The 57,671-nt window shown below is 71.4% G+C and carries 42 protein-coding genes (2 of these 42 cut by a window edge); 15 read left to right on the top strand and 27 right to left on the bottom strand.

The genetic code is table 11. From position 1 onward, the window contains the following. The 5 genes from WMF22_RS24260 to WMF22_RS24240 form a co-directional block, all read right to left on the bottom strand. Nucleotides 1–1,150, bottom strand: partial view of a Gldg family protein gene (locus WMF22_RS24260; protein ID WP_438037175.1) — the 5' portion only. Its footprint begins 854 nt before the window's first position; only the first 1,150 of its 2,004 coding nucleotides appear in the window; its start codon is at nucleotides 1,148–1,150; its stop codon lies beyond the left edge, outside the window. Next, nucleotides 1,147–1,872 (bottom strand): ABC transporter permease, encoded by a 726-nt coding sequence (locus WMF22_RS24255; RefSeq protein ID WP_437301447.1) that lies wholly within the window; start codon nucleotides 1,870–1,872, stop codon nucleotides 1,147–1,149. Before WMF22_RS24255 ends, WMF22_RS24260 begins: the two co-directional genes overlap by 4 nt. Next, nucleotides 1,869–2,951 carry an ABC transporter ATP-binding protein gene (locus WMF22_RS24250; RefSeq protein WP_438037174.1) on the bottom strand — a complete coding sequence of 361 codons (1,083 nt, stop codon included), beginning with the start codon at nucleotides 2,949–2,951 and terminating at the stop codon, nucleotides 1,869–1,871. The genes WMF22_RS24255 and WMF22_RS24250 overlap by 4 nt, the downstream gene beginning before the upstream one ends. A gap of 279 nt (nucleotides 2,952–3,230) precedes the next feature. Next, the gene (locus WMF22_RS24245; protein ID WP_437301445.1) at nucleotides 3,231–4,121 is read right to left on the bottom strand and encodes a hypothetical protein; all 891 of its coding nucleotides are present in this window, start codon (nucleotides 4,119–4,121) and stop codon (nucleotides 3,231–3,233) included. A 468-nt stretch (nucleotides 4,122–4,589) separates the two neighbouring features. After that, nucleotides 4,590–4,901 (bottom strand): cupin domain-containing protein, encoded by a 312-nt coding sequence (locus WMF22_RS24240; protein WP_231865009.1) that lies wholly within the window; start codon nucleotides 4,899–4,901, stop codon nucleotides 4,590–4,592. 268 nt (nucleotides 4,902–5,169) lie between these two features. On the opposite strand from WMF22_RS24240, the gene WMF22_RS24235 reads away from it, so the two are divergent. After that, the gene (locus WMF22_RS24235; protein WP_437301603.1) at nucleotides 5,170–6,288 is read left to right on the top strand and encodes a BMP family ABC transporter substrate-binding protein; all 1,119 of its coding nucleotides are present in this window, start codon (nucleotides 5,170–5,172) and stop codon (nucleotides 6,286–6,288) included. Nucleotides 6,289–6,525: 237 nt separating this feature from the next. Here the strand turns inward: WMF22_RS24235 and WMF22_RS24230 are convergent, their stop codons facing one another. The 5 genes from WMF22_RS24230 to WMF22_RS24210 all read right to left on the bottom strand — a co-directional run bounded on the left by WMF22_RS24230 (nucleotide 6,526) and on the right by WMF22_RS24210 (nucleotide 11,650). Continuing rightward, nucleotides 6,526–7,200: a cysteine hydrolase family protein gene (locus tag WMF22_RS24230; RefSeq protein ID WP_437301444.1), complete on the bottom strand. Its 675-nt coding sequence runs from the start codon at nucleotides 7,198–7,200 to the stop codon at nucleotides 6,526–6,528. Beyond that, nucleotides 7,197–8,786, bottom strand: a complete 1,590-nt coding sequence (locus tag WMF22_RS24225; RefSeq protein WP_438037278.1) for an ABC transporter ATP-binding protein — start codon at nucleotides 8,784–8,786, stop codon at nucleotides 7,197–7,199. Before WMF22_RS24225 ends, WMF22_RS24230 begins: the two co-directional genes overlap by 4 nt. A 2-nt stretch (nucleotides 8,787–8,788) precedes the next feature. After that, nucleotides 8,789–9,484 (bottom strand): biuret amidohydrolase, encoded by a 696-nt coding sequence (biuH, locus tag WMF22_RS24220; protein WP_437301443.1) that lies wholly within the window; start codon nucleotides 9,482–9,484, stop codon nucleotides 8,789–8,791. Between the two features lie 136 nt (nucleotides 9,485–9,620). Then, complete coding sequence (locus tag WMF22_RS24215; RefSeq protein ID WP_437301601.1) at nucleotides 9,621–10,550, bottom strand: ABC transporter permease; 930 nt, start codon at nucleotides 10,548–10,550, stop codon at nucleotides 9,621–9,623. After that, nucleotides 10,550–11,650: an ABC transporter permease gene (locus WMF22_RS24210; RefSeq protein WP_437301442.1), complete on the bottom strand. Its 1,101-nt coding sequence runs from the start codon at nucleotides 11,648–11,650 to the stop codon at nucleotides 10,550–10,552. The genes WMF22_RS24215 and WMF22_RS24210 overlap by 1 nt, the downstream gene beginning before the upstream one ends. Nucleotides 11,651–11,960: 310 nt before the next feature. Between WMF22_RS24210 and WMF22_RS24205 the strand changes: the two genes are divergently transcribed. The 4 genes from WMF22_RS24205 to pbpC all read left to right on the top strand — a co-directional run bounded on the left by WMF22_RS24205 (nucleotide 11,961) and on the right by pbpC (nucleotide 24,185). After that, nucleotides 11,961–12,944, top strand: a complete 984-nt coding sequence (locus WMF22_RS24205; RefSeq protein WP_438037173.1) for a hypothetical protein — start codon at nucleotides 11,961–11,963, stop codon at nucleotides 12,942–12,944. Nucleotides 12,945–13,255: 311 nt separating this feature from the next. Then, on the top strand, nucleotides 13,256–15,610 hold the full coding sequence (locus WMF22_RS24200; RefSeq protein WP_438037172.1) for a GH116 family glycosyl hydrolase: 2,355 nt from the start codon (nucleotides 13,256–13,258) through the stop codon (nucleotides 15,608–15,610). Between the two features lie 202 nt (nucleotides 15,611–15,812). Further along, nucleotides 15,813–21,581: an MG2 domain-containing protein gene (locus tag WMF22_RS24195; protein ID WP_438037171.1), complete on the top strand. Its 5,769-nt coding sequence runs from the start codon at nucleotides 15,813–15,815 to the stop codon at nucleotides 21,579–21,581. A gap of 3 nt (nucleotides 21,582–21,584) precedes the next feature. Continuing rightward, nucleotides 21,585–24,185 carry a penicillin-binding protein 1C gene (gene pbpC, locus WMF22_RS24190; protein WP_438037170.1) on the top strand — a complete coding sequence of 867 codons (2,601 nt, stop codon included), beginning with the start codon at nucleotides 21,585–21,587 and terminating at the stop codon, nucleotides 24,183–24,185. A 118-nt stretch (nucleotides 24,186–24,303) separates the two neighbouring features. Here pbpC and WMF22_RS24185 read toward each other — a convergent pair whose 3' ends face one another. Then, nucleotides 24,304–25,578 carry a DUF1501 domain-containing protein gene (locus tag WMF22_RS24185; protein WP_437301437.1) on the bottom strand — a complete coding sequence of 425 codons (1,275 nt, stop codon included), beginning with the start codon at nucleotides 25,576–25,578 and terminating at the stop codon, nucleotides 24,304–24,306. Nucleotides 25,579–25,586: 8 nt separating this feature from the next. Next, a complete protein-coding gene (locus tag WMF22_RS24180; RefSeq protein WP_437301436.1) occupies nucleotides 25,587–27,929 on the bottom strand; it encodes a DUF1588 domain-containing protein in 2,343 nt (780 codons plus the stop codon). A 427-nt stretch (nucleotides 27,930–28,356) separates the two neighbouring features. Between WMF22_RS24180 and WMF22_RS24175 the strand changes: the two genes are divergently transcribed. Beyond that, on the top strand, nucleotides 28,357–29,658 hold the full coding sequence (locus WMF22_RS24175; RefSeq protein WP_437301435.1) for a sigma 54-interacting transcriptional regulator: 1,302 nt from the start codon (nucleotides 28,357–28,359) through the stop codon (nucleotides 29,656–29,658). 196 nt (nucleotides 29,659–29,854) lie between these two features. Here WMF22_RS24175 and WMF22_RS24170 read toward each other — a convergent pair whose 3' ends face one another. From WMF22_RS24170 to WMF22_RS24160, 3 genes are all read right to left on the bottom strand, one after another. Continuing rightward, nucleotides 29,855–30,547, bottom strand: a complete 693-nt coding sequence (locus tag WMF22_RS24170) for a hypothetical protein (protein ID WP_438037169.1) — start codon at nucleotides 30,545–30,547, stop codon at nucleotides 29,855–29,857. Between the two features lie 68 nt (nucleotides 30,548–30,615). Beyond that, a complete protein-coding gene (locus WMF22_RS24165) occupies nucleotides 30,616–31,764 on the bottom strand; it encodes a GNAT family N-acetyltransferase (protein ID WP_438037168.1) in 1,149 nt (382 codons plus the stop codon). Continuing rightward, on the bottom strand, nucleotides 31,754–32,890 hold the full coding sequence (locus tag WMF22_RS24160; protein WP_437301432.1) for a quinone-dependent dihydroorotate dehydrogenase: 1,137 nt from the start codon (nucleotides 32,888–32,890) through the stop codon (nucleotides 31,754–31,756). The genes WMF22_RS24165 and WMF22_RS24160 overlap by 11 nt, the downstream gene beginning before the upstream one ends. Nucleotides 32,891–33,160: 270 nt before the next feature. Here WMF22_RS24160 and WMF22_RS24155 point away from each other — a divergent pair, with 270 nt between their 5' ends. Then, complete coding sequence (locus tag WMF22_RS24155) at nucleotides 33,161–34,453, top strand: M18 family aminopeptidase (protein ID WP_437301600.1); 1,293 nt, start codon at nucleotides 33,161–33,163, stop codon at nucleotides 34,451–34,453. A gap of 46 nt (nucleotides 34,454–34,499) precedes the next feature. Here the strand turns inward: WMF22_RS24155 and WMF22_RS24150 are convergent, their stop codons facing one another. Then, nucleotides 34,500–35,552: an agmatinase family protein gene (locus WMF22_RS24150; RefSeq protein ID WP_438037167.1), complete on the bottom strand. Its 1,053-nt coding sequence runs from the start codon at nucleotides 35,550–35,552 to the stop codon at nucleotides 34,500–34,502. A 433-nt stretch (nucleotides 35,553–35,985) separates the two neighbouring features. Between WMF22_RS24150 and WMF22_RS24145 the strand changes: the two genes are divergently transcribed. After that, complete coding sequence (locus WMF22_RS24145) at nucleotides 35,986–36,930, top strand: fatty acid desaturase family protein (RefSeq protein WP_438037166.1); 945 nt, start codon at nucleotides 35,986–35,988, stop codon at nucleotides 36,928–36,930. Between the two features lie 238 nt (nucleotides 36,931–37,168). Here WMF22_RS24145 and WMF22_RS24140 read toward each other — a convergent pair whose 3' ends face one another. Together WMF22_RS24140 and serC are read right to left on the bottom strand one after the other, a co-directional pair. Beyond that, on the bottom strand, nucleotides 37,169–37,489 hold the full coding sequence (locus tag WMF22_RS24140) for a KGG domain-containing protein (RefSeq protein ID WP_044965509.1): 321 nt from the start codon (nucleotides 37,487–37,489) through the stop codon (nucleotides 37,169–37,171). A gap of 474 nt (nucleotides 37,490–37,963) precedes the next feature. Continuing rightward, entirely contained in the window at nucleotides 37,964–39,049 is a 1,086-nt protein-coding gene (gene serC / locus WMF22_RS24135; RefSeq protein WP_437301429.1) for a 3-phosphoserine/phosphohydroxythreonine transaminase, read from the bottom strand. Nucleotides 39,050–39,242: 193 nt separating this feature from the next. Here serC and WMF22_RS24130 point away from each other — a divergent pair, with 193 nt between their 5' ends. Together WMF22_RS24130 and WMF22_RS24125 are read left to right on the top strand one after the other, a co-directional pair. Beyond that, nucleotides 39,243–40,229, top strand: a complete 987-nt coding sequence (locus tag WMF22_RS24130; RefSeq protein ID WP_437301428.1) for a ferritin-like domain-containing protein — start codon at nucleotides 39,243–39,245, stop codon at nucleotides 40,227–40,229. A 14-nt stretch (nucleotides 40,230–40,243) separates the two neighbouring features. Next, nucleotides 40,244–41,410, top strand: coding sequence for a 1-aminocyclopropane-1-carboxylate deaminase/D-cysteine desulfhydrase (locus WMF22_RS24125; protein ID WP_438037165.1), 1,167 nt, complete (start codon nucleotides 40,244–40,246; stop codon nucleotides 41,408–41,410). 37 nt (nucleotides 41,411–41,447) lie between these two features. Here WMF22_RS24125 and WMF22_RS24120 read toward each other — a convergent pair whose 3' ends face one another. Continuing rightward, nucleotides 41,448–42,077 (bottom strand): hypothetical protein, encoded by a 630-nt coding sequence (locus WMF22_RS24120; protein ID WP_437301426.1) that lies wholly within the window; start codon nucleotides 42,075–42,077, stop codon nucleotides 41,448–41,450. 159 nt (nucleotides 42,078–42,236) lie between these two features. Here WMF22_RS24120 and WMF22_RS24115 point away from each other — a divergent pair, with 159 nt between their 5' ends. Further along, nucleotides 42,237–43,448: a hypothetical protein gene (locus WMF22_RS24115; RefSeq protein WP_438037164.1), complete on the top strand. Its 1,212-nt coding sequence runs from the start codon at nucleotides 42,237–42,239 to the stop codon at nucleotides 43,446–43,448. 63 nt (nucleotides 43,449–43,511) lie between these two features. On the opposite strand, the gene WMF22_RS24110 is transcribed toward WMF22_RS24115, so the two are convergent. Further along, on the bottom strand, nucleotides 43,512–44,564 hold the full coding sequence (locus tag WMF22_RS24110) for a rhomboid family intramembrane serine protease (RefSeq protein WP_437301424.1): 1,053 nt from the start codon (nucleotides 44,562–44,564) through the stop codon (nucleotides 43,512–43,514). A 276-nt stretch (nucleotides 44,565–44,840) separates the two neighbouring features. Here WMF22_RS24110 and apaG point away from each other — a divergent pair, with 276 nt between their 5' ends. Beyond that, nucleotides 44,841–45,224 carry a Co2+/Mg2+ efflux protein ApaG gene (apaG, locus tag WMF22_RS24105; protein ID WP_044965505.1) on the top strand — a complete coding sequence of 128 codons (384 nt, stop codon included), beginning with the start codon at nucleotides 44,841–44,843 and terminating at the stop codon, nucleotides 45,222–45,224. A gap of 243 nt (nucleotides 45,225–45,467) precedes the next feature. Here the strand turns inward: apaG and clpA are convergent, their stop codons facing one another. The 6 genes from clpA to WMF22_RS24075 all read right to left on the bottom strand — a co-directional run bounded on the left by clpA (nucleotide 45,468) and on the right by WMF22_RS24075 (nucleotide 52,509). Further along, a complete protein-coding gene (gene clpA, locus WMF22_RS24100) occupies nucleotides 45,468–47,792 on the bottom strand; it encodes an ATP-dependent Clp protease ATP-binding subunit ClpA (RefSeq protein ID WP_438037163.1) in 2,325 nt (774 codons plus the stop codon). Then, a complete protein-coding gene (gene clpS, locus WMF22_RS24095) occupies nucleotides 47,789–48,112 on the bottom strand; it encodes an ATP-dependent Clp protease adapter ClpS (protein WP_044965503.1) in 324 nt (107 codons plus the stop codon). The genes clpA and clpS overlap by 4 nt, the downstream gene beginning before the upstream one ends. A 273-nt stretch (nucleotides 48,113–48,385) precedes the next feature. Then, nucleotides 48,386–50,962: a glycogen/starch/alpha-glucan phosphorylase gene (locus WMF22_RS24090; RefSeq protein ID WP_438037162.1), complete on the bottom strand. Its 2,577-nt coding sequence runs from the start codon at nucleotides 50,960–50,962 to the stop codon at nucleotides 48,386–48,388. Between the two features lie 183 nt (nucleotides 50,963–51,145). After that, complete coding sequence (locus tag WMF22_RS24085) at nucleotides 51,146–51,460, bottom strand: hypothetical protein (RefSeq protein ID WP_437301421.1); 315 nt, start codon at nucleotides 51,458–51,460, stop codon at nucleotides 51,146–51,148. 117 nt (nucleotides 51,461–51,577) lie between these two features. After that, on the bottom strand, nucleotides 51,578–52,360 hold the full coding sequence (locus tag WMF22_RS24080) for a DUF899 domain-containing protein (protein ID WP_438037161.1): 783 nt from the start codon (nucleotides 52,358–52,360) through the stop codon (nucleotides 51,578–51,580). Continuing rightward, nucleotides 52,357–52,509, bottom strand: coding sequence for a hypothetical protein (locus WMF22_RS24075; protein WP_012237017.1), 153 nt, complete (start codon nucleotides 52,507–52,509; stop codon nucleotides 52,357–52,359). Before WMF22_RS24075 ends, WMF22_RS24080 begins: the two co-directional genes overlap by 4 nt. Nucleotides 52,510–52,608: 99 nt before the next feature. Here WMF22_RS24075 and WMF22_RS24070 point away from each other — a divergent pair, with 99 nt between their 5' ends. Further along, the gene (locus tag WMF22_RS24070; protein ID WP_438037160.1) at nucleotides 52,609–53,922 is read left to right on the top strand and encodes a helix-turn-helix domain-containing protein; all 1,314 of its coding nucleotides are present in this window, start codon (nucleotides 52,609–52,611) and stop codon (nucleotides 53,920–53,922) included. Between the two features lie 38 nt (nucleotides 53,923–53,960). After that, nucleotides 53,961–54,614, top strand: a complete 654-nt coding sequence (locus WMF22_RS24065; protein WP_438037159.1) for a Vgb family protein — start codon at nucleotides 53,961–53,963, stop codon at nucleotides 54,612–54,614. Between the two features lie 35 nt (nucleotides 54,615–54,649). On the opposite strand, the gene WMF22_RS24060 is transcribed toward WMF22_RS24065, so the two are convergent. Then, entirely contained in the window at nucleotides 54,650–56,989 is a 2,340-nt protein-coding gene (locus WMF22_RS24060; RefSeq protein ID WP_438037158.1) for a DUF3160 domain-containing protein, read from the bottom strand. A 633-nt stretch (nucleotides 56,990–57,622) separates the two neighbouring features. Between WMF22_RS24060 and WMF22_RS24055 the strand changes: the two genes are divergently transcribed. Next, nucleotides 57,623–57,671, top strand: the start of a protein-coding gene (locus WMF22_RS24055) for a DUF1588 domain-containing protein (RefSeq protein ID WP_438037157.1). 1,634 nt of this gene lie beyond the right edge of the window; only the first 49 of its 1,683 coding nucleotides appear in the window; the start codon lies at nucleotides 57,623–57,625; its stop codon lies beyond the right edge, outside the window.

Here is a 57,671-nt window from a genome sequence, read left to right as displayed (position 1 = left end):
ACTCGAGCAGCTTGCGGAGGTTCTTGGTCGTCCGCCCCTCGGGGGAGCTGGCCGACTCGTTCAGCTCGCCGTGGCCGACCGTCAGGTACGCGGTGCGCTGCGGCCGGATCACCTTGAGCAGCACCTTCTGGAAGTCGGCGTCGAGGCTCTTCAGCTTGGCGCCCGCGCTCTTGATGTCGGAGCCGACGGTGAGCGTCTCGCGCGAGCCGTCGCGCGAGAGCACGATGACGCCGTCCTGCGTGACCTTCGCCTCCTTGGCGAGCGCGGGGACGAGCAGGCGATCCTGCACCTCCACCGTGATCTGGGGCGACGCCGCCTTCACCTCGCGCAGGTAGCCCTCCACCTCGGCGCCGACCTCGTTCTGCTGCGGGTAGAAGGCCGTGATCTTGAGCGGCGCGGTCAGGCTCTCGGCGACGCGCTTCGTGGACTCGCCCGGGCGGGCGGTGCGGTAGTACGAGAAGTCCGCCTTGAGATCGAGCTTGCCCGCGGCGAACACGAAGAGCGCGGAGTAGACCGCGGCGAACCCGAGCGTCAGGCCCGAGAGCGTCGCGGCGCGCACCCGCCGGCCCTCGATGCGCTCGGCGCGCCGCATCGGCGCGAGCGCCGCCTCGCCGAAGAACAGCGGCACCGTCGCCATGACGAGCAGCGCGACCCAGGCGACCGTCGTGGCCGCGTCGATGCGCCCGCGCAGCTCGGGCGCGGCGCGCGAGACGCCGACCATGGCCTGCCCCACGTCGGTCGTGGTGAAGTAGGCCGCCACCGCGACGACGCCGAGCGCCGACAGGATCGCGAGCGCGCGCTCGACCGCGCGGCGCTCGCCCGACTCGCGCACCGCGGCCGCGAAGCGCAGCGCGGTGACGAGGACCAGGGTCAAGAACCCGAGCCCCGACAGGGCATAGCGGAGCCACTCGATCGTGGGCACCACGCGCTCGCCGAGGAAGAGGGCGAGGAGCGCGCCCGCGTACGCCGGGACCATCCAGCCCCCGGCGCGGAGCGCGGGCGGCGCGGGCGGCGCGGGCGGCGCGGGCGGCGCGGCGGGCGCCGGCTCGCCGGCCGGCGGGGCCTCTCGCCCTGCGTCCGGCGGGGGCGCGGAGCCCGCTCCCTCGCCGCGGATCTCGGCCTCGTCGGCCTGACCTTGCTTGTCCTTCACCGCCACCTCCGCGCCTTCAGGGTGTGGGTCGCGGCGAGCAGGAAGAAGTACGCGACCGCGACGTAGTAGACGACGTTCTCCAGCCGGAGCACGCCGTTCAGGAACGGCTTCTGGTTGAGCGGGTAGAGGTTCAGCGCGCTCACGACGTCGTTGAGCGGCGGCTCCGTGACGCGGGCGACGAGGAACAGGAAGCCGAGCGTCCCGATGATCGCCGCCCCGAGGATGACCGCGATGACCTGGCTCGCCGCGAGCGTCGAGGCGAAGAGCCCGATCGCGAGCGACGCGGCGCCGAGCAGCAGCACCCCGGAGTAGCCGACCAGGATGTGCCCGACGGACACCTTGCCGTTCACGAAGATGAGCAGCGGCATGTAGATCGTGATCGCCGTCATGAGCGAGACCAGCGCGAGCGCGGCGAGGAACTTGCCGGCGATGATCTCGCCGTCGCGCACGGGCGCGGTCTTGAGCAGGATGAGCGTCCCGCTCTCGCGCTCGCCGGCGATGAGCCGCATCGAGAGGATGAGCGCCGCGACCATCGTGATGAACGCCGTGCCGTCGAAGAACTTGAGCAGCACCTCCGCCGACAGCCGCGCGCCCGAGCCGAGCGCCGCGACCTGGAAGTAGATGCCGTCGATGAGCAGCGCAGCGGCGGCGACGACGTACCCGAGCGGTGATCTCAGGTACGCGGACAGCTCCCGCCGCGCGACGAGCAATGTCCCTCTCATGTCTCGCCCTCGCCTTCCTCCGCCTGCTCCTCCGCAGGGGCCTTCCTTGCGTCGCCGCCGGCGCTTCCCCTGCCGGCCGCGGCGGACCTGTCCTTCGCCCCGGGCGCCCCGCGCGTGGCGAGCCGCAGGAACACCGACTCGAGCTCGCGCTCGCTCCGCTTCACCTCGAGGATGCCGATGCCCGCCTGCACGAGCTCGGCGCACAGCGCCGCGCGCACGTCGCGGTCGGCCTCGACCGCGAAGCTCACGACGTCGCTCCCCGGCTCGGTCGTGGTGAGCTGCTCGACGGACGTGACGCCCTCCACCTCGCGGGCGAGCTCGAGCGCCTTCGCCGCCTCGCCGCGCGCCACGCGGTAGCCCGCGCCTTCGGCCGCGGGGCCGCGCACCGTGAGCTCGACCCGGACGCCGTGGAGCAGCTTGGCCGAGAGCTCCTGCTCGGTCCCCTGCGCGCCGATCTCGCCGTCCCGGATCACGAGGATGCGATCGCACGTCTCGCTGATCTCGGAGAGGATGTGGCTGGAGAGCACGATGGTGTGCTTGCCGCGCAGGCTCCGGAGCAGGGCGCGCATCTCGACGATCTGCACGGGATCCAGGCCGCTGATCGGCTCGTCCAGGACGAGCAGCCGCGGCTTGTGCACGATCGCCTGCGCGATGCCGACGCGCTGCTTGAAGCCGTGGGACAGCGAGCTGATGGGATCCGCGGCCACGTCGTCGAGCTGCGTCACCGCGAGCGCCTCGGCCACCCGCGCGTCGGCCGCGCCGGCGTCGACGCCGCGCAGGCGCGCGGCGAAGTGGAGGAAGGCGCGCACGCTCATCTCGTCGTAGAGCGGCGGCCTGTCGGGGAGGTATCCGATGCGGGACCGCACCTCGTGGGGGTGGTCGACGACATCCAGTCCGTCCACGAGCACGCGGCCCGCGGACGGGAGCAGATCGCAGGCGAGGATCCTGAGCGTCGTCGTCTTGCCCGCGCCGTTCAGGCCGAGCAGGCCGACGATCTCTCCCGCCTCGATCGAGAACGACAGGGGCCCGATGGCCTTCCGGTCGCCGTAGTACTTGTATAGGTCGCTGATTTCGATCACGGCCGTGCACCCCTCCGCGAAGGGAAGAAGCTCTCCGCGCCGGCGATTCGGACGCCGCAGTGCGCGGCGGCCCAGGCGCCAGCGGCCCCTTACAACAGCGGGAGGCGGAAATCATTCCCGACGCGGCGCGCGCGGGGGCTTGCTCCGGAGCGGGGTCCCGCTCCCCCCAGACGCATCGAGCGGGACACCCGGTGAAGTGGTGAGCGAAGCGACCAGGACGTGATGGATCTCAGCCTGCAGCGCGGCAGGGGAGGCGATCCGGCAGCGCTCGTCCCGCCGTCAGCAGTGCTCGGCGATGATGGCCCAGCAGGCGTCCGCGAACTCGCGGTACGTCGATCGGTCGAGCGTCGCCTGCGTCACGGGCATCACGTCCTGGTGCTCGGCGAGCATCGGGCGCAGCGCGCCCTCGATGTCCGCGCTCGTCTCGATCCACAGGAACTCTTCGATGCCGTCGGTGATCTGGCCGCGGATGAGCTTCGGCACCTCGCTCAGGCGGACCTTCTTCGGGCTCCGCCGCGCGATCGACGAGGCGATCTGCTCGGCGTGCGCCGGCCACCGCTTGAGCGCGCTGTGGAACGTGGAGCCGACGAGCCGGAGGATCTGCTGCGCGAGCATCGCCACGCGCGGGCGCTGCACGCGCTCCTCGTTCTCCGCCACCATCGCCAGGTAGTCGTCGCTCAGGAGCTTGCGCAGGTCGCTCGAGAGGATCTGCTGCGACTCCGGCGTCATCCGCAGATCCGCGACGTGCGCGAGGAAGATGTCCCGCAGCATGGTCAGCCGCGCCGTCACCGAGCCGGTCGGGGTCGTGTCGAGGATCTCGGCGAGCGGGTCGATCAGCCGGCGCCCGAAGGTGGTGAGGATGTGATCGAGGATCCGCTTCTGGTGCTGCTTGTGGCCGAGCACGGACAGCGCGCGCGCGATGTGCGCCTTGCTCGGCGCGTCGACGAGGATCTCCAGCGGCTGGTCCTGCGGCTTCCCCTCGTACATGCGCAGCGACGCGAACATCTCGCGGAACGCGTCCGCCGCTGCCGCCCCCTCGCCGGGCTCGCCGTAGACCCGGATGACGAGCCCCGAGTCGGGACCGGCGTCGAACAGCCGCCGGAGCTCTTCCCGGATGTCCTCGTCCGTGACGAGCGGCCCCGGAGGGAGCGATTTCCCGCGCGAATCCATGAGCGTCCAGCCTACGGCAAAGCGCAGCGTACCTGAACCTCTGTGCCCCGAGAAAGCGAGCGCCGGAGGGCGCGCTCGCGGTCCGGTGAGGACGTGCCTGCGGAGATGTCGTACTCCGGACCCCGGTCAGGCCGGCGTGGTGCCGCTGACCTTCGTGTCTGGAAGCGGCGAAGCCCCGCAGGGCGCGAGGGGAGCGAGGAGACGTCCTGATAGCGGCCTGGGTGTCCTGATGCGGGGACCGGTGTCCTGATGAGCAGCCCGGATGTCCTGATGAGCGGCCCGGATGTCCTGATGCGGGGACCGGTGTCCAGATGAGCGGCCCGGATGTCCAGATGAGCGGCCCGGATGTCCAGATGAGCGGCCTGGATGTCCTGATGCGGGGACCGGATGTCCTGATGCGTCGGCGTCCGCGGGGGGCCCGTTGGGCTCCCGCAGGACGTTGCGCACCTCCGGCGGGCGGCGCTTACGTCAGATGAAGACGACGGGCTGCTCCCAGATCGCGAGGACGATGCAGCCCTCGGCGCTCGAGACGCTGTGGCGGCTGCCCGGGGCGTTCATCACGAGCGTGCCGGCGCGGTGGTGCCCGCGCTCGTCCGACTGCGATCCTGTGAGCACGAAGATGTGTTCATGGCCACGGTGGACGTGCTGCGGCACGGATGCCCCCGGCGCGTAGCGCAGGAGCGCGGCCGACGCGCCTGCGTCGCTGCTGCCGTAAAGGCGGTGAATCTCGACGCCCTCCCGGAGGCGCCGCCAGGGGACCGACTCCGGATGAGCGGCCATCGTTGCCACATTCGCAATGATGAATGGCAACTGCACAGGCACGAAATCCCGCGTCGCTGCTGGAAGTGTAGCTGTCATCGCGAATCTCCAGTGTTGATGGAACCATGCCACAGCGCGCGGTGCGCGCTCAACGGCAATCACGCGAAGCGCGCAAAATTCACGCGTGGGAAAAGTTTCAGAAATGAGGAGTCGCGTACACATCCATGGCGTGAAGAGCAGACCGAGAACTCCTGTGTCCCCCGTCTTCCCCGTGTTCCCCGCGGCCGGCGTGGCACGGGGGCAGCGTTTCCTCGCCATCCTCCGCCCACTGCTCCTCTCGCTCTCGCTCCTGCCGTCGGCCGGCTGCAGCAAGGAGGGGTCGAGCGATCAGCCGCTCACGGTGGGCTTCATCTACGTCGGCCCCAGGGACGACTACGGCTACAACCAGGCGCACGCCGAGGGGGCCGCCGCGCTGGCCAAGCTGGCCGGCGTGAAGACCCGTGAGGAGGAGAACGTCCCCGAGACGGTCGCCGTGCAGAAGACGCTCGAGAGCATGATCAACCTCGATGGCGCGACGGTGATCTTCCCGACGTCCTTCGGCTATTTCGATCCGCACATCCTCAAGGTGGCGGAGAAGTTCCCGGACAAGATCTTCCTCCATTGTGGCGGCCTCTACGACGGGTCGAAGCACCCGAGCAACGTCGGCAGCTATTTCGGTTACATCGACGAAGCCGAGTACGTGTCCGGCATCGTCGCCGGGATGACGACGAAGAGCGGCAAGCTCGGGTTCATCGCCGCGAAGCCGATCCCGCAGGTGCTCCGCAACATCAACGCCTTTACGCTGGGCGCCCGGAGCGTGAACCCGAGCGTGACGACGGCCGTGATCTTCACCGGCGACTGGTCGATGCCCGTCAAGGAGGCGGAGGCGGCCAACAGCCTCATCGACCAGGGCGTCGACGTCCTGACCGCCCACGTGGACTCACCCAAGGTGATCATCGAGCTCGCGGAGCGGCGCGGCGCGTTCAGCACCGGCTACCACACGAACCAGGCGACGCTCGCCCCAAGGGGGTACCTGACCGGCGCCGAGTGGAACTGGTCCAAGGTCTACACCGATTACATGACGTTCATCCGCGAGGGGAAGCCGTATCCGCACCTCCTGCGCGGCGGCTTCAAGGAGGGGTACATCAAGATCTCACCCTATGGCCCCGCCGTCTCCGAGGAGGCGAAGAAGAAGGCCGAGGAGGCGAAGGCGAAGCTCACGGAGGGCACGCTCACCATCTTCCAGGGGCCCATCATGAACAACGAGGGCAAGGTGGTGATCGCCGATTCAGTCGCGCAGCAGCAGACCGACATCGCGCTCGAGAGCATGGATTACCTCGTAGCCGGCGCCCTCGGCTCGACCCACTAGAGCGGTGGCCACCCGCTTCGGATACGGGCCCATCTCGACGTTTTCGGTGCTCAGCGCACTGGAGTGCGCTTCCGCGCCGAAAACGCCGATCTGGGCCCGTCTCCTGTGCGGGTGACCACCGCTCTGGAAGCGGTATCGAGCAGCCGCTCTGGGCGGTATGGAGCAGCTGCTCTGGAACGGGCATCAAGCAGCTGCTCTGGAAGGGGCATCGAGCAGCTGCTCTGGAACGGGCGTCGATCAGAGCGCTTCGAGGACGGCGCCGGCGGGGGCGGTCCAGCCGATGATCGCGCCCTGGGCACGGACCATCTCCAACGTTGCCGCCTTGAACTCGGGGAAATAGCTCTCGGTGGCGTCCTCGATCAACAGGCATTCGTAGCCGCGATCGTTCGCCTCGCGCATCGTGGTCTGGACGCAGACCTCGGTCGTCACGCCGGCGATGAGCAGGTGAGAGACGCCGAGCGCCGCAAGCCTGGCGTCGAGGCCCGTCCGGTAGAACGCGCCCTTCCCGGGCTTCGGTACGACGAGCTCCCCGGGCGCCGGCGCGAGCTCGGGCACGAAGTCGTTGCCAGGCTCGCCCAGCACCAGGATGCGCCCCATCGGCCCGACATCGCCGATCCGCATCCCAGGAGCGCCCCGGCTCCGCTTCGCAGGGGGGCAGTCCGAGAGATCCAGCCTGTGACCCTCCTTCGTGTGGATGATGGGCAGGCCGTTGTGGCGGAACGCGTCGAGGACGCGCCGGACCGTCGGCACGATGCGCTGGAGCCGCGCGACGTCGTTGCCGAGCGCCGCGCCGAAGCCGCCGGGCTCGAGGAAGTCGCGCTGCATGTCGATGACGAGCAGCGCCACGGCGTCCCGATCGGCGACGCGGAAGGGGTACGGCCTCGCCGCGATCTCGAGGGGCCGCGCCGTCATCGGTGCCCCGCCATCGCGCGGCCGATCTCCGCGACGTCGGCCGAGGCGATCGGCGACTCGTGGACGATGCGGCCCTCGCTCATCACGAGGACACGGTCGGCCATGGCGAAGATCTCGTCGAGATCCGCGCTCACGAGGAGGACGGCGGTCCCGCGGTTGCGCGCCTTCAGGATGCGGGAGCGGATCTCGGCCACGGCCGCGAAATCGAGCCCGAAGCAGGGGTTTGCGGCGACGAGGAGCTCGATGTCCTCGTCCATGCCGAGCTCGCGCGCGAGGACGGCGCGCTGCACGTTGCCGCCGGAGAGCTTGCCTATCGGGGCGTCGACCGAGGGCGCCTTGATGGCGTACTCCGCGGCGAGGCGCTCGGCCGACCGCCGGAGCGCCGCCCGGCTCACGCCCCAGCGGAGCCTCGTGAAGGGCGGCCTGTCGAAGACGCGGAACCCGATGTTCTCGGCGACCGACATCGCGGGGACGCAGGCGTTGCGCAGCGGCTCCTCGGGCAGGCACCGCACCCGGTGCTTCAGGATCTGCGCGCGCCCGGCGCCGTAGGGCTCGCCATGGACGAGCACGCTGCCACCCCGCGCGGCGCGCTGCCCGGCGAGGACCTCGACGAGCTCCTCCTGCCCGTTGCCGGAGACGCCGGCGATGCCGACGATCTCGCCGCGATGGACCGTGAGCGTCACGCCGTCGAGCGCCGGCCGCCCGCGATCGTCGCTCGCGGCGAGCCCCTCGACGCGCAGGATCGGCTCCCCGGCGGGCGCGTCGCCGCGCGCCGCGGAGACCTGCGCCGGCTGCGCGCCGACCATCATCTCGGCCATGGCCGCCGGCGTGAGGTCCTTGACCTTGCCCCGGCCGGCGACCCGGCCGCGCCGCAGCACCGTGATCTCGTCGGCGAACGCCGTCACCTCGCGGAACTTGTGCGAGATCATGAGCACGCTGATCCGCTGCTCGTCGGCCATGCACCGGAGCATCCCGAGCACCTCGTCGGCCTCCCCGGGCGTGAGGACCGACGTGGGCTCGTCGAGGATGACGATCCTGCTGCCGAGGTAGAGCTGCTTCAGGATCTCGAGCTTCTGCTTCTCGCCCGCGGCGAGCGCGCGGACGGTCCGCCCCGGATCGAGCCGGAAGGGCATGCGCCCCATGAACGCGCGGATCGCCTCGCGCTCCTTGCGCCAGTCGATCACGAGGGGGAGCGACGCGCGCGCGAGCACGAGGTTCTCGGCGACCGTCATGTTCATCACGAGGGTGAAGTGCTGGTAGACCATGCCGATCCCCAGCGCCTGCGCGTCGCGCGGGCTCCTGATCGACAGGGCCGTGTCGCCGACCCTCACCTCGCCGGCGTCGGCCTGGTGATAGCCCATGATGCACTTGACCAGCGTGCTCTTGCCGGCGCCGTTCTCGCCGAGGAGCGCGTGGAAGCTCCCGGGCGCGAGGCGCAGCGAGACGTCGTCGAGCGCGAGAAACGGCCCGAACCGCTTCGTGATCCCCGCGGCGGAGAGCGCCGGCGGCGGCGTGGGGGGGCCGGGCTCCCGGGCGGCCGCGCGGGGCGGCCTCGCCGTGGGGCTGGAGAAGACGCGCGGGTCCATGGTCACGGGAGCGCCTCCAGCAGCGCGGCGGAGGTCGAGACCGCGCCGAACACGCCGTTCTGCATCTTGATCATCTTCAGCGCGGCGGCGTGGTTGCCAGGATCCGTGGCCGCGCAGCAGTCGGAGAGCAGCAGGCACTCGTACCCGCGGTCGTTCGCCTCGCGCATGGTGGTGTGCACGCAGACGTCCGTCGTGATCCCCGTGAGGATCAGGTTCTCGATGCGGCGCTGGCGGAGGATGAGATCGAGATCCGTCGCGCAGAACGAGCCCTTGCCCGGCTTGTCGATGATCGGCTCGCCGGGCAGGGGCGCGAGCTCCGGGATGATCTCCCACCCAGGCTCTCCGCGGACGAGCACGCGCCCGCACGGCCCGGGATCGCCGATGCCCACGCCCGTGCCGCGCCCGCCGTCGGTCCGGCGGGAGCGCCACCGCTTGTTCGCCGGGAGATCGGAGAGATCCGGCCGGTGCCCCTCGCGCGTGTGCAGGACGTGATAGCCGCGGCGGCGCAGCTCCGCGAGCGCGCGCTGGATCGGGGCGATGCACGCCCGCGTCAGGGAGATGTCGTAGCCGAGCAGGTCGATGTACCCGCCCTTCCCGCAGAAGTCGGTCTGCATGTCGATGACGATCAGGGCCGTCGTCTCGGGGCGGAGCGCGCCGTTGTAAGGCCAGGCGTAGGGATCAGCGGCCACGTAGGGCATGGGTCGAGTCCTCCTGTCATTCAGCGTTTCGCTCGTCTCGTACGGTTCGCTCGTCTCGCGGGGCTCGCTCCTTTCGTTCGTTTCGTTCGTCTCGTTCGTCTCGTTCGTCTCGTCCGGCGCGCGCCGCCTCGCGCGATCAACGCGCGAGCGTGAGCTCGGCGGGCTGATCGCGCAGGGTCTGGGTCGCGGAGCTCGCGGCGACCATGATGGCCAGCGTCACGATGTACGGCGCGGCGTTGAAGAGGTGGTATCCCCAGGTGATCCCCACGGACTGGAGCGCCGGCCCGAGGGCGCTCGCGCCGCCGAAGAGCAGCGAAGCGAGGAGGCAGCGCACCGGGTTCCAGCGCGCGAAGATGACGAGGGCGACGGCCATGAGCCCCTGTCCGCTCGAGAGCCCCTCGTTCCAGCTGCCAGGGTAAAAGAGCGAGAGGAACGAGCCGCCGACGCCGGCGAGGAAGCCGCCGGCCATGGTCGCGCGCCGCCGGACCAGGTTCACGTCGACCCCCATCGCGCGGGCGCTGTCGGCGCTCTCGCCCACGGTGCGGAGCACGAGCCCGAAGCGGGTGCGGTTCAGCGCCCAGAGCAGGAGCGGGGCGAGCGCGGCCCCGATGAGGAAGAGCGCGTTCACCTGGAGCGCGGAGCGGACCTGGGGGACATCGCTGAAGAAGCCGAGCGATATCGCGGGCAGGCGGGGCGCCGTCGGCTGGATGAGCGGTTTGCCGAGGAAGAAGGCGAGGCCGACGCCGAAGAGCATGAGCGCGATGCCGACGGCGATGTCGTTGACGCGCGGCTTCGAGCACAGCCACGCGTGCAGCGCGCCGAGCGCGGCGCCGATGGCGCCGGCGGCGAGCACGCCGAGCCAGGCAGAGCCGGTGAGGTAGGAGACGCCATAACCTCCCATCGCGCCCATGACGAGCGTGCCCTCCAGGCCGAGGTTCACGCGGCCGCTCTTCTCGGTGAGGCACTCGCCGAGGCTCACGAAGAGGAATGGCGTGCTGATGCGGATGGCCCCGGCGGCGACCGCGAGGGGGATGCCCCAGAGACCGAGCGCAGCTGCGTCGTTCATCATGCCACCGAAGGCGCCGGAGCCGGCTGACGGACCTTGGGCTCGCGGGCAATGAGGGAGCGGCCGTAAAGCGTCTCGCTGGCGAGGATCGCGATGAACAGGATCCCCTGGAGCACGCTCACCGTCGCGTCGGGGAGCCGCGCGGTCCGCTGCAGCAGGCCGCCGCTCGCGCCGATGCCGCCGAGCAGGAGGGCGACCGGCATGATCGCGAGCGGGTTGTGGCGCGCGATGAACGCGACGAGGATGCCGGTGTAGCCATAGCCGCTGATCAGCGACGCGTTGGCCCGGCCGTGGACGGCCGCGACCTCCACCATGCCGGCGAGCCCGGCGCACGCTCCGGCGAGCGTGCAGGTGAGCACGACGAGGCGCTTGACCGGCAGTCCGGCGAGGAGCGCCGCGCGGACGTTGCCGCCGCTCATCGCCGCGCCGAAGCCGAACGTCGTCCGGTGCATCAGCACATAACAGAGCGCGCAGGCGAGCACCCCGTAGGCGAGGCCCCAGTGGACCTCGAGGCCGGGCAGGCTCCCGAGCGCGTTCTCGGCGCCGATGGAGGCGGTCGATGGCTTGTTGAGGCTCGCCGGGTCGCGCAGCGCGCCCTCGACGAGGTGGTTCAGGATCGCGATCCCGATGTAGTTGAGGAGGAGGCTGCTGATCGTCTCGCTCACGCCGCGGTAGACGCGCAGCGCGCCGGCGAGGCCGATCCAGAGCGCCCCGGCGGCGAGCCCGGAGACGAGCATCGCGGCGAGCACGGCGGCGGGCGGCGCGCCCCACGCCCGCGCGGCCAGGGCCGCCGACGCGGCCGAGAGCCCGCCCATGGCGAGCGCGCCCTCGCCGCCGATGACGATCAGGCCGAGGCGCGCCGGCAGCGCCGTGCAGAGCGCGGTCAGCATGAGCGGCGCGGCCCGAAGGAGGGTGTTCTGGAGCGAGAACCACGTGCCGAAGGCGCCGCGGATCATGTCGTGATAGACGCTCAAGGGGTTCACCCCCTGGGCGGCCACGAACGCGCCGAACACGAGGAGCGAGGCCGCGAGGGCCCCGAGGGGGATGGCGATCGCTTCGGTCGTCTCACGCCCGAGCAGCCCGTGCGAGATGACTTTCACGCTGCCGAGGATAAGGCCTCCATTATTTCCACACGTTTTCGGGGAGCTTGCTTGTCGTGACAGGACGGACAGGGCGGGCGCCTCGCGCCCGGACGACCCGCTCCGGCCGGCGAGCGACGCGCCGTTGTCATGACGTGCGACACCCCGGGGGCCCACCGGGTCGAGCGACGCCGTGGTGTGGTGGCCGCGCTGCGATGTGGCGATAACGCCGCGATGTGGTGGCCGCGGCGACCGCGAACGGTTCGCACAGCGCGGCGGTCTCCGCCTTGCACTCGCCGTCCGCAAACCCCTGACTGGAGGTAACGCTGTCATGCGGTTCGAACGATCGATCGTGTTCCTGCTCGGCGCTGGCGTCCTCATGGCGTCCCGCCCCGCGGTGTCGGCGGAGCTGACCTGCTCGTCGAGCGCGACCCTGGAGGCGCTCGTGACGTGCATTCGCGATCAGATGCCCGGCAGGGACTCAGGCGTCTTCGTCACCCCGAGCTCGACGCAGCTGACCGCGTGGCGGAGCGTCGTTCGCACCATGATGGGCGGCAGCTGCAAGCTCGTGCTTCCGTCCGGTCTGTCGTCGTCTACGCAGATCCGGCTGCTCCGCGACGTCAACAATGGACGAAGATACTGTGTGCTCATGGAGGTCGGCGATCGGAACAGCGACGGAACCGTCGATCTCGGGCTGGGCACGTTCATCGTGGACGCGGCCGCGGAGCGAGAGCTCGCTCATTCGGCGCCGCATGCGACAGCGGACCTGGAGACGGAGATCCAGGCCGTCAGCATCTTCAAGGCGACGAGATCCCGCAGCTTCCTGATGGCCGGCGCTCACCGCGATGCGAGCTTCACCGACAGCGTCTGCCAGAGCTCGACCATGGTCTCGGACGTGGCCCACAACGTGACGAACGCGTTTCACGCGACCTATCTGGAGCTCGCGGCCATTTATGGATCGAGGCCCTGGTGGGCCATTCAGTGGCATGGCATGGCGAGAGACACCTGCGCGGAGGACGTGTTCGCCTCGCACGGCATGGATGTCGCCCCCGCCTCGGGTGACAAGATACTGGAGCTCAAGCGCAACTTGCTGGCCAGCAGGCCCACCTGGCGTGTCGGCGTCCCCGGCAGCAGCGATTGCTCGCTGAACGCGACGACCAACGTTCAAGGGAGGCTCCTCAACTTCGTCTCGGCGAGCCAGGTCTGTGGTCGCTCCGCCACGAGCTACAGCGGACGCTTCGTGCACATCGAGCAAGATCCGGCCTTTCGCCTCGCGGACACCTGGATCAGCGCGGTCAAGGCCACCTGGCCATGAGCGCCGCTCCTCGGCCGCGAGCTCCGGAACGAGCCTGGCGATGAAAATGAGGACCGTACTGTTATTGCGCGCGCGCCCGATTTATCGAATAAGCCCCGGTATTTCGCGTCGCGTTAAGGTGCCCCGGGTGAGCAGCGACGCGCGAAATGAAGTTCCCGGGAAACGACGGAATCTTCCAGCGATAACGAAGTGAATGCATTGCCATTGGTACGGTGACGTGTGCGCACGATCCGCATATGCTCGCCGTCATGACATCGCCCCTTACCCCACTACGCTCACTGGGTATCGTCGCTGCCGGTGCCGTCCTCGTCGTGGTGACAGCCGCCTCGTGCGGTGGAGGAGGCTCGAGCTCGTCCTCGTCGGACGGCGGATCGGGGCCTGGCGGCGCCGGTGCCGGAGCAGGAACAGGAACAGGCGTCGGCGCCGGAACGAGCCAGGGCCCTGCGAGCAGCTCGTCGTCAGGGGCGGGCACCGGCGGCGCTCCACCCGCGGTCGGCTCCGGCGGCAGCGAAGGCGGCGGGCCGCCGGCGCACGTGCCGGGCGAGCCGATCTCCATCCCGGCTCAGGCGTGGAGCAGGGGTATCACGGACGGCGTCTACGAGGACGGCGCGCCCATCGGCGGCTTCGGGGCCGGGACGATCACCTGGCGGTTCGACGGCAGGTTCTACAAGGGGCGCCTCGATATCGGGAGCAACGACCAGAACGTCGACAACAACGCGGGCTTCTTCATGTACCAGAAGGCCGAAGGGGGCGACGCGCAGACGAAGCGCCTCGACAAGGACGGCCTGGGCCAGGGGCAGGCGACGTACTCCTCGCTCTTTCCGCGCTCGTGGGTCGATTACCACGGCGCGGCATTCCCCTGCAAAGCGAAGGTCGAACAATACAGCCCCATCATCCCGGGCGACTACAAGAAATCCAGCTATCCGGTCGGCGTCTATCGGTGGGAGATCACGAATCCGACCGGAGCGCCTTGCGACGTCGCCGTGATGCTGACCTGGAAGAACGATCACGGCGGCAATGGCGCCATGGTGCAGACCTCCGGGGACGACGTCGGCCTGGTCCTCACCCGAGGCGGAGGGGCGCCGAGCTCCGAGGGACAGGGGGAGTTCACGCTCGCCAGCCGGAACGCGCCGGGCGTGGTCGTCTCGTACCAGTCGGCCGACAGCGTCGCCGCCCTGCAGAGCGAGCTCGCCAACGACGGCGCGCTCGCCAACACGACGGGCGGGCACTCGCTCGGGGCGATCGCGTTCAAGGCCACGGTGGAGCCGGGGAAGAGCGTCATTGTGCCGATCGTGCTCGCGTGGGATATCCCGGTCACGCAGGCGGGCTCGGGGGACAGGTGGTACCGCGCGTACACGCGCCACTTCGGGCGGACGGGGAACGCCTCGTGGACGATCGCGGCGGAGGCGCTCGCCGAGCACGAGCCGTGGCTCTGGGCGATCCAGGACTGGCAGGCGAGCGTGCTCGACGATCCGAAGTACCCGGAGTGGCTCAAGGGCGCTCTGTTCAACGAGCTCTATTACTACGCCATCGCGGGCACGTACTGGGAGGCCGGCGCGGCGTCCGGCCAGCCGGACGACCCGGACGAGGACATGTTCACCAGCCTGGAGTCGTACATCTACCCGTTCTACGGGACGTCGGACGTGCGCTTTTACGGCTCATGGGCCCTGTTCTCGCTCTGGCCGGACATCGACAAGCAGGAGATACGGCAGTTCTGCGACAGCGTGACGACCACCCGCTCCGACAGGCCGCGCGCGCTCGGGACGACCGCGCACGATTTCGGAGACACCGATAGCGTTTTCCGCAAGTGGAACGCGTACACGTACCGCGATTCGACCAACTGGAAGGACCTCAACTCCAAGCTGGCTCTGATGGTCTATCGCGACTGGGCGCTCACCGGGAAGACCGATACGGAGTTCCTCAGCTACTGCTGGCCCGCCGTGAAGATGGCGATGCAGAAGGTGAAGAGCCAGGACGGCGACGGGGACGGGCTGCCGGAGAGCAACGGCATCGACCAGACGTACGACGACATGGATCTGCACGGCAACACCGCGTATTGCGGGGGCCTCTTCCTCGCCGCCACCGAGGCCGCGAAGGAGATGGCGACCGCGATGGGGGACGCCGCGCTCGCGAGCACCTACCAGACCTGGTTCGACCAGTCCAAGGGCGGCTTCGAGTCGAAGCTCTGGACGGGATCGTATTACAAGATCGACACGGGGAGCCGGGACACGAGCCGGATCATGTCGGACCAGCTCGCCGGCCAGTGGTACGCGCGCGCCCTCGGGCTGCCGCCGATCGTCGACCCGAGCCACGCGGTGTCGGCGTTCACGAAGATCTACGAGAACAACTTCAAGCGGTTCGACGGCGGGACCCGCGGCGTCGTCAACGTCATGACCGCCAATGGCTCGGTCGACGGGACGAGCAACCAGACGCGCGAGTGCTGGGTGGGCACGTCCTGGGGCGTGGTGGCCGGCATGATCCAGGAGGGCCTCGCCGCGCAGGCCGGCGAGATCGGCGCGAGCCTGGTCGACACGATCTGGAAGACCGACGGCCTGTGGTTCCGCACGCCGGAGGCATGGGAGGGCAACGGCAGCATCCGCGCGCCCTACTACATGCGGGCCACCACGCTGTGGGCGGCGAAGCACGCATACGATATCGCGCCGTAGACCCGCGATATCGCCCTCGCGAACACGGCGTTGCCCCCCGACTCGCCGCCGCCCACAGAGCGGCGGCGGGCGCGGCCAGACCCCGGGCGCCGGCGCGTCACCGGCGCTCGTCGGGTGTGTCTCGCCTGCCACATCACCCGCCCGGATTCCGCCGCGGACTCGCCTCTTGCGCCCGCGGCATCCCCATTGCTGAGTCGCGGCCATGTCCGTCGCTCCGCGCCTCCGATCTGCGCCCGCCGTTCTCGCGGTCCTCGCCCTCAGCCTGGCGTGCGTTCAGGGCGCGCGCGCCCCCAACGTCCCGCCTCGAGGGACGCTCGCGCCCGGCGCGCTCGACACGGGCGGAAAGGCCGCGGCAGGGCCGTTCGCGGTGGTGTTCGGCGCGCCCCGCGGGCAGACCACGAGCCCCGCCGAGATCAGCCTCGTCTTCAACCGGCCGATGCGATCGCTCGATCTCGCGGGCAGCGAGGCCGCGGCGCCCGCGGTCCTGAAGCCGTCCGCGCCTGGACGCTGGCGCTGGGTCGGCACGAGCGGCCTCACGTTCGTCCCCGAGGGCCGGCTGCCGCGCGGCACGGAGTTCACCGTCGAGGTCCCCGCGGGCACCCGCGCGCTCGACGGCAGCGCGCTCGCCGAGCCGTACTCCTTCACCTTCCGCACCGAGCTGCCCGCGGTCGCGCGCGTCGAGCCCTGGTCGGGCAAGGACGACCTCAAGCCGGAGGCGCGGTTCGAGCTGCGGTTCAACCAGCCGGTCGACACCGCCGAGATCGCGCGGCGCGCGTCCCTCACGGTGGGCGATCGAAAAGACAAGGTGGCGTTCGAGGTGCGGCGCCCCGACGCGAAGAACGAGATGCTCGCCGAGCTCGTCCCCCGCGCGCCGCTGCCGCGCGACAGCGAGATCGAGCTCGCCGTGGCCGAGGGCCTCCGCGGCCGCGAAGGGCCGCTGCCGGCCGGCGAGGCGCAGCGGTTCACGTACCGCACCTACGGGCCGCTCCGGGCGCTGCGCCCCCAGTGCGATCGCGACACGCCAGGGGGGCGCTGCGCGGCCGACGGCGGGTTCACGCTCGCCTTCTCGAACCCCGTCAAGCTCGCGGACGCGAAGCGGGCGATCTCGGTGGAGCCCGCCGTCAAGCTGCTGTGGCCGTCGTGGATCGAGGACGACGAGCCCACGAGCCACATCCCCCTCGGCGGCGCCTTCGCCCCGGGCCGCAGCTACCGGGTGCGCGTGGCCGCCGGGCTGCGCGACGTGCACGGGCAGGCGCTCGCCGGCGTCGTCACCGAGGAGATCGCCTTCGACGATCGCTGGCCCGAGGCGCAGATCGGCCTCGTCGGCAGCGTGTTCGAGCCGGCCCAGCGGCGCGAGATCCCGGTCGTGTCCGTGAACGTGCGCGAGCTCTCGCTCGCGGTCGGCGCGATGACCGAGGAGATGATCCTCGCGCTCCAGGGCGATCCGCACAGCCCGGGGCGCAGCCCGAAGATGGGCGAGATCGCGGCGCTGCCCTCCGGCAAGAAGACGGTCCTGCGCCCGGCCGCCGCGACCAACACGCCGGCGACGCACCTCGTGCGCGCCGCCGAGGTGCTGGGCGGCGAGGGCAAGCGCGGGCCGCTCGCGATCGGGATCAGCTACACCTCCCGGCCCGGGACGCGGCACGCGCGCACCACGTCCGAGGCGGTGATCGCGCAGGTGACCGACCTCGGGATCAGCGCGAAGGTCTCGCCGAGCGGCTCGCTCGTCTGGGTGACGCGCCTGTCGACGGGCGCGCCGGTGCCCGGGGCGCGCGTGTGGATCCGGGCCCCTGGCGCGCCCGCGCCCGCCGCGGTGTCCACCGACGCCCAGGGGTTCGCGATGGTCCCCGCGACGGCGCACGGTCAGGAGGCCGCGACGACGCTCGGGCGCAGCGTTGTCTTCGCGCGCGCGGGCGACGACTGGACGTACCGGAGCGTCGCCGACTCGCTCAACGGGTGGCGCTTCGGCGCGGCGTCGGACTTCAGCGAGCCGCGCCCGTTCGGGATGATGTTCTCCGATCGCGGCATCTACCGGCCGGGCGACACGGTGCGGGTGAAGGGGATCTTCCGCGAGGAGGGCGCGCGCGGGGCGAAGACGCCGGCCGGCAAGGGCGTCGCGCTCAAGGTCGAGGGGCCGGACGGCGAGGCGCTCGTCTCGCTGTCCCCGACGCTCGGCGCCTTCGGCACGTTCTCGGCCGACGTGAAGATCCCCGAGAGCGCGCGGCTCGGCACGTACAGCCTCGCCGCCACGGTCCAGGGCGGCGAGGCGGGGTGGCCGGACGTGATGGGCAGCGTCGAGGTCGCCGAGTACCGCCCCGCCGAGTTCAAGGTCGGCGTCGAGAGCGACAGGCCGAGCTACGTCCGCGGCGACAAGGCGCGCTGGACCGCGCGCGGCGATTACCTGTTCGGGGCGCCGATGACGAACGCGGAGGCATCGCTCTCCGTGACGCGCGCGCCGGCGTGGTTCTCGCCGCCGGGGATCGAGGGGTTCACGGTCCGCGAGGACGAGCTCACCGACGCGCTGCGGGACCAGGCGCCGCGCGGGTTCGAGGTGCAGAGCGCGCGCGAGAAGCTCGACGCGGCCGGGCAGGCGGCGATCGGCGCGGCGCTCTCGATGCCCGGGCAGCGCGGCACCGAGCTCGTCACGTGCGAGGCGTCGGTCACCGACGTGTCGCGGCAGACGATCGCCGGGAGCTCGACGGCGCTCGTGCACCCGGCCGAGTTCTACGTCGCCCTCAAGGAGCCCGAGCTCTTCGCGAAGGCGGGCGACGTGCTGCGGCCGGAGATCCTCGCGGTCGATCCGAAGGGGGCGCGCGTCGCGCAGGTCGCGGTCCGGGTCGAGCTCGTGCACCGGACGTGGACGCTCGCGCGGGAGGAGAGCGGCAGCGCGTACCGCAGCGTGAGCGCGCCGGTCGACAAGGTCGTCGCGCGGTGCGGCGTCACGACGGCGGCGGCGGCGCGGAGCTGCGAGCTCACGGTCCCGTCGGGCGGATACTACCTCCTGCACGCGACGGCCAAAGACCGCCGCGGCAACCCCGTCGGCGCCGCCGCCGGCGTCTACGCGCTCGGCGAGGGCGGCGGGGGCTTCGGCGACAGCGACGAGCTCAAGGTCGACCTCGTTCCCGACCGCGGCAGCTACGAGATCGGCCAGACGGCGCGCATCATCGTGAAGTCGCCGTTCGCCTCCGCCGACGCGCTGGTCACGGTCGAGCGCGCCGGGATCTCCACGCACCGGAAGGTGACGCTGTCGGGCGCCATGCCCGTGATCGACGTCCCGATCACGGAGGACCTCCGGCCGAACGCCTTCGTCTCGGTGCTGCTCCTGCGCGGGCGGACGAAGCCGCAGCCCGCGCCGGGGAAGGGCGGGGCGCCTGGGCCCGACGTCGGGGCGCCGGCGTTCCGCCTCGGCTACGCGCCCCTCCGCGTGAACCCGGAGGCGCAGCGGCTCGCTGTGCGCGTCCGCGCCGACAAGGCGGACGCGCGCCCCGGCGATCCGATCCGCGTGGACGTCGACGTCCGCGACCGCGCCGGCCAGCCCGCCCGCGCGGAGGTCACGCTCTACGCCGTGGACGAGGGCGTGCTGTCGCTGACGGGGTACACGACGCCGGATCCGATCCCCGTGTTCGGCGCGCCGCGCCCCTTGAAGGTGGCGACGATCGAGACGCGCGAGGCGCTCGCCCGCGTGCGCAACCCGTTCGCCGACCTCGGCGCCGACAAGGGGCGCGCGGGCGGCGGCGGCGCCGAGGGCGGCACGGGCGTGCGCCGCGATTTTCGCCAGAGCGCCTACTACAACCCCGCGCTCGTGACCGACGCCTCCGGGCAGGTGCACGCGAGCTTCAAGCTGCCGGACTCGCTCACGACGTACCGGGTCATGGCGGTCGTGGCCGCCGAGGACGATCGCTTCGGCTACGGCGAGTCCCGGGTGACGACGAGCCGCCCGCTCATGGCCCGGCCCGCGCTGCCCCGCTTCCTCCGCGCCGGCGACGCGATCGACGCGGGGGTGGTCGTGACCTCGAAGGGGCTCGCGAAGGCGGCGACGGTCGAGGTGGAGGTCACCGCGTCGGGGCTGACGCTCGCGGGCAGCGCCAAGCGCGCGGTGGAGCTCGCGCCGGGCGGGTCGGCCGAGGTCCGCTTCGCGCTCTCGGCGCCGCGGGCCGGCCCCGCGACGCTGCGCTTCCGCGCGACCGGCGGCGGCGCGTCGGACGTGGTCGAGGTGAACCGCGAGATCAAGGCGCCCATGGCGCCGGAGGCCGTCGCGCTCTACGGCGACACCACCACGGCGAGCGCGGAGCGGCTCGGGGACCTGTCGGCGATCCGCGACGACACGGGCGGGCTCACGGTGAGCCTCGCGCCGACCGCGCTCGTGGGCCTCGGCGGCGGCGTGGAGCAGCTCCTCGAGTACCCGTACGGCTGCACCGAGCAGCTGACGAGCCGGATGGTCCCGCTCCTGTCGCTGCGCGACCTCGCGAAGGCCTACGGGATCGCGCTGCCGAAGGACCTCACGGCCGTCATCGGCAAGACGGTCCGGGAGATCCTCTCGCACCAGCGCGGGGACGGGGGCTTCGGCTTCTTCGCCGAGTCGGACCGCGCGGACCTGTGGACCACGGCGTACGCGCTGTGGGGCCTCACCGAGGCCAGGCGCTACGGGGTCGCGGTGCCGCCCGACGCGGTGGAGCGCGCGACGTCGTACCTGCGCCAGGAGCTCAACCGGATCGGCGCCGACCCGCTCCTCCGGGCGACGGCGCCGTTCCTCGTCGACGTCCTCGCGGCGAGCGGCGCCCCCGACCCCGGGCGCGTCAGCCAGCTGTTCGACGAGCGCGACAAGCTGCCGCTCTTCTCGAAGGCGCTCCTCGCGCACGCGATGGTGATCGGCAAGAGCGACAGGGCGTCCGTGGATCAGCTCGTCCGCGAGCTCGAGGGCGCGCTGCGCCTCGACGGTCCGGTCGCGCGGGCCGTCCACAACCACGGCGACGCCTACGCGGTCCTCATGGACTCCGAGGCCCGCACCTCGGCGCTCGTGCTCCGCGCGCTGCTCGCGGCGCGGCCGGCGCACCCGCTCGCGCCGCGGCTCGCGGCGGGGCTGCTCGCGGATCGCCGCGGCGGCACGTGGCGCAGCACGCAGGAGACGGCCTGGGCGCTGCTCGCGCTCGATCAGTACCGGAAGGCGCAGGAGAAGACGGCGCCGGACTTCGACGCGCGGGTGTTCCTGGGGCAGGCGGAGCTGTTCTCCGCGCCGTTCCACGGCCCCACGACGGAGCAGGTCAAGACGTCGATCCCCGCGGCGAGGCTCGCGAGCGCCGGGGGCGCGCCGCTCGCGTTCTCGGTCGACGGGCGCGGCCGCCTGTTCTACGAGGCGCGGCTCCGCTACGCGCGCAAGCAGCTCCCGACGGAGGCGCTCGACCGCGGCTTCTTCATCGAGAAGTCGCTCCGCGCGATCGCGCCCGAGGACCTCGCCGCCGTGGTCGGCGGCGCGTCCACGTCGAGCGAGCGCGCGGCTCCTCCGTCGGTCGCGTTCGCCGGCGGCGATCTCGTGCTCGGCGAGATCGTCGTGGTGACGCCCTCTCCGCGCGACTTCGTGGTCATCGACGATCCGCTGCCGGCGGGCCTCGAGGCGGTCGACGCGCGGCTCGCGACGTCCGCGCGCTCGCTCGACGTCGACGCGGCCGAGGCCCAGGCCGAGGCGGACGACGCCGACGCCGATCAGGACGACCTCCGCGCGACCGGCCGCGTCTACGAGCCGAGCCGCTTCGTCCGCGAGATCCGCGACGATCGCGTCCTCTTCTTCGTCGATCACATGGCCGCCGGGATGTACCGGTACCGGTACCTCGCGCGCGCCACGACGCTCGGCTCGTTCGTGGTCCCGCCCGCGCGCGCGGAGGAGATGTACAGCCCCGAGGTCTTCGGCCGGACGGGCGCCGTCACGGTCCAGGTCGGGAGCCGAGGGCCGGACGCGGCGCCGCGTCCGCGCTGAGCCGTGCGCGCGCCCTCCCCGGAAGCCGGCCGCGCAGGGCGGTCGCTTGCGCGCCTCGGCCCGCGCGCGCGGCGGATCCTCCGCCGCGCGGCGCAGATAGCGCTCGCCCTCGCCGTCGCGCCGTGGCTCCTGCTCGCCGTCCTCGCGGCGCTCACGCCCCTTCCGCCGGAGCTCGCGGCGCCCGAGGACCACGCCGTGTCCACGGTCGTGCTCGACCGCCACGGCACGGTGCTCCGCGAGCTCCGCGCCGGCGACGGCGCGCGCGCGCGCTGGCTTCCGCTCTCCGAGGCCGGCGACCGCATCCAGCGCGCGCTCCTGGCCGCGGAGGACAAGCGGTTCGCGCGCCACCCCGGCGTCGATCCGATCGCGATCGCGCGCGCCGTCGGCCAGCTCGCGGCGGAGCGGCGCGTCGTCTCGGGCGGGTCCACGATCACGCAGCAGCTCGCGCGCACGCTCGTCCCGCGCCCCCGCACCGCGCGCGGCAAGCTCGGCGAGGCGGCGCTCGCGCTGCGCATCGAGGCGTCGCTCTCGAAGCGCGAGATCCTCGAGCAGTACCTGAACCGCGTCGCGTTCGGCCCGGGCCTGCGCGGGGTCGAGGCGGCGAGCCGCTTCTACTTCGACAAGCCCACGCGCGACCTGTCGCTCGCCGAGGCCGCCGCGCTCGCCAGCATGCCGCGCGGCCCGGCGCTCTACGATCCGCGCCGCGGCACCGGGCCGCTCGAGCGCCGCAGGAACCGCGTCCTCGATCGCATGCTCGCCGCCGGCCTCGCCGGCGAGGCCGAGGTGGCCCGCGCGCGCGCGGAGCCCATCGCGCTCGCCCCCAAGGGGGGCGGCCTCGGCGCGCCGCACCTCGTCCGCGCCGTGCTCGGCGGCGCGCTGGGTCCGGGCGCGGGCCTCCCCGCCGAGGGCCCCGGCGCCGCGCCGCGGATCGTAGAGCGCCGGGCGACCTCGATCACGCTGACGATCGACCGTGGCCTCCAGCGCGAGATCGAGGTCCTCGCGCAGCAGACCGTCCGCGGCCTCTCCGATCGCGACGTCGGCGCGGCGGCGGTGGTGGTGATCGAGAACGCGACCGGCGAGATCCTCGCGTACGTCGGCTCGCACGACATCGACGACGCCGCCGGGCTCGGCCACAACGACGGCGTCCTCGCGCTGCGCCAGCCCGGCTCTGCGCTGAAGCCGTTCGTCTACGAGCTCGCCATGGAGCAGCTCGGGTTCACCGCCGCGACAGTCCTTCCCGACGTCGAGCTCTCGTTCCCGACGGCGGACGGCAACTACGCGCCGCGGAACTACGACGGCCGCTTCCACGGCCCCGTCCGCCTGCGGGACGCGCTCGCCAACTCGTACAACGTCCCTGCGGTCTGGGCGGCGGCCGCGCTCGGCCCCGAGCGCGTCCTCGCGCGGCTCCGGGAGCTCGGCCTCCGGTCGCTCGATCGCGAGCCGTCGCGCTACGGCGTCGCCATCGCGCTCGGCGACGGCGAGGTCCGCCTCGTCGACCTCGCGAACGCTTACGCCACGCTCGCGCGGGGAGGCGTTTACCTGCCGGTGCGCGCGGTGCGCTCGTTCGCCCCCGCGTCGCCTCCGTCGCCCTCGTCGCCAGCGGCTTCTCCCGCGTCGTCCGCGCGCAGCGGGAGCGACGCGCCCGCCGAGCCGCCCGCGGCGCCCCCCGAGCGCGGCGCGCGCGTCCTCGACGCGGCGCGCGCCCGGGTGATCGTCGACATCCTCGCCGATGACCGGGCGCGGCTCGCGTCGTTCGGCGAGGGCAACGCGCTCGATCTCCCGTTCCCCGTGGCCGCGAAGACGGGCACGTCCAAGGGCTTCCGCGACAACATCGCTGTCGGCTTCACGCCCGACGTCACCGTCGCCGTCTGGGTCGGCAACTTCGATGGCTCGCCCATGGGCGGCGTCAGCGGCATCACCGGCGCGGGCCCGCTGTTCCGCGACGCCATGCTCGCCGCCGCGCGCGTCCGGCCGCCGCGCCCCTTCGATCCGCCCGATCCCGAGCAGCTCGCCGAGGTCGAGGTCTGCGCCCTGTCCGGCATGCGGCCGACCGCCGCGTGCTCGCACCGCCGCCGCGAGCTCCTCCCGCGCGGCGACGCCGCGGCGCTCTCGCCCTGCGACATGCACGAGGCCGTGCGCATCGATCGCCGCAACGGCCTGCGCGCCGGGGCCTGCCCCGACGCGGCGGTCGAGGAGCGCGTCTTCGAGCGCTACGACGCCGAGCTCACGGCGTGGGCGCGCGCCGCCGGCCGTCCCCTCGCGCCCGATGCGGCGTCGCCCCTCTGCGGCGCGCTCGCCGGGCTCGACGGCGCGCCCGGCGCTCCTCCAGCCGGCGCCGGCGCCGGCGCGCGCGTCCGCGTCGCGTACCCGCCCGACGGCGCCCGGTTCGTCCTCGACCCCTCGATCAACTCGCTGCAGGCGATCCGGCTGCGCGCCGACGTCCCTCCGGGCGTGCCCCGCGTGCGCTTCGTGCTCGACGGGCGCCCCATCGAGGTCGGCCCGCCGTTCGCGCTCGACTGGCCGCTCGTCGCCGGCGCGCACCGGCTCCGCGTCGATGCGGACGGAGCGGCCGCCAGCGAGGAGATCGCGTTCTCGGTGGAGTGAGCGGCGGGCGAGGCGACATCCCGTCTCCTCGCCCGCCGGCGCCGATGAAGGCACCCGCGTTGCAATCTGTGGAATCGATGATGTCGATGACGGGGCGGCGCGCCGCCCGCCGGCCACGTCACCCGAAGATGGGCAGGTCTTCTTCCTCGGAGAGCGGGAATCGCCCCACGAGCGGATCGTCCGCGATCCCGGCCAGCTTGCGCAGCGCCTTGTGGATGTGCCCCGGCTTGAGCCGGACGCCGCCCTCCTTGGGCGCGAGCGTGACCGGATCGACGTCGAGCGGGTTGTGCCGGTCGTCCGTCGCGCCGATCACCCGGTTCCCCGCGATGCCTGCGCCGGCCAGGATCATGCTGGTGATGTTCCAGTGGTCCTTGCCGTTGCCCTCGTTGTAGCCCGGAGTCCGCCCGAAGTCCGAGCCCACGACGAGGACGATCCGGTCCGCGATGCCCTGCTCCTCCGCGGCGGTCAGGATGAAGTCGATCCCGTCGCAGATCTGGTCGAGCCGCGGGATGTGGTTGTCGTCGTGGTTCCCGTGCGTGTCGAACCCGCCCACCGACAGGTTGGCGCTCACGCAGATGCCGGCGCGGTAGGCCGCGAGCGCGACCTGCGCTTGCCGCCGCAGCGAGGCGCTCTCGAACTCCGCGGGCAGGTACTGGATGAGCTGCTTGAGCTCGTTCTGCCCGACGCGCGAGGTGAAGAGCGTGCTCATCGCCTGCTTGACGTGGGGCAGCCGCTGCTGCTCGAGCTTCGCCGCGTGCCGCGCCTGCCGCGCCTCCAGGATCCGCGTCATCGTGGCTTCGGTGTGGTACTGCTCGCGGTTCTCTTCGTTCCCCGGATCGATCCTGTTCGGATAGGCGAGCCGCTGCAGGAGGCCGGTGTCGGGTATGCGGGTGACGGCCACGACGTTCGCCGTCGTGTCGTAGCCGCCGTTGCTGATGAACCCCATCGGCAGCGCGCCGCCGTGGACGCCGGCCACGAGCGCCGCGAAGGCGGGTTTGCCCTCGCGGAGCGTGCCGCACCACGTGTTGCGGACGCCGGCGTCGTGGCTGTTCGTCCCGGTGTCGATGCCGTTGATGACGAGCAGCTTGCTGTAGTGCTTCTTGAAGAACGCGTCGTTGCCGCCGACCGGCGCGTACCTGAGATTGCCGGCGGTCCCGATCGCGTCGCGCAGGTAGCTGCGGTTCATCGCTTCCCGCGTCTTCTGCTCGTCTTCGTCCGTCGCGCCCTTGGGATCGCAGAGGCTCGTCGGGTCCCAGCCGCCGCTCGCGTGGATGTGGACCCAGAGCGGGCCCTCGTAGGGGCCGGCCGCGGCGGCGTCCCTCGACAGCACGCCCCCTGCGACGACGCCGAGGCCCGCCATAGATGCCAGTTTGAGGAAATCTCGACGTTCCATGGCTGCTCCTACTGGTAAAGAAACCTGAAGTCCGAAAGGAGATACGTCATGACGCTCATCCACGCCCGGATCGTGTAGTTCTCGTCGCGCGTGAGCTTCTCGCCGTCGGGCAGCCCCTCTCGAGTCCAGTAGTCGTTGTTCACCTGGCAGGGGCCGGGCAGCGACCTCGAGAGCCGCCCCTCCTCGCCCTCCGGCTTCGCCATGCCCGCCTTGCCCTCCTCCCACGTCTCGAGGAAGACCTTGTACGTCCGCTCGATCTCGGGATCGCCGAGCTCGAGCGACTCGCCCAGCACCCGCTTGTGCAGGTACTGGATGTTCTGCTTGATCCCCTCGACGGCCGGCAGCACGTCGAAATCGTTCGTGTCCCGCGGCTCGAACGTCGTCTCGACGTAGGGGAAGAGGAGCCGCTCCTCCTGCGGGAGGTAGAGGTCGCGCGGCACCGAGATGCACGCCATCTCGTTCGCCATCCGGTCGGCGATGTTGGCCATGATCCCGTTCGGCTCCGAGATCCGCTGGATCACGTCCTGCGAGTCGATGCCGCCGTACAGCATGCGGTAGGCGTCGCGCCGGAGCAGGAAGTCGTAGCGATTGCCGTCGTCCTCGAACGCCCGCGGGCGCCACGGATACCCCGTCACCGCCCAGATCTTCCGGTGCAGCTGCTCGGGCCCGAGGAACCGCGTGCCGCCGAGCTGCGTGAGCGCCTCGCCCCGAGACGCCTGCGCCACGTTGCGCGCCCGGAAATAGGGGCTCTTGACGATGGCCTTGACGACCGTCTTCAGGTTGTAGCCGCCGTCGGCGAAGTCGTGCGCCATCGTGTTGAACGCGTGGTACTGGGCGAGGTACGCCCGGAACTTGGCGTTGAACTCCGGATCGTCGTTGGTCGGCGCGGCGAGCGGCTGTTGCCCGGTGAGGCCGGTGTACATCGTATAGACCGCCGAGAGCGCGAAGCGGGGGTCGTCGGCGACGCGCTTCGCCACCCACGAGAGCGCGGTCGGGAACTCGCTGAACGGCACCGACTCGGCGCCGAAGCCCGGCGGCCGCATGTCCTCGTACCAGGTGTCGTCCTCCTTGTACCGGCCCGCGGAGTCGAAGCTGTGGAACCCGCCCGACAGCGGGTCCAGGGCGGCGTGGCAGACGGTGCACGCCGCGTTGTTCATCGTCGGGTTGAAGTCGGTGATCTTCGTCTGATCGAGCGGCTGCTCGGCCGTCTTCAGGATGTCGGTGCCGAGGAAGAACTGATAGACCACCCTCGCGCGGTGGCGGTTCCTGTTGGTGCTCGTCGTCGGGTGCCTGGACAGGAAGACGGGGGAGGTGAGCACGCCTGCGAGCGGGATCGGATCGCGCTTCGCCGGGACGAACTCGTCCGGATCCGCGTCGTTCTTGAACTCGGCCGCCACGCCGTACGCCCTGGCGGAGAAGGGGCTCACGACCGTGTAGTCGGCGGTGAGGACCTCCTTGAAGGACCTGTCGTTCCGCACGATATAAGCGATGAGCTCGAGCGGCTCCCTCCCGACGGCCCGGTTCGTCCAGCTCTTCAGCTTGTTGGCGACGTCCTCCAGGTCCCGCGCGCCGTATTTCGCGACCAGCGCCGGATCCTGCGGGAGGCTGTTGTACCACTTCGGGTCGTACGCGTCGCTCCGCAGCAGATCGACGGCCTCCTCGCCGTTCAGGTAACGGTCGGTGAGGAAGAGATCGTTGTAGATCTCCTTCAGCCGCACATAGAACGCCTCCTCCGTGAGCATCTGGTCCAGGATCGGATCCAGCGCGGCCATGCCGCTCTCTGCGACGGCCTCCTCCTCGGCCTCGGTCGGCAGGCGCCCGGCGAGCTCGAGGCTCGCCGTGCGGAGCGTCTCCTCGGGTCCGCTCATCACCACGCCGGCGAAGGAGGCGTTGACGTCCGTCTCGCAGGACGACGGCTCCTTCGTGCGCTCCACCATCGCCCGGAGCGCCTCGACCTCGGCGCTGTCCGAGGCGAGGACCTGGCCGCCGCCGTGCTCGATGGCCTTCGTCGGCTTGAGCAGCACGTACGACTCGCCGCCGAGCTCGAGCCCGGCGAGCGACTTGAACGTCGCGAGGTTCTTGTCGAGGAACCCCGCCTCGCTGCTCCCGGCGAGGATCAGCTTGGATTCCGCCGCCTGCCCCTGCGGGTTATGGCAGCCGATGCACTTCGTCGAGAGGATGGGGACCCACACCTTCTCGGCGAAGAATTGCTCGTCGGAGATGCACGGGCCGTCGGCCTCGCTGCTGCAACCGGCGGACACGGACGCGAGCGCGCTCGCGCCCGCGGAGAGCCCCAGGAGCCCCAGGGCCGTCGCGGCGCGCTTCCGGAGTAACCATCCTATTCTCGGCATAAGCATCCTCGTCGGGAGCGCTCGCGCGACTCCCACGTTGAGGGGACCGGGAGAGCGGAGCCCCGAATCGCGTTGAAAGAATACACACCGACAGCCCCTATCGCGGGGCGCATCCACCCCGCGATGGCCGGGTCCTCGTTCATCGACCATCGACACCCGATGAGGCGAGCTGGACGAACGCCCGCTTCATCGCTTGCGTAGACCACGTACTCTAACCTCTCGAGGGCCTCTCCCGCTATGCGCTCAGCACATTGCTTGATCAGAATTTCTGGTTGTTACCTCTAGTAGTCGTGAAGTTTTTCGACGAGAGGCTGTGGCCCCTCCGGAAGCCACGTACCCGGTGCGCCCAGGTGGGCGCTCCCACCCGTGGGCGCGCGGGGCGTGCGTGGATGTGGTCAAGACCAGGGAAATCGAATAACCGTTGGATATGAGCTCGACGAGGGATGCGACCCGCGCTCGCGCGGTTCAGTGGTTTGTTCGCGGCGGCACGCTGCGGTCGGCGGGCCGGGATCCCGTCAAGATCGGCATCGCGCCGATCGTGGTGGGGCGCGATCCGAGCTGCGGTGTGGTGGTCGACGATCCGGAGGTCAGCTCGACGCACTGCGATCTTCGCGCGGAGGGGCCGGGCGTGCTCGTCCGCGATCTCGGCAGCAAGAATGGGACGTTCGTGTCGACGGTCCGCATCCGCGAGGCGATCTTGACGGCCGCGTGCACCATCCAGGTCGGCGGCTCGGTGCTGAGCTTCGAGCCGCTCGACAAGGAGCGCGTCGACGTCGGCTTCGACGAGAGCTTCGGCCCGCTGATCGGCGCCTCGCCGCGGATGCGCCACCTGTTCCGCCTGCTGCGCGAGGTGGCCTCGACGGAGCTCTCGCTGCTGATCACCGGGGAGACGGGCACGGGCAAGGAGCTCGCGGCGCAGGCCATCCATGACGTCTCGAGCCGGCGCGGCGGCCCGTTCGTCGTCGTCGACTGCGCCTCGCTGCCGGGCGCGCTCGCCGAGAGCTTCCTCTTCGGGCACGAGCGCGGCGCCTTCCCCGGGGCGAACGAGCGGAGGAGCGGCGCCTTCCACGAGGCGAGCGGCGGGACGATCTTCCTCGACGAGCTGGGCGAGCTGCCGCCCGATCTCCAGCCGAAGCTGCTGCGCGCGCTCACCGAGCAGAAGGTGAAGCGCGTCGGGTCGCGGATCTACGAGCCCGTCGACGTGCGGATCATCGCGGCGACGCGCCGCGACCTCGGCCGCAGCATGAACACCGGGCGCTTCCGGAGCGATCTCTTCTTCCGGATCGCCCAGATGCGCATCGAGCTGCCGCCGCTCCGCGAGCGGCGGGAGGACATCCCCCTGCTCGTCGAGCGCGTCTGCGAGCGCCTGGGGTGCCCCGAGCGCGCCGTGGAGATGGTCAATCTCATCACCACGACGCTCGGCCAGCACGATTTCCCCGGCAACGTCCGCGAGCTCATGAACGTCACCAGCGTGGCCGCGAGCCTGCCGCCCGGGGCCGAGGCGATCGCCTCGATCCTGCCGCTCGAGGGCGGCGGCGACGTGGTCGTGCCGACGTCGGCGTTCGGCGAGGCGAAGCGGAGCGCCGTCGCGGCGTTCGAGCAGCGTTACTTCAGCGAGCTGATCCGCGCGACGGGCGGCAACGTCAGCGAGATGGCGCGCCGCGCGGGAATGGAGCGCCACCACGTGCGGATGTTCTTGAGGAAGCACGGGCTCACCGCGAAGCAGTGAGGGCTCGGAGCGGCGAGGGCGCCGAGGGGGTCCTAGAGCGACAAACGGGTTGAAACCACGAGAAAAGCAGAATTTTCACAGGGAGGCGAGGAGGCGGGGAGCGAGAGACGGCGAGAGGGAGAAGATCATTTTTTTCTTCCTCCCCGCCTCCCCGCCTCCCTGTGAAAATTCTCCGGGTTTCAACGTGATCGTTGTTCTAGGCGCCGCCTGCGCCGCCTGCGCCGCCGCTGCCGCCCGCGCCGCCGCTGCCTGCCGGGTCGCCGCCCGCGCCGCCGCTACCGGTCGGGTCGCCGCCCGCGCCGCCGCCGCCGGTCGGGTCGCCGCCCGCGCCGCTGCTCGTCGTGGCCGCGGCCGTGGTCGTGGCCGGGTCCCCGCCGCAGCGCTCCACGCCGCGGCAATCCGCGCAGGAGCACCCCTCGAAGTACTCCGCGCACGAGCCGTTGTCCGTGCAGTGATCCGTGCACCGCGGGGTGCTCGTGCAGTCGGGGCAGGTGCAATCCTCGTTGGCGTTGCACCCCTCCTTGTCGTTGCACCCGCGCCTCGGGCTGCAGGCCGCGACGGTGCCCGCGCAGTCCTGGCAGGTGCAATCCTCGCCGTCGGGGGCGTCTGGCCGCATGTCGCAGGCGCCGTCGTCGTTGCAGCGGCCGAGGCAGCTCGCCGTGTCGGAGCAGTCGGGGCAGCTGCAGCTCTCGGGGACCTGGGCGAGGATCGTACACCGCCCATCCGGGCTGCCGCCGAAGCAGCCGAAGCCGAGCGAGCCGCCGGCGCCGGCGACCGTGGCCGCCGTCGCCGTCGAGGTCGTGTCGGTGGCTTCATTGCTCGAGCAGCCGCCGCTCGCGGCGAGCCCGAAGACGATGGAGGAGGCGAGGAGTGCAAGAAAGGCGCGCATGTCTGGCAGCATCCCTCTCCAGCGCGCGTCACGTCAACACCGCATGTCGCGCTGCACCAGGGAAGCGCTCAGCGGAATGCCACGCTCCTGTCCGCCGTCTTCGCGCGGACGGCGGCGCGCTCGCGCGCGAGGAACTCGCGCACGGCGGCGTCCAGGCGTGGATGCGCGATGTGGTGCGCGCTGTGGGTGACGCTCGGTGCGAAGCCGCGAACGAGCTTGTGCGACCCTCCCGCGCCCGGCTCGAAGCGGCGCAGTCCCCGGGCGATGCAGTCCTCGACCGGGTGATAATAGCAGACGTTGAAATGCAGGAACGGGCGCTCCTCCGACGCGCCCCAGTAACGGCCGTAGAGCGTCGTCGGCCCGGCGAGGTTGAGCGCGCCCGCGATGGGGCGTTTGCCTTCCCGCGCCAGGACGATCTCGACGCCTCCCTGGGCCCCGCCGCCGCGCAGCCGGGCCGCGATCTCCTCGAAGAAGGCGCGGTTCAGGTACTGCCGGCCCCAGGCGAACTTCTCCACGGTGGAGACGTAGAAGCCGAACATGGCATCGACGATCTCCGGCGTGATCTCCGCGCCGCGCAGCGTGTCGATCGACAGCCCCTGGCTCGTGGACTCGCGCATTTCCCGCCGGATCTGGTGCCGCCGCTTCGCGTTGAAGCGCGCGAGGAAGTCGTCGAGCGTCCGATACCCCTCGTTCTCGAACTGGAACTGGACGCCGCAGCGGTGCGCCATGGCGGCGCCGGAGAGGGCGGCGGCCTCGTCCTCGGTCGGGAACAGGACGTGGGCGCTCGAGATGCGGCTCCGCGCGACCAGCTTGCGGAGCGTCTCGGCGAGGACGGGCAGCAGCGCCGGGCGGTCCACCGGCCGCCGCACGAGCAGCCGCGGCGTCGTCGCGGGGGTGAACGGCACCGCGACGACGAGCTTCGGGTAGTACGGCGCGCCGATCTGGTGGGACGCAGAGGCCCAGCCGTGGTCGAAGACGAACTCTCCCTCGCTGTTGTCCTTGAGGTAGGCGGGCGCCGCGGCGAGCAGCGCCCCCTCGGCCCGGAGCGTGATGTGGTGGGGCAGCCAGCCCGCCGCCTCGCCCACGCACCCCGTCCGCTCGAGCGCGTCGAACCACGCCCACGTGAGGAACGGCGCCTCGCTCACCCCGTCGAGCGCGTTCCACTCGCTCTCCGGGATGTCGCGGATGGTGTCGTGGACGTGCGCTTCAAGCTCCATGGCCGATCATAGCAGCGCGCGTCGCGCCGCCTGGCCGGCTCACGAGGTCCTGGATCGATCGCGCGCCGGAGCGGGCCACGAGGTCCGACAGCCCGCGCGCGATCGCGGCGGGGAGCAGCGGGCCGCCGTAGATGAAGCCGGTATAGAGCTGCACGAGGTCGGCGCCCGCCTGGAGCTGGTCCATCGCGTGCTCCGCCGACTCGATGCCCCCGGCGCCGATCACCGTGACGTTGCTCCCGAGGCGCGCGCGGACGCGCCGCACCATCGCGAGCGAGCGCTGCCGGAGGGGCGGGCCGCTCAGCCCGCCCGCGCCCATCGCCTCGACGGCCGCCAGGCTCGTCGCGAGCCCGTCGCGCCGCACGGTCGTGTTGGTCGCGATGACGCCGGCGAGGCCGACCTCCTCGACCACGGCGAGCAGCGCCTCGAGCTCCTCGTCGCCGAGGTCCGGGGCGACCTTGATGAGCAGCGGCAGCGGCGCCCCGGCGGCGCGGTTCTCCCGCGCGATCGCGGAGAGCAGCGCGCGCGCGATCGCCGGCCCCTGCATCGCGCGGAGGTCCTTCGTGTTCGGCGACGACACGTTGATCACGACGAAGTCGGCCGCGCGCCGCGCCTCCCGGAAGCTCGCGAGGTAGTCGTCGATCGCGGGCTCGATGGGATCGAGCGGCGCGACCCTGGACTTGCCGATCGAGATGCCCACCGGCACGCCGACGGCCGCCGCGCCGCCGCGGCCGAGCAGGCGCTCCGTGACGCGGGCCGCGCCCTGGTTCGGGAACCCGAGCCGGTTGATGAGCGCCCGGTCGGCCGGCAGCCGGAAGAGGTTCGGCGGCGGGTTCGCGGCCTGGGGCTGCGCCGTGACGGTGCCGAGCTCGACGAAGCCGAACCCGAGGGCGGCGAGCGCGCGGGCCCGGCGGGCGTCCTTGTCGAAGCCGCCCGCCACGCCGAGCGGGGAAGGGAAGTCGAGCCCCATGGTGCGCACGGCGATGCGCCCATCCCGGGGCGCGAGGCGGGCGTGCACGAGGGCGCGGAGCGGCGCTGCGTGCTCGAGCGGGGCGAGCGCGAGCATGCCGAGCTCGTGCGCAAGGCTGGGCGGCAGCGCGAAGAGGAGCGGTCGGACGAGGCGGTACATCGGGTCGCGTCTCCGTTACGGGTTGCGGCGCGCGGCGCCGGAGGAGGTCCTGCGAGCCGCGCGGTGGTGGCGGATACCATGGCGCACCGGCCGCGTGGGCCGCCATCTCGGCGCGTGGCGTGAGCGAGCGCGCGCCGGCGCGCCGGGCGAGGCCCGGCGCCTCTGCTAGACTCCGCGCCCTCCATGACGCCCCCCGAGATCCTCGATCGCACAGGCGATCCCAGGCCACTGACCGACCTTGGCGAGCGCTTCGCGAGGAGCGCGGACGAGATGGCGGCGCTGCGCGAGCGCGGCGTCGCGGCCGCCCGCGACCTCTGCGCGTTCATCGATCGCTCGCCGACGCCGTACCACGCCGTGCGCGAGGTCGCCTCGCGGCTCGTGGCGGCCGGCTTCTCGGAGCTCGGGGAGCGCGACGCGTGGGCGGTCGCTCCGGGCGATCGCCGCTTCGTCATCCGGGGCGGGTCGACGATCGTCGCGTTCGTGGTCGGGGCCGAGCACCCGGCGCTCGGCGGCTTTCGCGTCATCGGCGCGCACACCGACTCCCCGAACTTCCGGGTGAAGCCGAGCGCCGAGCTCTCGCGGAGCGGCTACCAGCAGCTCGGGGTCGAGGTCTACGGCGGCGTCCTGTACTCGACCTGGCTCGACCGCGATCTCAGCGTGGCCGGCCGCGTCCACGTGCGCAGGGACGGGCGGATCGAGCGCCTCCTCGTCGACCTGGGCCGCCCGGTCGCCCGCGTCCCGAACCTCGCGATCCACCTGAACCGCGGGGTCAACTCCGAGGGGCTCGTGCTGAACGCGCAGAAGCACCTCGTCCCCGTGATCGGCCTGGGCAAGGAGGCCGATCTCAACGCCCTGCTCGCGCGCGCGGTCGACGCGCCGCGCGACGCCATCCTCGGCTTCGATCTCTGCCTGTACGACACGCTCAAGGCGTCGCTCGGCGGCCTCTCCGACGAGTTCATCTTCGCGTCCCGCCTGGACAACCTCGCGAGCTGTCACGCCGCGACGGCCGCGCTGATCGGCGCCGCTCCTTCCGCGGCGACGCGGGTCATCGCGCTCTACGACCACGAGGAGTGCGGCAGCCGGAGCGCCGTGGGCGCGGCGGGGAGCGTGCTCCGCGACGTGCTCGCGCGGATCGTCGACGTCTACCCGGGGCGCGAGCCGCAGGCGTTCGCCCGCGCGATGGCCGGGTCGCTGCTCGTCTCGGCGGACATGGCCCACGCGGTGCACCCGAACTATGCCGATCAGCACGAGCCGCGCCACGCCCCGCAGATCAACCGCGGGCTCGTGATCAAGTCGAACGTGAACCAGTCCTATGCGACCGACGGCGCGACGGCCGCCGCGCTCGAGGCGCTCTGTCACGACGTGGGCTACGCCCCCCAGCGCTTCGTCGTGCGCAGCGATCTCCCCTGCGGCAGCACGATCGGCCCGATCACGGCGGCCTCGCTCGGCATCGCCACGGTCGACGTCGGCGCGCCGATGCTCAGCATGCACTCGTGCCGCGAGATGGCCGGCACCCTAGACGTCCACCTCGCATCCGAGACCTACCGCCGCGCGCTTTCGTGAGGCGGGCACCTCGCTGGGGGAGAGTGCGCGCGACGCGCTCGCTGCGCTAGCGGCCGCGGGTGTCGTGGGAGAGAAGCGTGAAGCCGATGAGCTTGTACAGGAGGCGGGCGCCGACGTTGCCGTCCCAGTCGTCGGCGTCGTCCTTCGGCGCGACCTCGTTCAGGTCGAAGCCGACGATGCGCCGGCCGCTCTTCTGGATGCGGCCGATCAGGGCGACGGCCTGCTGGAACGTCAGCCCGCCGGGGACTGGCGTGCCGGTGCTCGGACACAGCGTCGGATCGAGGCCGTCGATATCGAAGCTCACATAGACGTCGTCGGGGAGATCCTCCACGATCGAGTCGGCGATCAGGTGGAACGGCTCGCCCTCGAAGAGCCGATCGGCGATCGAGGCGTCGATGTGGGCGACGATGCGCCCGTTCGACTCGCGGATGAACCGGAGCTCGTCTTCGCTCATGTCGCGCAGCCCGACCTGGACGATCCGCGGGATCTTCGGGTGGTTCGTCGCGACGTTGTGCATGATCGAAGCGTGGGAGTCGGTGAATCCCTCGTACGCGTTGCGGAGATCGGCGTGCGCGTCGATGTGCAGGATCCCCATTCCCGGGTAACGCGCGGCGTGCGCCGCGATCGCGCCGTAGGGGGAGGAGTGATCGCCGCCGATGACGCCGACGAGCTTGCCCCGCTCCATCCAGCGCATGGCGATCTCCGTGACGCGCTCGTTCAGCCGGCGGGAGAGCGCGTTGACCGCCGCGAGGCGCGCCTCCAGGTCCCGGTCGCCAGCGACCTCCCCGTGCGCCGCGATCACCGGCTCGGCCGCGGCGCACGCCTCCGCGTTCCAGCGCACGATGTCCGGATCGACGTCGAGCATCGCGATGCCCTGCTCGTACGGTCTGCCCGTGTGCAGGTCGAAGAGGTCGACCTGCCGGCTGGCCCGCAGGATCGCCCCCGGGCCCTTGGCGGCGCCGCGGCGGTAGGACACCGTCGGCTCCCACGGCACCGGGACGAGGACCACCCGGGCGTCCTCAGCAGTGTGTGGCAGCCCGTAAATCCCGTTTCCGATGGCGGGACCGTTCGGATCGAAGCCGAGAGGGGATGAGCTCACGCGGCCACGTTGGCGGTTCGCGACCAGGTCGTCAAGCGCGAGCCGCCTCTTGCCCAGCGCACGCCGGAGCGCGCCGGAGCGCGCCGGAGTGCTCCGCCGCACGCGCCGCCGAGCACCGGCGGAGCGGCTTCCTCACCGGCACACCGGCGGAGCGGCTTCCTCACCGGCACACCGGCTCCCACGCCTGCACACCGGCGCGAGGTGCGTAAAGACGATCGCACCGAGCGTGAGACATCGGCGTGAAACACGGATGTCGGGTGGGGATGGCGCGGAGCGCTCGTCGGAATGCAACTTCGGGCTTCCAGCTGCGACGAAATGCGCTAGGAAGAGCGCCGAGAAGATGGGCCGCTGCGCCCGTCCGGGCCGGTCAGCGCCGCTCGGCGCTGCCGGTCGGTTCGGCGCGTGGTCCTGGTAGTAGCCGCGAAGAACAGCCATGCTCCGGTACCGCGCCGATATCAAGACGCTCCTCTTCGTCGCGACGTATTTCGTGCTCGTGGCGGTGCAATGGGTCTACGCGCCGCGCGCGCTATGGCTCGCGATTCCGCTCCTCGCGACGACGTGCGTGTTCTCGTTCCTCGGAGCGGTCGCGACCCACAACGCGGTCCATTGCCCCGTGTTCCGGCGGCGATGGATGAACCGCGCGTTCCAGGTCGCGCTCACGCTCACCTACGGGCACCCCGTCAGCGCCTACGTCCCGGGCCACAACCTCAGCCATCACAAGTACACGCAGTCCCGGCGTGACGTGATGCGGACGACGAAGGTGCGCTATCGGTGGAACCTGCTGAACGGCGTCTTTTTCATGAGCCGCGTGGTCCGGGACATCCTGCCCGCCGACATGCGCTACTTCAAGGCGATGTACCGGCGGAACCCGCCGTGGTTCCGTCAGATGCTCCTCGAGTCGGCGGTGTTCCTCGGCGCGATGGGGGCCTTGCTCGCGCTCGACTGGCAGAAGTTCCTCCTCTACGTCCTGATCCCCCACCAGTACGCCGCGTGGGGGATCGTGACCATGAACTACCTCCAGCACGACGGCTGCGACGAGGACAGCGAGTACAACCACTCGCGCAACTTCGTCGGCCGGCTGGTCAACTGGTGGACGTACAACAACGGCTTCCACTCCATCCATCACATGGAGCCCGGCCTCCACTGGAGCCTCCTGCCGGCGGCGCACGCGCGGCGCGTGGCGCCCTTCATCCACCCGGGCCTCGACCAGCCGTCGCTCCTCGCCTACCTCTTCCGCAGCTTCGTCTGGCCTGGCAAGCGCCTGCGCTACGACGGCGCCCCGGTCGTGCTCCCGCCGGAGGAGCCCGACGAGGAATGGATCCCTGGCCCGAAGGAGACGCCCAGCGACGTCTCGCTGGGCGCGATCGCGCCCGGCTGACCCGCCGGCGCCTGCCCTGCGCTGGAGGCTCGGGGCCGCCCTCCTGGGCGGCGCGCCGGGTGTCTGGCCGAGATGTGCGGGGCGGGCCACGCCGGCGCGGCGCGCGCGGTCCTGTGGCGCCTGGAGACCTCCCGAGAGGCACCTTGCGGCGACGACCGGGAGGCCAGGGTCGTGGCCGTCGCGAGGGGGTAGGGGGCTGGCCCGGCGCCCCCGGCGCCGGGCCGTGCGCGTCCCCTGGTCAGCGCGGCTGATTCTCCCGCGGCTGGTCCCCCCGCGACTCGCCGCCACGACGGCCGATCTCGGCCATGTGCTGGCGATCGCCGCTCACGGCCTCGCCGCCTTTGCGGCCGATCTCGGCCATGTGGGCCCGGTCCTGGCTCACGCGCTCGCCGCCACGGCGACCGATCTCGGCCATGTGCTTGCGGTTCTGGCTGACGACCTCGCCGCCCTTCTTGCCGGCGGCGCGCGCCTCGTCGCGCGTGAACTCGTGCGCCGTGCCCTTCTCGTGGGCTGCCTTCCCGCCCTTGCTGGCGATCTTGCGCTGACGGTCCTCGTCCATGGCGGCGAAGCCACGCTGCTGCCGCTCGTTGGCAGCCCGCTGCGACGCTGAAGAAGGCGGGGGTTCGCTCGGCGAGGCCCCTCTCTCCTCCTGGCCCTCCTCACTCCTGGAAATCATACGATCATCCATGCTCGCCATCATCCTCTCCTTACGGTTGGCTCGCTCGATTCAGGTCTCCGAACGGGGCCTGCGAGCCGGTAAAGGACGGCGTTCCCCCCGTCCCCTCCCAGTGCTGGTCAGGGAGCGGCGTTCGCCGTCCCCTCCCGGTGCTGGTCGGGGAGCGGCGTTCACCGCCTCCCTCCCAGCTGCGGAAAGGCCGACAGACCCTTTCCGCGAAGGCCTGTTGTGCCGGGCGGAACAACGTCAAGCGGGCTGAAGGTTGGGACGCGACGAATTAGGGGGAGGTTCGCCGAGCGTGTTTTGGAAACAGCGGCGAACCTGGAAATACCGAGAACGTCGTGCTCCCGCCGCGAGTCAAGCCCTCTTGGCGAAATCCCGCATGAACGCCGTGAGGCGCTCCACCGATGCAACGGGTACTGCGTTGTAGATCGAAACCCGGATACCCCCGGTCGACCTGTGTCCGGCGAGCCCCACCATACCCTCCTTTGCGGCCTCGGCGACGAAGCGTTTTTCCATCTCCTCGCTGGCCAGCCGGAACACCACGTTCATGAACGAGCGGCTCTCCTTCTCGACCGGCGCCCGGAAGACGTCCGGGTGCGCGTCGATGGTTTCGTACAGCAGCTCACCCTTCTTGCGATTCCGTCGCTCGACCTCCTCGAGCCCACCGATCTCAAGCGTATACGCGAGCACGTTGCGCATGAGGTAGATTGCGAATGTCGGAGGTGTGTTGTAGAGCGAGTTGTTGGCAGCGTAAGTGGCATAACGGAAAATGACGGGAATGTCTTTTCGGGCACTGTCAACGAGATCCTTGCGGGCGAGCACGACCGTGATCCCGCTCGGTCCGATGTTCTTCTGGGCGCCGGCGTAAACCAGGGCAAACCTGGAGATATCCATCTTTCGCCACAGGATGTCGGACGACATATCCGCGACGAGCGGCACGTCGCCCGTATCGGGCAGCCAGTGCCACTGCGTGCCGAACAGCGTGTTGTTCGTCGTCATGTGGACGTAGGCGGCGTTCGGATCGAGCGAGAGCTCTCCCTGGTGGGGGATGCGGGTGTACCGCTTGTCGACGGCGGTGCTGCCGGCCACGCGCACCGTCCCGACGCGCTTCGCCTCCTCCAGGGCCTTCTCCGACCAGCCGCCGGTCAGGATGTAGTCGGCGCTCCTGCCGGGCGGCAGGAGGTTCATCGGCACGACCGCGAACTGCATGGCCGCGCCGCCCTGCATGAACAGCACGTGGTAGTCGTCCGACAGGCCGAGCAGCTGCCGGAGCAGCGAGATCGCCTCGTTGTGCACCGCCTCGAACGCCTTGCCGCGGTGGCTGTGCTCCATGATCGACATGCCCGTCCCCTCGAAATCGAGGAGCTCGCGCTGCGCGCGCTCGAGGGCGGGGAGGGGGAGCCCGGCAGGGCCGGCGTTGAAGTTGTGGACACGCGCCATGGTGCTTCTCCTGAGGTTCAAGTCGGCGGTCCCTGATGCCGCCGTGTCGGCCGTATACCACGGGGGGCGCCGCCTCCGCCGGACGGGCCGAGCAGGGGCGCCGCCCCGGCGGATCGCGCCGCGCCGGGCCCTTCGCCTCGGACCTGCCGGCGGCCGCGATCTGGGCTAAATTCACCGCTCCGGAGGGCGAGTGATGCTGGTGACCCGCGAAGAGATGGCGTTCGATTTCCAGGGCGCCAGGCTCGATCCCGTCAAGGACAAGGACGTGATCGTCTGGGCCGTGCAGCAGTTCCTCTACGGGGAGATCACCGGCGTCCAGATTGGGCACTGGCTCTACAACGCCCCCGACCTGGAGTCCGCGCGCTTCCTCGCGCGCCAGGCCGTCGAGGAGTTCCAGCACGTCGGCAACTTCCTCCGCATCCTCGAGATCCTGGGCGCGCCGCCGGACAAGGCCGCCTGGAGCGTGCGCTTCCTCGCGACCGGGCTGATGGGCGGGGACTGGGCCGAGCACGTCGCCCTCGAGATGGCCCTCGGCGAGGGCCTCGTCCTCCAGGCCTTCTACGCGATGATCGAGACCGTGGATGAGCCGGAGATCGTCGCCATCCTGAAGCGCGGCGTGCGGCAGGAAGAGCGGCACGTCGATTTCGGCGAGCAGCAGACGAGGAAGGCCATCGCGGGCAGGCCGGCGCTCCGGAGGCGGCTGCTCGGCCTCGCGCTCGTGTCGCTCTGGGGCGTGTCGCGGCTCGAGGCGTTCATGAAGAAGCGCCTGCCGATGGACCACCCGGCGCTCAAGCGCCTGCCCGATCTGGTGCGCCACACGGTGCGCGTCGCGGAGCTCCGGCTCATGCGGATCGGCCTGACCGAGGCGCCGATCTCGTCGATGTCGGCCGGCCGCAAGCTCGCGCTGGTGGCGGAGGCGTACGGGGGCAAGCTCGCGCTCGGCCTCGCGTCGTGGGTGCTCTCGGTGCTGCTCTTCCCGCTCCGGCTGCTCGGCCTCGCGGGGCCGAAGCGGCTGACGGACACGTACCTGAGCGATCCCCTGGTCGCGCGCGGCGGCCGCCTCGGCGCTGGCGCGGAAGCTGGCACGGGAAATGGCGCGGAAGACGACCCCGGCGACGCCGGTGAGCAGGCGGGCCCGGGCGGCGGGCAGGCGGGGCACGGCGCGGCGGCGCGCGCCTGAACGCGAGGTGGAGCGTGGCTGACGGCGAGGACGAGGAGCGAGCCACCCGCGCCCGGGCGGCGGGCGCGGCGGGGCCTCCCGGGGCGCGCCCTGCCGTCTCGCCCGCGTTGCCCGCGTCGCGGGAGCTGCCGCTCTTCGCCGAGCTGCCCGAGCTCTCGGGGCAGGTCCCGTGGCGCCCCCTCGCGCACGCGCCGACGCCGGTCGTCCCGTGCGCCGCGATCGAGAAGTACCTCGGCCGCGGCGGCGTCTGGGTGAAGCGCGACGATCTGATCTCGCCGCTCTACGGCGGCAACAAGGTGCGTCGCTTCGAGTTCCTGCTCGCCGACGCGGAGCGGCGCGGCGCGAGGACGCTCGTCACCGTCGGCGGGCTGGCGTCGACGCAGGTCACCGCCACGGCCCTCTTCGGCCGCGCGCTCGGCTTCGCCGTCACCGCGGTCCTGTTCGATCAGCCGATCACCCGGTTCGGCCGCGGCGCGCTCCTCGCCGACGCGGCCAGCGGCGCCGAGCTCGTCCATGGGGGCGGGTACGCGACCACCGCGGTCCGGGCGATCCGCGCGCTGCGACGGGCCGACCGGCCGTATTTCATCCTGCCGGGCGCCTCGTCCGCCCTCCCGTGCCTCGGCTACGTCGACGCGATGCTCGAGCTCGCGGAGCAGGTCCAGCGCGGCGAGGCCCCGCGGCCCGATCGCATCGTCGTCCCCTCGGGGACGGGCGGCACGCTGGCGGGGCTCACGCTGGGCGCCGCGGTGCTCGGCTGGCCGACCACGATCGTCGGCGTTCGCATCACCGAGCGCATCGCGTCGAACCGCGCCGTCGTCCGGTACGAGATCGGCAGCATGAAGCGCCTGCTCGCCCGGCGCGCGCCGCGCTTCACCCGGCGCCGGCTCCCGCCGGTCCGCTTCGAGATCGATCACCGCGCGATCGGCCCCGGCTACGGCATGCCGACCCCCGCGTCCATCGCCGCGATCCCCGAGGTGGAGCGGCTGATCGGCGTGCCGGGGGAGGTCACGTACAGCGCCAAGGCGCTCGCCGCGCTGCGCGGGATCGCGCAGGAGCGCCCGCGGGAGACGATCCTCCTCTGGCAGACGCTCTCGAGCGCGCGACCGCCGCTCGCGGAGGGCGGCGCGGCGGCGCTCCCGCAGGCGTTCGCGCGGTTCTTCGACGGGGAGATCGCGTACTGAGGGGCGCGGCGCGTGGTCCACGCGCCGCGCTGCGGCGTCACTTCAGGCGCAGGCTGTTCACGAGCTTGTCGAAGTCGGCGCGCGCCCCGGTGACCGTCTTCTCGGGGCCGGTCATCTTGAAGAACCAGGGATCGCCGGAGGGCGTCTCGACGATCGCGCCGAGGAGGGCGTAGTTCGGCTTCGGATCCGACGCGGGCATGCCGGGCATCCCGGAGCCGGCGAACGTCCCCTTCACCTCGACGATGGTGACCTTGAGATCGCCGGCCTTGAGGTCGGTGCGCTTGGGGGAATCGTCGCTCTTCTGGGAGAACTGGCCGGCCCAGCGCGTGATGTTCGCGTCCACGCTGCCGCCCGCCTGGCTCACGCTGAGCTCGGCGTCCTCGGCGTCACCGGCGGCGCGCTTGATCTTGTACGTGGCCTTGCGCATCGAGTTGGGGTTCGGCGCGCTCTCGAAGCTCGCCGGGGCGTCCCACGCGAGCGCGCCGCCCGCCTGCTGGCCGCTGGCCGGCGCCGGCTTCGGGGCGGGCGCCGCCTCGGCGGGCGCGGCGGGCTTGCTGGTCGCCGGGGCCTCCGGCGCGGATGTGGCTGTCGGCTCGGGGGTCTTCGAGCACGCCGCGGCGAGCGCGGCGACGAGCGGCAAAACCATGGCGGAGCGGAGCTTGATCATCGTGGGAGGCCTCGGCGGGGTTCGCGGCGACTGTAGTCGCCGTGCCCGCGGCCTCAAGCCGGATCGGACCGCGGGGAGCCCCCGGCGCGCTCTTGCTGGAGGCGCCCGGCGGGTCGTTCAGCCGCGCGCGTTACCGTGATACCAACAAAATACAAATACATGGACCCCACCTTCCGGCGCGCGTTCAATGCTGCCTTCGGGCCGTCGACCTACGCGGACTACCTCGGCCGGCTCGAGCGGCGGCTCGGGTGCGCGATCCCGTTCCGCGTCGCCGAGACGCCGCTGTTCCTGCCCCACGGGCTGCGCGACGACCTCGAGCGCTCCGCGACGGAGATCGTGCGACAGATCTCGAGCCCCGCGCTCATCGAGCGGATGAAGCGCGCCATCCCTGCGCACCTCGACGTCCCGGGCATGGATCCGCTCCCCAACTGCGTGCAGGTCGACTTCGCGATCGTGCGCGGCCCGGACGGCGAGCTCACGGGCAAGGTGGTCGAGCTGCAGGCGTTCCCGTCGCTCTACGCGCTCATGCTCGTCCAGGTCGAGATCATGGCCGAGGTGCTCGCCGGGATGCCGGGCCTCGACCGGCGCTGGTCGTGCTGCTTCGGCGGCCGGAGCACCGCCGACGTCCTCGCGCAGCTCCGCCGCGCGATCCTCGCGGGAGAGCCTGAAGAGTCGGTGGTCCTGCTCGACCTCGCGCCGGAGAAGCAGAAGACGTACCCCGACTTCGTGGCGACGAAGCTCCTCGTCGGCGTCGACGCCGTCTGTCCGACGGCGCTCGTGCGGGAGGGGGACCGGCTGTTCCGCCGCGTCGGCGGGCGGCTCGTCCAGGTCCGCCGGCTGTACAACCGCGTCGTGTTCGACGAGCTCCTGTCGAAGCGGGTCGAGCTCCCGTTCCGGTACGGCGATCCGCTGGACGTCACGTGGTGCTCGCACCCGAACTGGTACTGGACCTGGTCGAAGTACACGCTGCCCTACATCGATCACCCCGCGCTCCCCCGGGCGCGGGCGCTGAGCGCGCTGGAGGGCGCGCCGCTGGATCTCGAGCGCTACGTGCTCAAGCCGCTGTTCTCCTTCGCGGGCTCCGGGGTGAAGGTGGATGTCACGCCCGAGGACATCGCCGCGATCCCGGAGGGGGAGCGCTCGGGCTGGCTGCTCCAGGAGAAGGTCGCGTACGAGCCGGCGCTCGCGATGCCGGACGGGAACGGGGTGAAGGCCGAGGTGCGGATGATGTTCCTGCGTGCGCCGGACGAGCCCGAGCCATCGCTCGTCCTCAACCTGGTGCGGCTCTCGCGCGGGAGGATGCTCGGCGTCGATCACAACCGCGACCTGACCTGGGTCGGCGGCACCGTGGGGATCTGGCCTGTCGACTGAGGTCGCGCGCAGGCGATGAGCGCGCGCCACGCGCCGAGGGCGAGCGTCGCAGCGGTCGCGCGCTCAGGCGATGAGCGCGATCTGCCACGCGCCGAGGACGAGCGCCGCCGCGGTCGCGCCCAGCGCGACCTGGACGACGGGGCGCCGCGGCGCGGGCCGGTTGCGCAGGGAGAGGCCGGCGACGACCCCGATCGCGGCGCCGCTGAGCAACCCGAAGGCGTGCGCGCCGAGGTCGGAGCGTGGGCTCGCGCCGAGGGCGCCGAGGAGGGCGAGGCCTCCCACGAGCGGCGCGACGAGGTGGAGGAGGTGGCGCTTCTCGCCGCTCTCCTTGTCGTGTGCGCGGTCGAGCATCAGCTGCGTGGCGGCGAGCAGCCCGATCGCGCCGAACACCGCGGTGGAGGCGCCGATCGAGGCGTGGTGCTGGCCCAGGCTCTGGTGCCAGAGCGCGTTCGCGAAGTTCCCGAGCGCGCCCGAGGCGACCACGGCGAGCGCGGCGCCGCCCGGCCCGAGGCGGCGCTGCACGGCGGACGCGAAGACCGTCCCGGAGATGACGTTGCCGATCACGTGGGCCGAGTCGGCGTGCAGCGTGAGCGCGGTGATGGCGCGCCACGGCTCCGGTCCCACGACGAGGTCGGCGACGGACGCGCCGCGCTGGAACCAGCGTCCGCCGCCGCTCGCGGGCCCGGTGACGAGGAAGAAGAAGAGGGCGAGCGCGGCGAACGCGACGCCGGCGACCATGGACGGAGGGTGGCGCAGCCGCTCGCGCGGGCGGAGCGGGGGCCAGTTGCGGTTCTCCGCTTCGTACCGATCGATCGAGCCTGCGGCGAGGGCGTAGTCCTCGTCGCGCACGAGGAGCACCCAGCCCGCCGGCGTGTACCGCACGGCGTGCCAAAGCTCGCTCGACTGGAGGACGAGGGCCCACTCGCGGATCTTGCGCTCCGGCATGACGGGGCCGATGGCCGTGAGCCCGAGGCCGTGATTTTCCGCCTCTCCGGAGGTGGGATCGCCGTTCTGGATCATCGCCGCCCTCTCGCCGCGCGCCGGCGGCAGGATCGCGATCGGGACGAACGGCTCGCCAACTGCATCTCGAACACAGATACGGTTCTGTTCGCCCACGGCGGGTCCTCCACGGTTCGTCGACCCAAGGTTCACCGAAACGTGCGGATGAGCCCGGAAGCTGTCAACGCCGGGTCTCCCGGAGCCTGGCCGTCTCGTCGTCACGCCGAGCCGCGGCGCTCCTTGCCGGTTGCCGGCTCTGCGCGCGCTGCGCGGCCGGGCCCTTGCGCGCGCTGCGCGGCCGGGCCCTTGCGCGCGCTGCGCGGCCGGGCCCTTGTGCGGGTGCTGCGCGGCCGGGCCCTTGTGCGCGCGCCGCAGCGGTGGCAGTGCGTGGTTGTGTCGACGGCCATCACGCAGGGCATCCGGGTCACCGTCTCGACGGTCTACGTCCCCACGCAGTCATCCCCGACGGAGCACCGCTACGTCTTTGCCTACACCGTGCGGATCGCGAACGAAGGCACCGAGCCTGCCCAGCTGAGGACGCGGCACTGGATCATCACGCACGGCAGCGGGAAGGTGGAGGAGGTGCGCGGCCCTGGCGTCGTTGGCCAGCAGCCCTCGCTCAAGCCTGGCGAGCACTTCGAGTACACGAGCGGCTGTGTGCTCGAGACCCCGCGCGGCACGATGCGCGGCACCTACCAGATGCACCGCCCTGACGGCCGCGTCTTCGACGCCGAGATCGCGTCGTTCACCCTGGCGATGCCGCACTCCCTGAACTGACCCCGCCCCCGTTACCCCCTTTGTCCCCCTTGGAAGAGCCAGCGGGGAGGGGGTGCCCGTGCGCGCGGGCGGCGGGGTAGGGCCCCACGAACCCGAGCGCCGGCCCGCATCGCAGCTATCCCTCCCGGCCCACCTCTCCCGTACTCACGGCAATCGCCTCTCAAAAGGCGCGAGTTCGTGGGAGGGGCCCCCGCCGCCCGCGCGCACGGGCACCCCCTCCCCGCTGGCTCCGTCGCAGCCGTCCTAGCCGACGGCTTCCGGCTCGACCGCCGCCCCGTTCGCCTTCGCCTTCTCCGCGCTCCCCCCGCTCCCCCCGCTAGCCGCCGAGAACGTGAACGTGAACTCCCCGCCTTCGAAGTCGACCGCGACGTTCCCCCCGTTCTCGAGGGCCCCGAAGAGCAGCTCGTCCCCGAGCCGCCGCTTGATGTCGTTCTCGATGACGCGCCCGAGCGGCCGCGCCCCGTTCGCCGGATCGTACCCTCGCGTCGCGAGCTCTGCCCGCGCCCGGTCCGTCACCTCGACGGTCACCGACCGATCCGCCAGCATCGCCGCGAGCTCGCCGACGAACTTGTCCACGATGCTGCCCATGACCGACGGATCCAGCGGCCGGAACATGATGCGCGCGTCCAGCCGGTTCCTGAACTCCGGGCTGAACGTGTTCTTGTAGGCCTTGTCGTCGTCGCCCGCCGTCCCTCGCTCGCCGAAGCCGACGCGCGCCTGCGCGAGCTCCCGCGCGCCCACGTTGCTCGTCATGATCAGCACCATGTGGCGGAAGTCGCTCTTCTTGCCGTTGTTGTCGGTCAGCGTGCCGTGGTCCATCACCTGGAGCAGGACCTGGAACACGTCCGGGTGCGCCTTCTCGATCTCGTCGAGCAGCAGCACCGCGTGCGGCGTCTTCGCCGCCGCCTCCGTGAGCAGGCCGCCGCGGTCGAAGCCGACGTAGCCCGGCGGCGCGCCGATGAGCCGCGAGACGGTGTGGCGCTCCTGGTACTCGCTCATGTCGAACCGCAGGAACCCGATGCCGAGCGCCCTGGCGAGCTGCTTCGCGAGCTCGGTCTTGCCGACGCCGGTCGGGCCCGAGAACAGGAACGAGCCGATCGGCTTCTCCGGCGCGCGCAGCCCCGCGCGCGACAGCTTGATCGCCGACGAGAGCTGCTTCACCGCCTCGTCCTGCCCGAAGATCACCGAGCGCAGCGACTGCTCGAGATCCTTGAGCTGCGCCTTGTCCGACGTCGACACCTGGCGCGGCGGGATCTGCGCCATCTTCGCCACGACGAGCTCGATGTCCGCCGCCTCGACCGTGTACCCGTCGCCGTGGCGGAGGCGCGCCGCCGCGCCCGCCTCGTCGAGCAGATCGATCGCCTTGTCGGGCAGCCGGCGATCTTGCAGGTACCGCGCCGACAGCTTGGCCGCGGCGTCGATCGCCTCGGCCGTGTACGTGATCTTGTGGAACTCCTCGTAGCGCTTCTGCAGGCCCTTCAGGATCTGCGCCGTCTCGTCGACCGAGGGCTCCGGCACCTCGATGCGCTGGAACCGCCGCGCGAGCGCGCTGTCGCGCTCGAGGTGGCCGCGGTACTCCTGGAACGTCGTCGCGCCGATGCAGCGCAGGCGGCCCGAGGCCAGCGCGGGCTTGAGCAGGTTCGACGCGTCCATCGTCCCGCCGCTCGCGGCGCCGGCGCCGATGATCGTGTGGATCTCGTCGATGAAGAGCACCGAGCCCGGCTGCTTCTCCAGCGCGCGCAGCACCGCCTTGAGGCGGTTCTCGAAGTCGCCGCGGTACTTCGTGCCGGCGAGGAGCGCGCCCATGTCGAGCGCGTAGACGGTCGCGTCCTTGAGCGGCGCGGGCACGTCCTTCTTCTCGATCCGCTGCGCGAGCCCCTCCACGATCGCCGTCTTGCCGACCCCGGCGTCGCCGATGAGCAGGGGGTTGTTCTTGCGCCGCCGCGCGAGCACCTGGATCGTGCGGGCGACCTCGTTCTCGCGGCCGACCAGCGGGTCGATGCGGCCCTCGGCCGCCTCCTTGTTGAGGTTCATCGTGAACGCCGCGAGCGGATCCTTGATCGGCTGCGCGGCGCCGGGCTCGCCGCCCTCCTCCGGCGGCTCCTCCCGGAGGCCGTCGTCCTGGCCCGTCTTCGAGATGCCGTGCGAGATGTAGTTCACGACGTCGAAGCGGCTGATGCCCTGCTCGCCGAGGAGCGTCACCGCCGGGCAGTCGCGCTCGGCGAACATCGCCACCAGCACGTTCGCCCCCTTGAGCTCCTTCTTGCCCGAGGACTGCACGTGCATCGCGGCGCGGCCGACCACGCGCTGGAACCCGAGCGAGAGCGTCGGGCTCGTGTCCGCGTCCTCCGGCAGCACCTCGATCTCCTCGTCGAGGAAGCGCTCGAGCTTCTTCTTGAGCAGCGGGGTGTCGCCCCCCGCGTGCCGGAGGACCTCGGCCGTCTCCTCGTCGAAGAGCAGCGCGTAGAGCAGGTGCTCGATGGTCACGAACTCGTGCCGGCGGCGCGAGGCCTCCCGGGTGGCGAGCGAAAAGGCGATCTCAACTTCGGGGCTGATGCGCATGGTCATTCCGGCTCGGCGGTCAACCGAAGGGGCATCCCGTGCTCCTTGGCGAAGTCCTGTACTTGGGCGACCTTGGTCTCGGCGACATCCTTCGTGTACACGCCGGCGACCCCGTGGCCGCGGTGGTGCACGCTCAGCATGATGTGCGTGGCCTCCGTCTCGGTGCGGTGGAAGAACTTCATGAGGACGAGCACGACGAACTCCATCGTCGTGTAGTCGTCGTTGTGGAACACGACCTTGTAGCGGCGGGGCTTCTCGACTTTCCGTTCCCGCTCCGTCGCGAGGTCGCCCTGCCTGTCTTCTCTTTCCTCAGGATCGTTCGGCATAAATCCGTCGGGAAGGATAGCAAGAGCCCCGCCCCGGCGAGCGGCCGACGAAGCTGGCTCATGCCCCGGAAGCATGCTCCGCCGCGGCGCCCTTCGCCACGCGCGGGCCTGGATTTTCCGTCCGCCGCGGCGCACGGCTCGTGGAACCGGGCCGAGGCTGCTGCTGGGTTCGTTCGCGGGCGCCGGCCTGGTGCGGCTGGCTCCGGCTGGCGGGGCGCGGCCGCCCCGCCGCGGGCGCGCGAGCGGCCCGCGGCGGAGGGCGCGCCGGCGCCGTCACACGAGCGACATGGCCGCGCCGAGGTCGATCTCGACGGGCGTGAGGCCCCAGATGTCGCGCGCGTACTCGCGCACCGTGCGGTCCGAGGAGAACTCGCCCACGCGCGCGATGTTGAGCGCGGACTTGCGCAGCCAGCTCTGCCGGTCGGCGTAGGCCGCCTCCACCTCGCGCTGACAGGCGGAGTAGGCCTTGAAGTCGGCGAGCATCATGTACTCGTCCCGGCCGAGGAGCCGGTCGAGCAGGGGCTGGAAGAGCTCGCGGTACTCCGGGGAGAAGAACCCCGACGAGATGAGCTCGATCACCTCGCGCAGCTCCGGGTCGGCGGCCACCGCGGTGCGCCCCTCGAAGTGCTCGCCGCGGCGGGCGATGACCTCGTCGGCGGTCAGGCCGAACAGGAAGAAGTTCTCCGGGCCGACGGCGTCGCGGATCTCGATGTTCGCGCCGTCGAGCGTGCCGACGGTGAGCGCGCCGTTCAGCGCGAGCTTCATGTTGCCGGTGCCGGACGCCTCCATGCCCGCGGTCGAGATCTGCTCGGAGATGTCGGCGGCGGGGATGATGCGCTCGGCCAGCGAGACGCGGTAGTTCGGCATGAACGCGACCCGGAGCCCGGTGTGGCGCCGGTCGCCGTTCACGACGTAGGCGACGGCGTGGATGAACTTGATGATGAGCTTCGCCTGCCGGTAGCCGGGCGCCGCCTTGGCGCCGAAGATGAAGGTCCGCGGCGTGATCTGCTCGCCGCGCTTCTGGCGCAGGTAGAGCGCGACGATGTGGAGCGCGTTGAGCAGCTGGCGCTTGTACTCGTGGAGGCGCTTGATCTGGACGTCGAAGATCGAGGAGGGGTCGACGTGGATGTCGAGCTCCTGCGCGATGACCTTCGCGAGCGCCACCTTGTTCGCGCGCTTCACCGCGGCGATCCGCTCGATGAACTCCGGGTCGTCGAGGTGGCGCTCGAGCTCGCGCAGCCGCTCGAACTCCGTCACCCACTTCGGGCCGACCTTCTCGGTGACGAGCGCGGCGAGCGCGGGGTTGCAGGCGAGCAGCCATCGCCTGAACGTGACGCCGTTCGTCTTGTTGTTGAACCGCTCGGGCCAGAGGTCGTAGAAGTCGCGGAGCAGGTCGCGCTTGACGAGCTCGGAGTGGAGCTTGGCCACGCCGTTCACCGAGTGCGAGCCGACGACCGCGAGGTGGGCCATGCGCACGTGGCGCTCGTGGCCTTCCTCGATGAGGGACATCCGCGCCACGCGGTCCTGGTCCTGCGGGTGGGCGTCCATGACCTCGCGCAAGAACCGCCGGTTGATCTCGTAGATGATCTCGAGGTGCCGCGGCAGGAGCCGCTCGAAGAGCGCGACGGGCCAGCGCTCGAGCGCCTCGGGCAGCAGGGTGTGGTTCGTGTACCCGAAGGCGCCGACCGTCTGCTTCCACGCGTCTTCCCAGGGGAGCAGGTGGTCGTCGATGAGGACGCGCATCAGCTCGGCGATCGCGATGGCCGGGTGCGTGTCGTTCAGCTGGATCGCGTTCTTCTCGGCGAAGCGCGAGAAATCCGGGTGGACGCGGTTGTAGCGGTTCACGATGTCGGCGATGGAGCAGGCGACGAAGAAGTACTCCTGCCGGAGGCGCAGCTCCTTGCCCTTGTCGAAGTTGTCGTTCGGGTAGAGGACCTTGGAGATGACCTCCGACTGGTTCTTTTCGTGGACGGCGTGCACGTAGTCGCCGGCGTTGAAGAGCTCGAAGTCGAACTCCTCGCCCGCGCGGGCCGACCAGAGGCGGAGGGTGTTGACGGTGTTCGACTGGTAGCCCGCGATGGGCGTGTCGAACGGGACGCCGATGACCTGCTCGGAGTGGCGCCAGACCACGCGGAAGCCGCCGCGCTTGTCGGGGACGCGCTCGGTGTAGCCGCCGAATGAGACCGGGACGGCGTGCTCGGGGCGCTCGATCTCCCAGGGATTGCCGAAGCGGAGCCACTCGTCGGCGCGCTCGACCTGGTAGCCGTCGCGGATCACCTGCTCGAAGATGCCGAACTCGTACCGGATGCCGTACCCGTAGGTGGGCAGGCCGATCGTGGCCATGGAGTCGAGGAAGCAGGCGGCGAGCCGCCCGAGGCCGCCGTTGCCGAGCCCGGCGTCGGGCTCCTGCTCGACGAGCTCATCGAGGTCGAGGCCGAGCTCGCCGAGCACGGTCTTGTAGCTGTCGTAGATGTCGAGCGCCTGCAGGTTGGCGACGAGCGCCCGGCCGAGGAGGAACTCTGCGGAGAGGTAGTAGCCGCGCTTGACGTCCTGCTCGTAGTAGGTGTGCTGCGTCTTCGTCCACCGGTCGACGAGGCGGTCGCGCGCCGAGAGGGCGAGCGCGACGTACCTGTCGAACGACGTGGCGGACATGGACTCCCGGGCGCGCGAGTAGTGCAGGTGATCGGCGAAGGCGCGGCGCAACGCGATCGGGTGCATGCCGGTGCGGGCGTCCGGCGCCGGGTTGCCGCGGAAAAATGCGGCGGGGGTGTCGCGCTGCTGGGCGTTGCCGTCTCTCTGGGCGGGGGTTTCTCTCTGACGGTTGGGATCGGCGTCGATCGGGTTGGCCATGGCGGCGCACTTTAGACGGATCTGGCCCGCTCTGGTTGGCTGCGCGACGTGCTCGGATGAGGTTCCGTGTGGGCGGGGGTTGCCGATGGTCCCGAGCTAAATTGTGGCAGAAACGGAATCCAGTCCGGCGACCTGTACGGGGCGAGCGCTCTCAGCCGATGCCGCGGACGCGCTCGCGTCGTCTCAGCGCGGGCAGCCGCCGAGCAGCGGCGCCCCGAGCAGATCGAGCTGCTCGACCGCGCGCCGCGGCCGGCGCGCGCGCAGACCCGCGTCCGCCCCCGGGGCGGCGCTCCAGGAGCTCGCCCGCAGCACGAGCTCCTCGCGGAGCGCCACGAGCTCGCGCGACGGCAGGGTGCTCGTGTCCGTCACGAGCCGCGCTCCGTCACGGTAGCCGGTCCACACGGTGTAGCCGTCCCGTGTGACCTCGATCCCGAACCTGGGGCCATAATCCGTGATCTCGTAGCTGCGCCCCAGGGCCAGGAAGCTCCACTTCTTCATCGCGACCGTCTCGCCAGTGTCCGTCGAGGCGGCCGGACCGGCCAACAAACCGGGGGTCGGGCCCCGCGCACCGCGGCCGGCGCGCGTGATCCGCGCGGAATCCGTGAGGAGTCCGGGTCACCCGGGCCCGCGCGCGGGAGCGGCGCACCCACACGAGCCGCCTTCCTTAGCGGCTTCGCTTCGCGAGGTGCCTGACGTCGTGGGGTACCTGTCGTGATGGCGGACCCACGCCATCGTGAAAGGGAGCGCGGCCTCGTCCCGGCCGAGGGGCGTGAGATCCAGGTAGTTGTAGGTGCCGATCAGGACATCGAGCCCGCGCGCGTAGGTCGAGTAGGTGTGGAAGACCTCGTCGCCTTCGCGAGCGAAGACGCTCAGCCCAGGGGCCTCGGGGAAGGGGGAGCTCGCCTTCTTGAAGTTGTACTCCATCTCTCCTCGAGCGCGCTCCTCCTCACGGAACGAGACGTGATAGTCATAGTTGAAGTCCGTCTCGCCCGAGGAGACCCACGGGAACGTCCAGCCCATTCGCGCCTTGAACGGCTCGATCTTGGCGAGCGGCGCGCGGGAGACGGCGCAATACGCCGTGTCGCGGGCGGCCAGGTGGACGTGGCCACCCTGGATGTTGTCGGCCACGTACGAGCAGCTCTTGCAGCCCTCCTCCCAGCTCGGCGCGAACATGAAATGGTAGACGAGGAGCTGCCGGCGCTCGCCGAACAGCTCGCGCAGCGTCAGCTTGCCTGAAGGGGCGTCGAACACATAGGCCTTGTCGACCCTCACCCATGGCAGCTCGCGGCGCGCGGCGCTCAGCGCGTCGCGCCGCCGGTCGTGCTCTTTCTCTCGCTCCAGCAGCGCGAGGCGCGCCGCCAGCCACTCTTCCCTTGAAACGACCTTGGCGCGGCTCATCGGCGCTCTCCCTTCGACGCGGGGGCGCCGGCGGCGCTCCTGCCATGGTTCCGGTTCCGGAGCTTCTTGACGGCGATCGCGGTCACCGCGCCGGCGGAGGCCGCCTGGGCGAGGACCCATCCGATGGACGCGAGGCACGCAGGGCACATGGGGATCTCCTCCTGTGGGCGGCGCGCGCGGCGCCTCGCCGCGCCGGCCGCTGACCCGTGGAAATGACCACGGCGCCTCTGGCCGCGACAGCAACATCGATGTCGCGATCCGTTGGCGCGCGCCGCCGGGCGTGCGACGCTGCCGCGATGGATGCGACGGCCGAGGTCCCCGCCGAGCTCGGCGCGCTGGCGGCCCGCTCGCTCGCGGCGGGCGACGCGCTCGACGCGCTGAAGGTGGTCGGCCCCTTCGGAGGTCCACACGCGCTCGCGCTCCGCGGGATCGCGCTCGCGCAGATGGGCGCCTATCCGGAGGCGAAGGCCGCGCTCGGCCGCGCCGCGCGGGCGTTTGCTGCTGCGGGCGCCGAGCGCGCCCGGGCGCGCTCGAGCGCGGCCCTCGCGGAGATCGCGCTCGCGCAGCGGGAGATCGGCGAGGCGTGGCAGGGGCTCGTCGAGGCGGGTGATGCCCTCGAGCGCGCCGGCGATCTCACGAACGCGGCGTGGGCTCGCCTGGGCGCGGCGCGGGCCGCGCTCCTCGAAGGCCGCGTCGCCGAGGCGGAGCGGGCGCTCGCGGCCGCCGAGGCCACGGTCACGAGCGACGCGCCGGTGTTCACCAGGGCCGCGCTGGCGCTCGTGCGCGCCGAGGTGCACGCGCGGCTCGTGCGCGCGTCCTCGGCGCGGCGCGCCGCCGAGCAGGCCGCGGCGTGGGCGCGGGCAAGCGGACATCCGCTGCTCATCGCCGAGGCCGAGCGCTTCCTCCGCGCGCACGACGAGCCCGTGGCGCGCCTCGTCCGGGGCGGCCGCGACGAGCCCGTGCGCCTCGCCGACGTCGAGGCCCTGGTCGCCGCGCCCGCGGGGCGGGTCGTCGTGGACGCGCTCCGCCGCCGTGTGCTCGACGCCGGCGAGGTGCGGGCCGACCTCGCGCGCCGGCCGGTCCTGTTCGCCCTGCTCGAGGCGCTCGCGCGCGCTCACCCGGCGGCGATCGCGAGCGACGACCTCGCGCGCGCGGCGTTCGGCGTTCGCGCGGTCAACGAGTCCCACCGGCGGCGGCTGCGCGTCGAGGTGGGGCGCCTGCGCGCCGAGCTCGGCGGCGTCGGGGTCGTGCGCGCGCTCGGGAACGCGTACCGCTGGGAGCTCGGCGCGGGTGTGGAGGTGGTCGTCCTCGCGCCGCTCGATCCGGGCGACGCGGGCGCCATCCGCGCGCTCCTCTCGGACGGCGCCGCGTGGAGCGCCTCGGCCATCGGCGCCGCGCTCGGCAAGAGCGCGCGCACGGTGCAGCGCGCGCTCGCGGAGCTCTCGCTCGCGCGCGCCGTCGAGGTCACCGGCAGCGGCCCCTCGCGGCGCTACGCGAGGCCCAGAGCGGCGCTGTCGATCGCGTCACAAATGTTGCTCCTCGGGCTCGCGCTTCCTGGTTGAGTGCGCGTTGAGTGCGCGGGGCGAGGAAGGAGTGGACAGTGAAAGCCCGGCAGGCCGAGATCATCGCGGAGCGCACGTTCGAAGGGGTGGAGTCGATCCACGGGGTCGCGTTCGACGGACAGGCGGTGTGGTTCGCGCACGGCGATCGCGGAGATCTCCTGTCCGCCGAGCCCGAGAGCGGCCGCGTGCTGCGTCGCCTGAAGGCGCCCGCAAGCGCCGGGGTGGCGTTCGACGGGCACCACCTGTGGGTCGTCGGGGGCGGCAGGATCCGGAAGATCGATCCCGCGAGCGGGGCCGCGGTCGGCGAGGTGCCGGGCTTCGACGCGACGCCCGTGAGCGGGCTCGCGTGGGCCGACGGCGCGCTCTATGCGGGCATCTACCGCGAGCGGAAGATCCTCAAGATCGATCCCGAGCGCGGGGCCGTCCTCCGCACGCTCGTCTCCGATCGTCTCGTCACCGGCGTCACGTGGACCGACGGCGATCTCTGGCACGGCGTGATGTGCGAGGAGGAGGGCGCGCCGTCGGAGCTCCGCCGCGTCGATCCCCGGAGCGGCGAGGTCCTGGACCGGCTCGCGCTGCCGGAGAGCGTGCGCCTCTCCGGCGTCGAGGCGGACGCGAGCGGCCGCCTGTGGTGCGGCGACCCGGCGACAGGCAGGCTCCGCGCGGTGAAGAAGCCGCGAAAGGCGGTCTGATCACCCGACTGGAAGTGAGGCCCGCGGACACGGGATCAGCGGGAGACGAGAGCCTTCATCCAGGGCACGTCGTCGGGCGTCGCATTCTTGAGCTCACCGGCCCACTCCTGATCGGTCAGGCGCTCGAAGTCCCCGGTGATCTTCTCGAAGTAGGACGAGGCGAGCCCCACGAACGCGCGAGGCGCGCCGCCGCAGGGATCGGCCGTCACGACCATGAGCCGCGGCAGGCCGGTGGCCACGTGCAGCACGCGGCCGACCGACGCGCCGCCCTCGTCCGTCGGCTGGGTGTGCACGTCGGCGATCGTCGGATCCTGCGCCACGCTGTTCATCTGATCGAAGAAGAGCTGCGCGTACCACCCGTCGGCGCCCACCGCCGGGCCGCCGCCACAACCGCTCCGGAGCCTGACGGCCTGGTTGATGAAATCGAGGTGTTCCGGCGTGAGGGGCAGGCCGGCGCGCTCATTCGCGGCCATCTCACCGAGCGTCTGCGCGACGTCGCGGAGCCGCGAGAAGTACGCCGACAGACGCTGTTCGAGCTGCGGTTCGGTGAGCGGCGACGCGCCCGACAGATCGAGCGTGCTGGCGATCTCGGCGCCGTGCTCGGCCAGCTCGGCGACGCGCGCGAAGAACGCCGGGTACGGGTCGACGTACGCGTCCGGGAACTCGCACTGAGCCCCGCCCGTGTACGACTGCTTGGCGTAGAGCAGGGTGTTGTGGCGGAGCTCGGCCCAGGAGGCGAGCTGGGTGTTCAGCAGGCGCCGGCCCCACGCCTCGGTCCTGGCCACGCCCGGCAGCCCCTCGCCGTCGCCGAGCGCCCGGGCCGGCGACAGCTCCCGCAGCGCGCCGAGCCAGCGGTTGTAGAGGTTCTTGCCCCAGAAGTCCCCGGGGTGCGCGTCGACGAGCACGCGCATCATGTGCAGGTCGGGCGCATAGGGGAACTGCCTGAGCTCGGGCGCGAGCAGCTGACCCGCTTGATCATTGCCGAGCGCGGCGAAGCCCACGTCGAGCGGGTTCGGCATCATGCGCTTGACGGCGCCGCCCTTCACCCGGTCGTAGACGACGTTCGAGAAGACGTGGGAGTCGACGACGTACCGCTGACCGAGCAGCGCGAAGCTCGACGAGAGGGGCAATGTGCCTTTCGAGAGCCCGTTGATCATGATGTGGCTCGCGATCCGCTGCGTGCCGTGGCCCTCCTTCACGATGACCTCGATGATGCGCGCGTCCGGGACGCCGGCGAGGCCCGAGGCGTCGCTGAGGCCGAGATCGGCGAGCAGGTCGTCGAGCTCCGGCAGGGTCATGTAGTCACTCTCGCCGACGAAGGCCTGGATCGCGTCGTCGATGCGCTTGTAGCGGGCGAGGGTCTCCGCGCCGGCGAGGGCGCGCAGCACGTACGCGCCCTCGAGCTGCCGCCGCTGTAGGACCTGCGAGCCGTCGCTCTGGGTCTCGAGGAAGCGGAAGTCGACGCGGCCGAGCCACATCATGCTGCGGAAGTAGCGCGCCAGCTCGGGACGCGCGAAGTCGACGTAATGGCCCCGAGGCTCGAACTGCGAGAAGTCCATGAGCCGGTCCGTGCCGAAGAGGCGGACCTCCGCCATGCCCTGGTGGGCCTCGGCGCCCGCGACGAGCGCGTCGATCGTCGCGGCGTCGGCGCCCGCGACGGGGGCGACCGGCGTGCCCTCGATCAGCGCGAGCGCGACGGCCGTGAAGAGGTCCGCGTCCGCGCGCGCCTCGGCGTCGAGCTCTCCTCCGGCGCCCTCGGCGAGCTGCGCGCGCATCTCCTTCAGCATCTTCCCGAGCTCGGGCGCGAGCGAGGCAGCCTCCAGCGACTTCAGGATCGCGTCGTACGAGCGGTGGACCGCGAACAGGATCGAGTCCGCCGACACATAGAGCGGCAGGTCGAGCCCGTAGATGCTGTCGTAGCCATAGACGAACGTCGGGAAGGATTTCTTGCCAGAGATGACGAAGCCGTTCTCGGAGAGCTTCGCGAGCTCGTCCTGGTCGAGTGCGAGCGCGGTGTCCTGGAGGAGCGAGAGGCCCGCGGCGTCCGCCGGTGCGTAGGACACGCCCGACGCGAAGGGGACGGGGTACCGCGAGGCGAAGTCGTCGGCGGTCATGTTCGCCGAGGCCTCCCGCTCGGCGAGCAAGGCGCCGAGCTCCTCCTGCTGCTCAGGTCCGAGCGGCTGATCAGGCGGAGAATCGGGCGCCTGATCAGGCGGAGAATCGGGCGGCTGATCAGGCGGAGAATCGGGCGGCTGATCTGGTGGGAGATGGGTGCCGTCGGCGCCGGGGCTGGGCTGGCTCCCCCCGCCCGAGCAGCCGGCGGCGAGGGCCACGAGCACAGGGATGACGTGACAGCGAAGAAGCCTATGGCGCATCGTGTTTCCGCTTCCAGGGTAAGTCCCTGCGCCCGGGGCACGGCGGCCCCGCCGAGAGCAGCGTCAAAGAAGGTGTCGCGGGCGAGGGAAGCGAGGCCATCCTCCTCCAGCAGGATAACACAGCCCTGCTCCGGCCCTACCGGAGATGAGATGTGCCGCCGTCGAGGGCGCGTCGTCCACCCTCTGCAACGCGTCACGCCCGCGAGCGCGCGACTGCCCGTGCTCGCGCGGGATCCACCTCTCCTCGACGATTCGACCCCTGCTGCCTGCGCGCCCGGCAAGAGGGCTGAGCGCTGTCGATATGCCCGAGCAACAGATTTACGATGCACCTGCGGGCTGTCGCGCAGGTGCCCGGGAGTCCGCATCCATCGTGCTCGAGGAGCGCCACGGGCGGGCCGATTGGAGTTGAAATCGGCCAACTGCTCGTTCACTGTCCATACGAGTGGACCGTTCTGCTCGGCTCTGGATAGGTCGTCTTGCGCAGCGGGATCTTCGCCATCCACTGCAGCGTAACAATGACGCTGTACGATGGTAGGTGGCTTCGGACGGTTTGATTTGCGACGGCGTTGGACTTCCAGCCTCCTCGACGGGAGCGGTCCCGATCGGCGCCGCGCACCCATGTGGAGATCCGATATGCGTTTTCGCTCTCTGGGCTGGATCTTCGTCTTGGGTTCTCTGGCGC

The sequence above is a fragment of the Sorangium sp. So ce204 genome (genome assembly GCF_051526795.1).
In the GTDB taxonomy this organism is placed as follows: Bacteria; Myxococcota_A; Polyangia; order Polyangiales; family Polyangiaceae; genus Sorangium; species Sorangium cellulosum_B.
This window is presented reverse-complemented; position numbering and strand designations above follow the sequence as displayed.

Bases quoted from the DNA above. Each gene is read 5' to 3' on its own strand.
- WMF22_RS24255 (WP_437301447.1), bottom strand. From the start codon at position 1,872: ATGAGAGGGACATTGCTCGTCGCGCGGCGGGAGCTGTCCGCGTACCTG.
- WMF22_RS24245 (WP_437301445.1), bottom strand. From the start codon at position 4,121: ATGGATTCGCGCGGGAAATCGCTCCCTCCGGGGCCGCTCGTCACGGAC.
- WMF22_RS24240 (WP_231865009.1), bottom strand. From the start codon at position 4,901: ATGGCCGCTCATCCGGAGTCGGTCCCCTGGCGGCGCCTCCGGGAGGGC.
- WMF22_RS24230 (WP_437301444.1), bottom strand. From the start codon at position 7,200: ATGACGGCGCGGCCCCTCGAGATCGCGGCGAGGCCGTACCCCTTCCGC.
- WMF22_RS24225 (WP_438037278.1), bottom strand. From the start codon at position 8,786: ATGGACCCGCGCGTCTTCTCCAGCCCCACGGCGAGGCCGCCCCGCGCG.
- biuH (WP_437301443.1), bottom strand. From the start codon at position 9,484: ATGCCCTACGTGGCCGCTGATCCCTACGCCTGGCCTTACAACGGCGCG.
- WMF22_RS24215 (WP_437301601.1), bottom strand. From the start codon at position 10,550: ATGAACGACGCAGCTGCGCTCGGTCTCTGGGGCATCCCCCTCGCGGTC.
- WMF22_RS24205 (WP_438037173.1), top strand. From the start codon at position 11,961: ATGCGGTTCGAACGATCGATCGTGTTCCTGCTCGGCGCTGGCGTCCTC.
- WMF22_RS24195 (WP_438037171.1), top strand. From the start codon at position 15,813: ATGTCCGTCGCTCCGCGCCTCCGATCTGCGCCCGCCGTTCTCGCGGTC.
- WMF22_RS24185 (WP_437301437.1), bottom strand. From the start codon at position 25,578: ATGGAACGTCGAGATTTCCTCAAACTGGCATCTATGGCGGGCCTCGGC.
- WMF22_RS24180 (WP_437301436.1), bottom strand. From the start codon at position 27,929: ATGCCGAGAATAGGATGGTTACTCCGGAAGCGCGCCGCGACGGCCCTG.
- WMF22_RS24175 (WP_437301435.1), top strand. From the start codon at position 28,357: ATGAGCTCGACGAGGGATGCGACCCGCGCTCGCGCGGTTCAGTGGTTT.
- WMF22_RS24170 (WP_438037169.1), bottom strand. From the start codon at position 30,547: ATGCGCGCCTTTCTTGCACTCCTCGCCTCCTCCATCGTCTTCGGGCTC.
- WMF22_RS24165 (WP_438037168.1), bottom strand. From the start codon at position 31,764: ATGGAGCTTGAAGCGCACGTCCACGACACCATCCGCGACATCCCGGAG.
- WMF22_RS24160 (WP_437301432.1), bottom strand. From the start codon at position 32,890: ATGTACCGCCTCGTCCGACCGCTCCTCTTCGCGCTGCCGCCCAGCCTT.
- WMF22_RS24155 (WP_437301600.1), top strand. From the start codon at position 33,161: ATGGCGGCGCTGCGCGAGCGCGGCGTCGCGGCCGCCCGCGACCTCTGC.
- WMF22_RS24145 (WP_438037166.1), top strand. From the start codon at position 35,986: ATGCTCCGGTACCGCGCCGATATCAAGACGCTCCTCTTCGTCGCGACG.
- WMF22_RS24140 (WP_044965509.1), bottom strand. From the start codon at position 37,489: ATGGACGAGGACCGTCAGCGCAAGATCGCCAGCAAGGGCGGGAAGGCA.
- serC (WP_437301429.1), bottom strand. From the start codon at position 39,049: ATGGCGCGTGTCCACAACTTCAACGCCGGCCCTGCCGGGCTCCCCCTC.
- WMF22_RS24130 (WP_437301428.1), top strand. From the start codon at position 39,243: ATGCTGGTGACCCGCGAAGAGATGGCGTTCGATTTCCAGGGCGCCAGG.
- WMF22_RS24120 (WP_437301426.1), bottom strand. From the start codon at position 42,077: ATGATCAAGCTCCGCTCCGCCATGGTTTTGCCGCTCGTCGCCGCGCTC.
- WMF22_RS24115 (WP_438037164.1), top strand. From the start codon at position 42,237: ATGGACCCCACCTTCCGGCGCGCGTTCAATGCTGCCTTCGGGCCGTCG.
- clpA (WP_438037163.1), bottom strand. From the start codon at position 47,792: ATGACCATGCGCATCAGCCCCGAAGTTGAGATCGCCTTTTCGCTCGCC.
- clpS (WP_044965503.1), bottom strand. From the start codon at position 48,112: ATGCCGAACGATCCTGAGGAAAGAGAAGACAGGCAGGGCGACCTCGCG.
- WMF22_RS24090 (WP_438037162.1), bottom strand. From the start codon at position 50,962: ATGGCCAACCCGATCGACGCCGATCCCAACCGTCAGAGAGAAACCCCC.
- WMF22_RS24085 (WP_437301421.1), bottom strand. From the start codon at position 51,460: ATGAAGAAGTGGAGCTTCCTGGCCCTGGGGCGCAGCTACGAGATCACG.
- WMF22_RS24080 (WP_438037161.1), bottom strand. From the start codon at position 52,360: ATGAGCCGCGCCAAGGTCGTTTCAAGGGAAGAGTGGCTGGCGGCGCGC.
- WMF22_RS24075 (WP_012237017.1), bottom strand. From the start codon at position 52,509: ATGTGCCCTGCGTGCCTCGCGTCCATCGGATGGGTCCTCGCCCAGGCG.
- WMF22_RS24070 (WP_438037160.1), top strand. From the start codon at position 52,609: ATGTCGCGATCCGTTGGCGCGCGCCGCCGGGCGTGCGACGCTGCCGCG.
- WMF22_RS24060 (WP_438037158.1), bottom strand. From the start codon at position 56,989: ATGCGCCATAGGCTTCTTCGCTGTCACGTCATCCCTGTGCTCGTGGCC.